This window comes from Nocardia paucivorans NBRC 100373 (assembly GCF_000308675.1).
Lineage (GTDB): Bacteria > Actinomycetota > Actinomycetes > Mycobacteriales > Mycobacteriaceae > Nocardia > Nocardia paucivorans.
In genome coordinates this window covers 56566-114236 of sequence record NZ_BAGE01000040.1, presented here as the reverse complement: position 1 = coordinate 114236, position 57671 = coordinate 56566, and the positions used below count along the sequence as shown (strand labels likewise).

The window sequence follows — 57671 nt, the reverse complement described above, 5'->3', positions numbered from 1 at the left end:
GCCTCGGCGTCCCCGTCGAGGCCGAATTCACCTGTCCCGATCCCCGCACCGTCGTCATGCGCATCGTGTCCGGCGAAGGCGCCGGCAGCATCGTCGAAACACACGCCACTCCGGCGGGAACCACCGATGACGGGCGCGCCCGCACCACCGTCGTGGAGGCGGTCGTGGCCGACTCGGCGCGCCCGGGATTTCGTCATGTCCATCGAGCGATTCCTCTGCTGCGCCCGGTGCTGCGTCGTGCCGCACTGCGCTTGTGGCACGACGATCTCGCCTACGCCGAACGTCGCTACCGGTTACGCACTCGTAACGCCCGCCCACCCGTGGACCCGAATCCCGTACCGCAGCACGTCTTCGATCATCGTCCGAGGGCGGCGGACTCGCCCGACGAGCCGGTCCGGGACGGTTGTGAGCGGGGTGGGGTGGTCGGGGCGGTCGGTGCGGCGGCTCAGGGGTTGTCGACCGGTGGCGATGCGGGTTCGTTTCGAGTTGTCGAACGCGTAGATGTCGAGGGCGTAGATGTCGAGGGCGTAGATGTCGAGGGCGTAGATGTCGAGGGCGCAGACGGTCGGGGTGCGTCCGGTGCGGATCACTTCGCCACGGGCGAGTAGGTGGTCGCCGAGCCGTTCGCCTGTGCGCTCGTCCTGTCCTGAACAGAGCACACCATGACCCGTCTCGCCGGGGCCGACGACCTCACCGCACTCGATTCGTCTTCGCCCGGCTTGCGGTCGGCGTGGGCCACAACTTCTGGGGCCTGATGAATCCGATCGCAGGAGCAGATGTTCATCTGCCTCACCACCGACCTGCGCCACCCGCATCTGGATTTCCCCTGGACATATATATTCGGATGGCTATATTCGGATGGCGTCGGCTCAGCAGGTCGAATTCGAGGCCATCCGAAGCTCTTTCGTCATGCGGCCCTTGTATGTGGGCCATCCCGTGGCGGTCTCCGCTTTTCGGCGTCCGGCCGAACTCGGTTTCCCCGAGGCCGTGGCCACCGAGCCGGTCGCGTCCGCATCCGAGTGTCCGGGAAGGGGTGCTCGCCTGTCCGGTCGTGGGCATCTTCTATCGGATCTTCGGCGATTCGCTCTACCCGCATGCGGAACCGGCGCGGGCGGATGGCGCCACCGACGACACCTTCCGTGATCCGATCCGCGGCGTGGCCGAATTCGGGATGGTCCGGGCGTGGACCGCCGCGACGATACTCCTCCCCGGGAGGAAAGCGGCCGAGGGCCGGTAGGGGAGCGCACCGGGTGGTCCGATATGTGATCCGCCCCATATGCCGTCACGTCGGACCGGAATCGCTCGTCCGAGAGATACCAGGCTTCTCTGATCCAGAAAGTTGTGCCATGACATCGAAACCGGTATTCGGAAGGTTGGTTGCGATCGCTGCGATCGTGGTCGGCGTGCTCGCGGTTCTCATCGTGCCCCTCGCGTACGGGCAGCCGCCGACCTCGGACTATCGGTCGCGGTATCTGTCGCGGGTGGAATCCCACTACGTGGACACCGAGCTCGCCCGTTTCCACTACATCCGGGCCGGGGCCGGGTCTCCCGTGGTGCTCGTGGCCGGTGGTGGGCTGTGGGGATACTCCTGGCGGGACGTGCTTCCGGCATTGGCCGCCGAACACACCGTCTACGCCGTCGATCTGCCCAGTCAGGGATTCACCGAACTGCGTCACGGTGACTTCGCCTACGACCTGCTCGCGATGTCGCACGCGTTGGCGACCTTCCTCGACGCGGTCGGCCTGCGGCGTGCCTCCCTGGTCGGCCATTCGTGGGGTGGTGCCTGGAGTCTGTACTTCGCCGAACAACACTCCGAGCGCGTCGAGCGACTGGTCCTGCTCGATTCTCCTGGATTGGATGCCGAAAAGTCTGCTTTCACACCGTTGTTCACCACACCGCTGGTGGGTGAGTCGGCCACGAACCTCATCAACCGGTCGTTCTACGCCGACAGTATCCGCGGCACCTTCCAGAACGATCATCTCGTCACCGACGAGGTGATCGACGAGCTCTACGCGCCGTTCTCCCGCCCCGCCAACCGCGCCGGATTCCTGTCGCTGTGGCGCAATCTGGACTACCGACTCACCGATGCCGGTCTGGACCGGGTCACCGCGCCCACCCTTGTCCTGTGGGGCGGTGCGGACACCTGGCTGCCCGCCACGCAGGCCGACCGGTTGGCCGAACGTATACCCGAGGCCGTCGCCACGGTCATCCCGGGCTGCGGCCACACCGTGCACGAGGACTGCCCCGCGCAAACCATCCCACTGCTCACGGCATTCCTGCGCTGAGCCGCAACGACCCACCGACGGTGGCGGCCCGTGGGGCGACGCATATCGCTCTCTACTCGTCGCCCGGGTGGCGAGTTCCCTGTCCGGGGTCACGGGGCACCTATGTCAACATTTGTTGGCCAACAAGTGTTGACATACCGGGAACGCCCTCCTATCGTTGATAACAACAAGCGTTGACCATCAAGGAGTTGTCATGGACAACCACATCGCCGACGTCCTGATCGTCGGAGCCGGCCCGGTCGGTCTCACTGCCGCGGTGGTGCTGAAGCAACTCGGCCACGACGTCGTGATCGTCGACCGTCAGGCCGAAGGGGCGAACACGTCCCGCGCCGCGGTGGTGCACCCGCACACCCTGGAGATCCTGGAGCCCTACGGGGTGGTCCCGGCCCTGGTGAACCGCGGCGTGCACACCCCCACGTTCGCGATCCGCGACCGGGATCGGCTGTTGATGGCGGTGCCGTTCAGCGAACTGCCCACCGCCTACCCGTACACGCTGATGATCTCGCAGGCCGATACCGAGAAGTTCCTGCTGGACCGGCTCACCGAGCTGGGTGGGAAGGTCACCCGCCCGGCCGTGGTCACCGGAATCTCGCAGGAATCGGATTCGGTCACCGTCACCCTCGAGGAGGGGGAGTCCCTGCGGGCGCGCTATCTGCTGGCAGCGGACGGTATGCACAGCCTGGTGCGGGAGCGGTCGGGTATCGGATTCGCCGGCAGCGCCTACGCCGAATCGTTCACCCTCGCGGACGTGCGCCTCTCCGGCGGGGTGCCCACCGACGAGGTCATCCTGTACTTCTCCCCGGCCGGACTCGTGGTGGTCGCGCCATTGCCCGACAATATGTTTCGGATCGTGGCCACCGTGGACGAGGCGCCGCGCGACCCGGACATCGCATTTGTACAGGGGCTGCTCGACGAGCGCGGCCCGCAGGCCCATCCGGCCGTGGTCGAGGAAGTGGTGTGGGGCTCGCGTTTCCGCGTCCACCATCGTATCGCCGATACCTTCCGGCGCGGTCGGGTTCTGCTCGCCGGGGATGCCGGTCATGTGCACTCGCCGGCCGGTGGACAGGGGATGAATCTCGGTATCGAGGACGCGGTGACGGCCGCGACGACTCTGTCTCGCGTACTGGCCGGGGAACCGGAGACCCTGCTCGACGAATACGCCGCCGCCCGGCACCGCACGGCCGAAGCCGTGGTCTCCATCGCGAGTAGGCTCACCGATCTGGCCACCGCGTCGGAACGGGTCCGGCCGATGCGCAACACTGTCATGGCGCTGGCAGGCAAGGCCGCGCCCGTGCGGAACCGACTGGCCTGGCGCCTGTCCGGGCTCGACCGTCGCTGACCCGCTCCCGTGAACGGAACTCGTCATGAAGATCGTCAATGACCGCCTGGCCGTCCCGGCCCGCCTGACCACCCCCACCGACAACGGATTCCTCCTGCTGGCCGCCGAATCGGGTCGCTGGGTCGGGCCGTTTTCCCTTCCCGCTCGATCGCGGCGCCACGTCTCGTCCCGGCTCGGCCTCCTCTGCGCGCGACTGGGCAATCGAGCCGATGTCGTCGAGGCGGCGGCCTTCCGAGCTGCCCTACGGCCTCCCGGCGAAGGTGGTGGTCTGCTGCGTCGGGCCGGAGTTCGTCCGGCCCGCTACGACATCGTCGTCCTCGTGCGCACCCGCACGGTCGCCGATCTGGATGTGGTGCGAGCCGACCCGGCCTGGTCGGAACTGGTGGAGCTGCTGACCGACACCGCCCGACACGTGCACCGGATCGCGGCGAGCAGCCCGGTCCGCATCGCCGATGTGAACCACGATCCGAGCAATTGGTTCCTTTTCAACTACTTCCACTGCGCGGACCGGGATACCGTTCTCGAGGTCTGGCGCTACACGGCGGGATGGTTCCAGCGCAAGACCGCACTGCCCGACTCGGTGCCGATGCGCCCGCTCCCCGGCGAGCCCGACGACCACACCCTCATCAATCACGCATCCTGGCCCACGGTGCGCGCATTCCTGCCGAGTCTGCTGTTTCGTCCGAGTTTTCGTACCTTCGTGCTGGCCAACTTCGCCGCCAACGATATCGCCGCCCAACCGATCATCTATCGGTTGATCGCATTGCCGGCGGGCGCCGGTGACACGGGGCGTTGAGGTGCGCGCAATGCGATGGTGCGGGTTCGGGGCGGGGCAACCGGTGTCCGACCCGAGCTCGCCTCCCGGCCTCGGTATCCCGACCGGCGACCGATGGCGCGGCGCAAACTACCTGTCAACGGTCGTTGGCCTACCCTTGTCGATATGAGGAGGTCCTCGACCGAAACCAAGGCGGCCATCCTGGCCGCGGCCCGGGAGCGATTCGCCGCCGACGGTTACGACCGCGCCACCATTCGGGCGATTGCCGCCGACGCGGCCATCGATCCGGCAATGGTGATGCGCTACTACAGCTCCAAGGAGCGGCTTTTCGCCGCGGCGGTCGAATTCGATCTGGAGCTACCGGAGCTGGCCGCCATCGAGCGTGAGCAGATCGGTGTCGCGGTGGTTTCCCACTTCCTCGAACGGTGGGAGCGCGACGAGGCCCTGCTGATCCTGTTGCGCGCGGGAGTGACCAACGATGCGGTGGCCGAACGGATGCGGTCGATCCTGGCCGCGCAGTTGCAACCGGTGGTCGCCCGGGTGAGCAATGACCCGGCCGAAGGGCCGGTCCGGGCCGCGCTGACGGCATCCCAGATCCTGGGCATGGCACTGTGCCGGTATGTGCTGGCCTTTCCACCGCTGGTCACGATGCCGCGCGAAGAGGTCGTCGCCTGGCTCGCCCCCACCATCCAGACCTACCTCACCGGCGAATACCCGGACCCGAAGCCACGCAGCGGCTCCGCCCGACGGAGCGGGACACGGCACACCTGAACCCGAGCGATTCGGGTCGTGGCGCAGTGAGGGGGATGGCCGGACACGGTCGCGCAGTCTCCGGTGCTCATCGGCCCCATTGCGATATGGACTGTGGTCCATCGAGGTGGGAAACCGCGATCGCATCACGGTCGATCGCGGCGAACAGGTATTTCGGTGGGGCGGAGAACGCTGATCGTGGGGGTGATCTGCTCGCAGGTCATGGCGTGCAGCTCGGCATCTCGGACCAGATCGTCGTGTCCGATCGTGTGCCAGATGTGTTCGGCGGTGAAATCGCGGACCACCCGATCGCCCTCGCGCACCACATAACGCATGGTCCAGTGTTGGGAATCGCTGCCTTCCGGCTCGCCGCCGATGCGGACCTCGGTTTGCCGCGTCCCGATTCGTCGTCGGGCGATGACCATCTCGGGCACGGACGCAGGGGTGGTCAGGGCCATGTACTCGACGACGACCGGGGCGGTGGGAGTGAGTCGGGGACGTAGCTCGGTCCAGAACGCTCGGCGGGTCTCAGGGGCCAGATAGCCGAGAACACCCATCAGGACCGCGGCGCCGATCCGGTCGGGAAGCGGGATGTTCTCCACCCGATCGGCGTGGACGGTGACCCGATCCGTGGCCTCCGGGTGGGTCAGGAGTCGGGAGACGAGTGCCGCCCGCATCGCGGGGGAGGGCTCCACGGCGTGGATGTCGACCTCGGGGACGGTGTCGGCGATGGTGACGGTGGACAGGCCGCTGCCCGCGCCGATATCGAGGACGGGGTCGGTGATCGGAGCCGCATTCCGAAGTGTGGTGACGAGGACATCGCGTTTGGTGTCCCAGTGGGGAGAGGCCATCACATCGTAGAACTCCGCGGACAGGGCGTACGGGTCGAGCGTTTCCGTGGTGGTCATGATTTCTGTGGGGTCGGGGTCGATTGTTCGGTGGGGGCACCGCCGCGCCGGTCGGTCTCGCGAATGAGCACTGCCGCGACGATCGCGGCCACCAGGGCGCCGCAGCCGGCGAGGACGAAGATGAGGCGCAGCGAGTCGGTGAACGCGGTGGTGGCCAGTTCGGTCTGTGCGGCGGTGGGGTAGCGCAGGATACCCGCGATCACCGCGTCGGCGAAACGATCCGCACCCGCTCCGGCCGTCGTCGGGTCGATTTCGGCGCGAACCCGACTCGACAGCACCACGCCGAACAACGCGACACCGGCGGCGGTACCCAGCGGCATGGCGGTGTTCGCCGCACCGGTGGCCATGCCGGCCTTGTGGGGCGGCGCGACATCGACCGCCAGATTCATCAGGTGAGGCATGGCGAGTCCGCAACCGATGCCTGTTACCACGAGACAGGCCAGAATCGTCTGCCAGGGGCCGGTGCCGTGGACCAGGGTGCCCAGGAACAGGCCCACGGCTGTGACGACCATGGCGATGGTCATGGTGCGCGCGACCCCGATGGCCCTGGCCAGTGGGGTTCCCACTCCGGCGGCGATCATCAGCGGTACGGCGAGTGCGGTGAGCACCAGTCCGGTTCGGAACGCGGACATATCGTGGGCGCCGGCCAACCACAGGATGAGGAACGGGAAGATCCCGAATGTCAACAGCCGCACCACGAATCCGAGCACGATGGCCGCGGTGAACGTGGGGATGCGGAACAGTCCGAGGTCGAGCAGGGCGGTATCGCCGCGTCGTAGTTCGAGCCATACGAAACCCAGTCCGGTGATCGCGGCGATGGTGAGGGCGGCGACGACCTTCGGTTGCGCCCATCCACTGTCCGCCCCGGTCAGCAGTCCGTAGTTGGCGGTGAACAAGGGAACCACCACCAGGGCGGCGCCCATGCGGTCCACGGCGCCGCGGACCTCCCCGGTCCGGTCAACGGTCGGGACGCGCAACAGTGTGGCGACGATCAGAGCGATTCCGATGGGAACGTTCACTGCGAAGATCCACTGCCAGGCGCCGATCTGCACCAGTCCGCCGCCGATGAGCGGGCCCAGTGCCGCAGCAGCGGCGCCCGCGGCCATGGCGGTGCCCACCGCTTTGCGGCGTATCTCCTCGGCCACACCGGTATGGGCGTCGGCGACCAGTGCCAGGCAGGTTCCGAACACCAGTGCGCCCCCGACGCCCTGGATGGCGCGGGACGCGATCAGTGTGGTTTCGGAGCGCGCCGTTATGCACAGTGCCGAGGCCACGGTGAAGACCGTCAGTCCGGCCAGGAACAGGGTTCGGCGGCTGTAGCGGTCGGACAGGCTGCCGACGGTCAGCAGCAGGGCGGCGAAGGCCAGGACGTAGGCGTTGACCGTCCACTGGAGGCTGTCGAGCGAGGCATCGAGATCGGATTGGATCTCCGGGAGCGCGACATTGACGACGGTCACGTCGAGGGTCATCAGGAAGCAGGAGAGCGCGGCGACGGCCGTGGTCCAGCGACGGTGAAGACCGTCCGCGGATGGCGCCGATGCCGTTGCTGTGGTGTCGATGTCGTCTCCTCCTTCATAACCGACCGCAGTGCGAAGTGTGATGTTTCACGATCATTTATATAATGAAAATCGTTTGCTTTAATATCTCATATAGCGTCCACTTGCGCGAGTGGTTCAACCGCCGCCGGCGTCGGTTGTCGTGTAGCGCGGCGAAATCCGCCGTGAGGTACCGCCTGTATACGCGGTGCGGCCGAGCATGGAGACAAGAGATTTGAGTACCATCCCCCGTCCACGGTTCGCCGAATCCGCCGCTGTTCAACGGTCCGTCACTCAGGTCTTCGACGATTGCGTGCATCGGTACCCGAACCGAATCGCGCTACGCACCGTCGCTCCCGACAAGACAACGGAGTGGACCTATGCGGAACTGGCCGATCGGGTCGCGACGATCAGCGGTGCGTTCGAGGATCTGACGGTCGGACAACGCGTGGTGCTGGCGCTACCGAGCGGGGTCGAATTCGTGGCCGGTTTCCTGGCCGTACTCCGGTCCGGCGGGCTGCCCGTGCCGATCTATCTGCCGTCATCGAAATCCCCGCAGCGCTATCTCGCCCGCGCCCGTCACATCCTGCGTGACTGTGACCCGAGTGCGGTGTACACCCTCCCGGAACTGGCCGATGAGGTGGCGCGAGAACCCGGTATCGCCGATATCTCGGTACGAACTCCCCTGGATGGGGGCACGGCGGTGGCGCCGGTCTCGCGCCGGCCGGAGGACCCGGCATTTCTCCAGTACTCGTCCGGGTCGACCGGTCACCCGAAAGGTGTGGTCAACACCCACGCCTCCATCCTGCGACAGGTGGAGATAGTTCGCATGGTGTGGAACTATCCCGACCCCGTGCACACGGTGAGTTGGCTGCCGCTCTACCACGATATGGGCATGTTCTGGGGGGTCTTCGGACCGCTGCTCACCGGCGGATGCGCAACCCTCATCGCCCCACACGATTTCGTGCGTAATCCGCGGATCTGGTTGGAGACCGTCTCCGCCGTCCGCGGAAACTGGATCGCCGGACCGGATTTCGGTTACCGCCGTTGTATTCGGGCATTCGACACCGAATCCGTCGCCGCACTCGACTTGAGTTGTCTGCGGCTTGCGACCAATGGCGCCGAACCCATCCGTCCCGATACCGTGCGCGAGTTCACCGAGCACTTCGCCTCGGCCGGACTCGATGAGCAGGTCATGGCACCGCAATACGGTCTCGCCGAGGCGGGCCTGGGGGTCAGCGGTGCTATCGGGCCACGCTGCCCGCGGCAGACGGATTTCGATGCCGCCGAGTTGGAACGGGGCCGGGCAGTGATGGCCACCGGTAAGACCGCCGCCCGGGTCCGCACGCTGGTCGGCTGTGGCGATTCCACCCTTGGCTGGGACCTGCGCATTGTCGATCCCGATACCGGATCGGTTCTGCCGGACGGGTGGGTCGGGGAAATCTGGGTTGGCGGCTTCGGTCTGCCGCAGGGGTATTGGCGGCGGCCGGAGGACACCGAGGCGATATTCCACGCGACGACCGCCGATGGCGAGGGGCCGTTCCTGCGCACCGGTGATGCGGGGGTGCGCTGGTCCGGGGAACTGTATATCTGCGGCCGCTACCGGGATCTGGTGGTGATCGGTGGCAGAAACCATTTCCCGAACGACCTCGAGGCCACCGCCGAGAATGCCGAATGCGGTATCGCCCGCGGTGGTGCGTGCGCGGTGCAGCCGGTCTTCGGCGAACCGTCGTGGACACTCGTCGTCGAAACGGAACGCGATACGGACGAGCTGGACGATGTGGCGCGAATTCTTCACCGCCGAATGCTCGCCGAGCACGAAACCGCACCCGATCGCATCGTATGGGTGCCGTCACGGTCGCTACCGTTGACCACCTCGGGCAAGATCCGCCGTCGCGAGGTGGGCGAGCGGTTGGTGGCGGGAACCCTGCCCCTCGTGCACGAGTCCCGCCCGGCGACCGATACCGAGTCGCCACACGACGATCTGGCCGAATACGTGGCCGGGCTGCTCGGTGTGCATCCGGACCGACTGGACGCCGATGCCGATCTCATGGAATGCGGTTTGACCTCGATGATGACCGCCGACATCATGACCTGGGCCGCGGCCAGAGGAAGCAGACCGACCTTTGCCGATCTCTACCGGACGCCGACCCTGACCGCCTGGCGACGACTGCTCGAACGTACAACCGAACCGGAGGTGATGGCAGAGCCCTCGAGGCCGGATCGTTCGCTACCCACCACCCCTTTGCAGCGGGCGTACTGGATCGGTCGGGATCCGCATCAGCCCCTCGGCGGCGTGGGGTGCCAGACCTATCTCGAATTCGCCGACACGCACCTGGAACCCGATAGGCTACGCGAGGCGCTGACGGCGCTGACGCACCGACACGCCATGTTGCGCAGCAGATTCCCCGATGCCGAGCACTATGTGATCGATCCCGCGCCGGCCCGGGTATCGCTGCCTGTCCACATCGTCACCACCGCCGATACGGACCGACACCTAGAGCAGGTGCGTACCCGGTTACGCAACCGCCGCTTCGACCCTGTCGCGGGAGATGTCTGGGCGGTGGAGTTGACGATCACTCCGCAGACCTCGGTACTGCACATGGCCGTCGATCTGATCATTGCCGACATCACCGGTCTGGGCATCCTGGTGCGCGACCTTGCCGCCCTCTACCGGGGCGCGGAGTTGCCCGAGGCAGAGTTCCGGCTCGCCCCGACCTTTTCCGCGGTGCCGGTGGTCGATGCCACGACCCCGGCGAACATCTCCCTCCCGGAACCGCCGCAACTGCCGCAGGTCACCGAGCGGACGATCGAATTCCGTCGCCGTCACCACACCCTGCCGCCCACCTTGGTCGCGGAACTGGACCGGGCCTGTCGAGCCGCCGGGGTCACCCGGGCCGCGCTGCTGTTGGCCTGCTACGACCTGGTTCTGCAGCGGTGGTCCACCCGCTCCACTTTCCTCGTCACGGTGACCACATTCGGCCGCGACCCGGAAACCGCCCGGACCGTCGGCGATTTCACCGAGGCGCGACTGCACTGCTGCACCGTCGATCCCGGTAAATCGTGGGCCGATGTGATCCGTAATACCCAGCGGGTACTGCGAACGGAGCTGGCCGCCCCCGATGCGGGCACCGTCCTGCGCGCGGAAAATGCACGCGACAGAGGGCATTCGGGACTGTCACCGATCGTTTTCACCTATGCCGCGGATATTCCGCTACTCGACGAGTCGACCACCGCGACTTTCGGCACGTTACGGGAAGTGACATCGATGACGCCGCAGGTGCTGATCGACAACCAGATCTGCACCGTGGGGTCGGAACTGATGGTTTCCTGGGACCACCGGTCCGGTTGTTTCCCATCCGGCGTGGTCGACGATATGTTCGACTCCTATATCGCCGTACTGGAGCAGCTGGCCGGCGGTGCCTGGGACGAACCGGCGGTGGTCGACCTGCCCGACCGCTCACGCCGCGTCCGTGCCCGACGCAATGCCACCGACGCCCCGCTTCCGACGGGCCTGCTCTACGACGGGTTCCGCCGCCGGGCCCTCGCCGACCCCGATCGGATCGCGGTGCGCTGGCAACCGGACGAGTACGACGGTGACGAGGTGGTGGCGGCACTGGTCGGGCCGCGCGCCGCGCTCGATTACGGCACGCTGGACCGTTATGCCCGCGCTGTCGCCGCGACGGTGAGCGCCGACCACGAACCAGGGACGGTGGTGGCCGTTCAGCTACCGAAGGGGCCCGCTCAGATCGTGGCGGTACTGGGCGTTCTCATGGCCGGCTGCACCTATCTGCCGATTTCGGTGGATCAACCGGCCGAGAGATCGGCACGCATCCGGCAACGGTCCGGAATGCGCGCGCTGATTCGGGCCGAGGCCGAAAACGTCGATACGAGCGGCGGTATCGACGGCGTGACCCGATACGCGCTCGTCGATATGCTCGCCCGGGAGCCGGGTGAACCGATTCCCGTGGATCCGGCGCAACCGGCCTATATCGTCTACACCTCCGGCTCCACCGGTGAACCGAAGGGTGTGGTGGTCTCGCACACCGCCGCATTGAACACCGTGGTGGACGTCAACCGCCGCAACGGTATCGACCACACCGATACGGTGCTCGCGGTATCCGCACTCGACTTCGATCTCAGCGTCTACGACATCTTCGGCCTGCTCGAATGTGGCGCGACGATCGTCACCATCTCCGAGGGTTCCCGTCGCGATGCCTTCCGCTGGCGTGACCTGGTGCGCTCCTTCGGGGTCACGGTATGGAACTCGGTCCCGGGACTGATGGAGATGCTGCTCATCGCCGCCCGGTCGGACGGCACGGCCTTGGCGAGCCTGCGACGGGTGCTGCTGTCCGGTGACTGGATTCCACTGGACCTGCCGGGTCGGCTGGCCGAACTCGTGCCGGGGGCGCGACTGGTGGCCATGGGCGGTGCCACCGAGGCGGCGATCTGGTCCAACGAGTACGTGGTGGACTCGGTCGACCCCGACTGGCCGTCGATCCCCTACGGGTTCCCGCTGACCAATCAGAAGTACCGGGTGGTCGGTGCGGACGGGCGTGATCAGCCCGACCATGTGCCGGGCGAACTGTGGATCGGTGGGGCGGGGGTCGCATTGGGCTATCACAATGCCCCCGAACTCAGCGCCGAACGATTCCTCGTCGACGATACCGGCACCCGCTGGTACCGGACCGGCGATCTGGGTTGCTACCGACCCGACGGCACCCTGCAATTCCTCGGCCGAATCGACGCCCAGGTCAAGATCCGTGGCCACCGGGTGGAATGCGGGGAGGTGGAGCACACGCTGCGCTCCCACCCGGCGGTGGCGGACGCGGTGGTGGTGCCCATCGGCGGCAATACCGCCCTGGGTGGGGTCGTCGTGCTCTCCGATGCCACCGACCCGGGTGACGACGAGCTGCGGGCTCATCTGGCCCAACGGTTGCCCGGCTATATGGTGCCGCGCACATTCGTTCGGGCCGAGGCCGTTCCGCGCAGCGCGAACGGCAAAGTGGATCGCCGCACCGCTGCCCGGATGATCGAACAGGAGCGGTCGGCGTCCGATGCGGTGCCGACGCGAGAACTCTCGTCCGTCGAAGAAGTGGTCGCTACGGTGTGGTCCGAGGTACTGGGTGTCGAAGTTCGGGCGATGACACCGAGCACCGACTTCTTCGCCTTCGGCGGTGACAGCCTGCGTGCCACCGAGGTGTGTCGCCGGTTGGAGGAGCGTGGCGTGGTCGGTGCGCGGGTGGAAACACTGTTGGGACGACGGACATTGCGTGATTTCGCTGCCACGTGTGTCCCGGGCCCGAGCGTCGAACCGACCGTGCTGCCCCATCCGGCACCGGCGACACCGTTTCCGCTCACCCGTCTACAACAGGGCTATGTCCTCGGTTCCGCCGGGCTGACCGGAGTGGTGCGTGCGCCGACGGCGTATGCGATCGTGCTCGCCGGTTCCACCCCGATAGATACCGCTCGGCTGGCCCGGGTGATCGGCGACTGCACGGCCGAATTCGCGGTGCTGCGGTGCCGTCTCGACTCGGATGTCGGCCAGCGCGTGTGGGAGGAGAACGAACCCACGCCGGTATGTATCGTCGACGAGCTCGACGACGACCCGGATCGATTGATGCACCACCTCGGGGGGATCGATCTCGACTTGCGCACCGACCCCGTGGTGCAGTGCTTCGCACCCTCCGCGGCGCCGAAGCACATCGGGTTGCTCGTCAACTATCTCGCCTTGGACGCGCGCAGCATTGCCACGGTGGTGCAGACCGTCCTCGCCGACTATGACGGTACGGCGCGACCGCTCACGGTCGACGGCGGTGCCGAGGTGTTCCGCGCCTACGCGGAGACCGGAGCCGGAGTCGAGATCACGGCCTCGACCCCGATGCCCCCACCGGAGCTTCCGCTCGCTCGTAACCGCGCCGACGGATCGGTCGAGGCCGCTCCCGTTCGCTTCGGACGTCGCGCCTTCGTCCTGGAACCCGAGGAATATCGACGGCTGCGGCAGCGGGCCGCCGATGACGGGGTGACCCCGAACGCCCTGATCCTCGAGGCGTTCACCCATGCTCTGCACTCGATCGGCGCGGGGGAACGGTTCGCCGTATCGATTCCCCGTACCCATCGCCCCCCCTATGCGCCGAGGGACCGTGAAGTTCTGGGCAATTTCACCCGACTGTTCCTGTGCGATGTCGATTATGCGACGCACCGACCCGGTTCCGCCGCCGCGGTGGGACACGTCCAGGATCGATTGCGCGTCATCGTGAGCGCCGAGGGGGACGGCACCGGAAGTATCGCGGCCGCGCGAGCACGGCATCGGGACGGGTACCCGGTGGTGTTCACCAGCACACTGGGGCTCGGTGCTCGACAGCGGTATTCGCTGCGCGGAGTGGCGAGTCTGACCAGAACGCCGGGGGTACTGCTGGACTGCCAGGTCGAAGATCACGAAGGCGGGGCCCGCATCGGCTGGGACATTCCCGACGACACCCTGGCACCGACACCGATGGCCGTGGCGTTCGCCGCATTCGAACGGTATGTGCGCGCCTTCCTGGAGCCGGCGCCCGCAGCGCCGATCCCGACCTCCGCCCGGCGGGCCGCCGTCTCGGACATCATGTCCACCACCGGCGTCGAACGGCCCGTGCACGCGGTGCCCCGTCGTACCGGTGCCTCCCTTACCGAGCCCGACGGTTCTCGGGGAGACCTGGTGCGCGATGCCGCTCTCCCCTCGGTCGAAGCCTTCGCCGATAGCCCGGCGATCATCGGGGACGCGGAGTTCGGACAGACCGACGATCACTGGCCGTCGGCCGTGATCACCGCGGCGCTCCGGTACCTGCGGGAGGAAAAGCACTCGGATGTCCTGGAGGAGTACCGGCCGCTGGTCGACCGTTGGCGGACCGTGGCGGGGGTGGGGGAATCCGATGTGTCGGCGCTGCGGTCGGGGCATCGCCTGGCCGCCATCGTCACCGGAAAGCTGTCCGCGCACGCTGTACTCGGCGATCCGGAGCTCTCACCCGAAGAACTGCTGCTGCGGCGACCGGAGGTATCGGCCGGGATCGCCGAACTGACGGACCGGGTCTACACCCACGCACGGGCCCTGGGACGGCGGGTACGGGTGGTGGAACTGGGCTCGCGCACCGGGGTCGTCGCCGCACGGATGTTCGCCGAGCTGGCCCCCGTGCTCGACTCCTATACGGCGGTGGAACCGAACCCGGTTCTGCGGGCCATGGCCGTCGAACATACCGCCTCGACTCCCATCGACCATCGCACTCCCACCGAGGCATGGGCGGGGGAACCGTTCGATATCGTGCTGTGTTTCGGTTCCCTGCATCGGACACCCCAGGCGGGCGGACTGGTCCGGCGTATTCCGACACATCCGCACGGGTGGCTCTGGCTGGCCGAACATCGGCAACTCACCACCGAATCATTGATCAGCGCGGCCGTCATCGATCCCGGGTCGGTGACCGACGAGCCGCTCCCGGCCGATCGGTGGTGGCGTTTCCTCGTCGACCACGGCTGGGCACCGATACGGATGACCGCCGCCGGTCCCGGTGTCACGATCCTCGCCCGACCGGAGAATGCGGCGGTCGCCACCGACCTCGCGACCGGTACCGATACGAGCTCGTTCGCGCAACAGGACACCGTGGGGACGGTGCGGCGGGCCCGGAACGAGCGGTTCGACGACTCGGGGCATCTCGGAGAGCGGGTTCCCGGAGAAGAATCACGAGGGCTTTCCGACGAGCAGGAGGACGACACCGCCATCGCCTTGCTGACCGAACTCTGGCAGCGATACCTCGGGGTGCGGCCCGGAATCGAGGACGATTTCTTCCTGCTCGGCGGGGACAGCCTCGCCGCCACCCGGATCTACACGCATCTGCGGGAAGCCGGATACGAACACCTCGCCATGGTCGACCTGTTCAACCATCCGGTGTTGGGTGATCTGGCGCATCGGCTGGGAACACCGAATACCACGCCGCCGCCGAACAGAGTGTCGCGACACGGCGGGCCGCCGGACGGCGAGGAGCCGACGCACTACGCCCTCACCCCGGTTCAGCGTGCCTATGCCGCGGGCCGCCGCCCCGGATACCTGCTCGGTGGGGTCGCCGCGCACTGCTATTTCGAATTCGCCGCCACCGAGCTCGATCTCCCACGGTTCCGCACTGCGGTAACCGAACTGGCGCGCCGCCATCCGGGACTGCGCACCACCGTGGACGGTACCTCGGCGACCGTACATCCCGAACCGCTCGAACCGATGGTTCGTGTCCTCGACGATGTACGTGCCGAGATGCGCGATCAGGTGATCGACCTGTCCACCCGCCCCGGCATCGATATCGGTGTTCAACTGCCCACGACTCCGGGTGATCCCACGCTGATCGGCATAGGCATGGACAACCTGCTGCTGGACGGCGCCAGTATGATGACCGCGCTCGCCGAGCTCGACCACCTCTACCGCGGCGGGCCCGTCACCGAGCTTCCGCCGATCCCGGTGACATTCGCCCACTATGTGCGCACCCACCCCGTCCTGGACGGTGATGCCGACGAAACGGCGCTGCCGGAGCTCGCCACGGCCCGCGACTACTGGCGGGCCCGGCTGGCGACCCTGCCCCCCGCACCGCGGCTGGTCGCGCCGACCGTCCTGGCCGAGATCGAACGCCCCACGTTCGCCCGCGCCGGCGCCGCCATCGAACCCGCCATGTGGCAGCGGATCACCACGCGTTGTCGGGCCGAAGGGGTGACGGTGGCCGCACTGCTGTTGGCCGCCTACGCCCGCACCCTGGCCCGCTGGTCGGGCACCACGCATTTCTGTGTGAACGTGACCATGTTCGACCGCGACCCGGCGATCCCCGGAGTGGAACACGTGATCGGCGATTTCACCTCGCTCGTCCTACTCGAATGTCGGGTCGAACCGGGAGTCGGCATCCACGGTCAGGCACGCGCCGTCCAGGACCGGCTGATGACGGACCTGACGCATCGCGCCGCCGACGCGGTGTGGTTGCAGCGGGAACTGCTCGCCTATCACGGCACCCCGGGGGCGGCCATGTTCCCGGTGGTCTTCACCAGTGGACTCGGACTGCGCGAGATCGACACCGGCGGCGGACTCGCCTTCGGCGAACAGGTCCACGCCGCCTCGCAGACCCCGCAGACCCTGCTCGACTTCCAGGTATGGGAGGACGGCGGCGGGCTGAACCTGTCGTGGGATTTCGTGACCCAGGCGATCGCACCGGAACTCGCCGAGAAACAGCTGGCGGGCCTGGTCGTCGATATCGTCGCGTCCGCGGACCCGACAGGGGCGGATCACACCGCCGCACGAGCGTCGTATTCCACGGCCGAGGTCGCGAACACCGGGGCGGTACCCGGGCCGCTCGCGGTCTCGGAAGAGAACACCACCGGCGCGCCGTCATCGCGGCTCGCGGAGCCGGAGCAGCAGCTGCGCACCCGCATCATCGAGATCTGCGCCTCCGCGCTGGGTCGCCCGGACCTGGACGCCGGCGCGAACTTCTTCCGAATGGGCGGCGATTCGGTGACCGCAACCGCCGTGGTCGAGCGGATCCAACGCGAGGTCACGCCCACGGCGACGCTGCGGATGCTGCTCGCCCATCCGGTGCTCGCCGATTTCGCCACGGAGATCGCCCGTGCGACGGCCGCCGCCTCCACCACCGAAGACGATGTCGAGGAAGGCATACTGTGAGTCCCGAAGAACTACTCGCTCGGCTGCGCGCCGCGGGCGTCGAGCTCTGGATCGACGGCCCCGGACTGCGGTTTCGCGCCCCGCGCGGCGCTTTGACCCCGGATCTGAAAACCGCTCTGGCCGCGGCCAAGCCCGAAATCATGGCCTTGCTCGCTGCCGAGGACACGCTCATCCGGGAACCGGAGAACCGATACGAGCCGTTCCCACTCACCGAGGTGCAGGCGTCGTACCTGGTGGGGCGGACCCGGGCGTTCCGGTGGGGCGGGGTGGGCTGCCACGGTTACGCCGAATTCGCGGTATGCCCCCCACCGGGAACACCGATCCCGGACGCGCAGCGGTTCCGGGACGCGTGGTGGAAGGTGGTCGCCCGACACGAAATGCTGCGCTGTGTCGTATATCCCGAGGGGTACCAACGCATCGAACCCCTCGGTGACGATCTCACACCCCCGGGGCTGACGGTCCACACCCGCGACACCACCGCCGAGGTGGCCGAACTGCGGGCCGATATCGGCCGGACCCTGGCGCACCGGGTGTACGAGCCCGGTATCGGCCCGATGTTCGACCTGGTGGTGACCATCGGACCCGAGGACACCGTGGTGCACTTCTCCATCGACCTGCTCATCGCCGATTTCGTCGGTATCGCGGTGATCGTGCGCGATCTGGAACGCTGTCTGCTCGACCCCGATATCGAGTTGCCCGCGGTCGAATTCGGTTTCCGCGACTACGTACTCAACATCACCCGCACCGCCCACGGTCCGGCCGAACGCGCCCGCCACGAGCGGGATCGGCAGTACTGGTTCTCCCGCTTGGACACCCTGCCGCCCGCCATCGCTATGCCATTGCTGCCCAACGCGGATTCGGCGCCCGCCCGGTTCACCCGGCGGTCCCTGCGACTGTCGGCCGACGAATGGTCGGTGTTCACCCGCACAGCCGGCGAACACGGTGTCACTCCCACCGCGGCCCTGCTGACGGTGTTCGGCCGCGTCCTCGGCCGCTACGGTGATCGCGATCATTTCCTGTTGACCCTGACCACGATGAACCGGCGCCGGATCACCGAGTCCGTCGACGAACTCGTCGGTGATTTCACCGGTACCGGTTTGCTCGAGCTCGATGTCCGGGGCGAGATACCGTTTGCCGCCATGGCCGCTCGGGTGGGCGAGCGGTTGTTCGAGGACATGGACCACGCCCGGGTGAGCGGGGTGGAGATACTGCGCGAGCTGGCCCGCCGCGATGACAACCGGGGCCAACAGTCGCCGGTGGTCTTCACCTCCACCCTCGGCGCCGTCTCCCGAAACCACGGCGAAGCACTGCTGGCGCCGATCCCCGGACGGGGGCTCAGCCAGACCCCGCAGGTGTTGCTCGACTGTCAGGTCACCGAAACCGTCGCCGGTGTGGACGTGAACTGGGACACCCGAGTGGGGACCATCCCGGATGTGGTGCTCGAGCGTGCCTTCGTCGATTTCGACACCGCTGTGCGCACCCTGTCCACCGATACCACCGCCTGGGAACGACCCCTGTTGCCACCGGTCCCGCCCCCGCCGACTCCGATGGGGCCGCTCTCGATCGATCTGTTGCACAGTGGTTTTCTCCGGCGGGCCGCCGAACGGCCGGAGGCGGTCGCGATCCGGCGCGGCGAGCGCGCGCTCACCTACGCGGAGCTGCTGGGGGCGGCCACGGCCGTCGCCGCGGAACTGACCGCGAGCGGTGTCCAGCCGCGCGATTTGGTGGGAGTGCGGCTGGAAGCCGGGCCGGAACAGATCGCCGTCCTGCTGGCGGTGCTGCTGGCCGGCGCGGCCTATGTGCCGTTGGATGTGCGCTGGCCCGACGCCCGGGTCGAGCAGATCGTGCGGCAGTGCCGTCCCACGGTGTGCATCGAACCCGACGGCGCCCTCACCGCTCTGCTGTCCGATCCCGCCGTCTGGGCCCCGCCCACCCCGGAAACCGTCGCCGAGTGCATGCGTCGGGCGCAGGTCGATCCGACGGACACCGCTTACGTGATCTTCACCTCGGGGACCACGGGTGTCCCCAAGGGCGTGGTGATATCACATGCGGCGGCGGTCAATACGATCGACGACCTCAACGAGCGGTTCGACATCACCGCCACCGACTCGGTGTTGGCGGTTTCCCAACACACCTTCGACCTGTCCGTCTACAACATCTTCGGTCTGCTCGCCGCCGGTGGCTGCATCGTCGTTCCCGAAGGACCGGAACGCGTCGATCCGCAGTCGTGGCTGCGTGCGATGGATACCCACGGTGTCACCGTGTGGAATTCGGTACCCGCGCAGTTGCAGCTGCTGCTGGACCACCTGCGGGATCTGGGGCGGGAGCGTGGACTGTCGGGCCTGCGCCGGATCATGCTCTCCGGTGACTGGATCCCGGTCGGTCAACCGGTGGAGATCGCGGCGGCGGCGCCGAACGCGCGAGCCTACAGTCTGGGAGGCGCCACCGAGGCCGCCATCTGGTCGATCCTGTACCCGCTCGAGGCGAAGACCTACCCGCGGAGCGTGCCGTACGGCACGGCAATGCGGAATCAGAGTGTCCGGGTGCTGACGCATCGCGGTGAGCTCGCCGCGCCCTGGCAGATCGGTGAGATCACCATCGGGGGAGCAGGTCTGGCGGCGGGCTACCTCGGTGACCCGGAACGCACCGCCCGGGCCTTCGTCACCCATCCGGTGAGCGGGGAGCGGTTGTACCACACCGGCGACTACGGCCGCACCGACGAATCCGGTGTCGTCGAACTCCTGGGCCGCCGCGACAACCAGGTCAAGATCCGCGGTCACCGTATCGAACTCGCCGATATCGAATCGGCCCTCGACCGACTCGACGGTGTAGCGGCGGCGGTGGCCTGTGTGGTGGGTGACCGGCATCATCCCACTCTCACCGCGGCCGTGACCCCCGCACCGGCCGATACCGCCGAACTCGCGCGGCGGCGGACGGTCACGGCCGCGGTGACCGATACCGCCGCGGCCACCCATCGCTCGCTCACCGCCGACCTGCCTGCCGATGAACTCGCCGCGTTCGCCGCCGCCGCCAAAACGGCCGCGTTGCACAGTATGGCGGCTGCTCTGGCACCGGCCCTCCCACCGGGGCAGCGGTCGAGTATCGACGAACTGATCCGCGACCTGAAACTCGCGGACGATACGCGACGGTTGCTGCGCCGGTGGATCGCCGTCCTCGTCGACGAAGGGATGGCCCGCCGCGTCGACGACGGGATCGAACTGCTCGAACACCACGACCTGGACCGATGTGTCGACGAGTGGGCACGAGTGCGCGAACTGGCGGCCGCCGTCGACTACGGCGACGAACTCATCGCCTATGTCGGCCGGTGTATCGCGGAACTGCCCGACCTGCTCACCGGCGCCGTCGACCCGCTGGCCCTGCTGTTCCCCGAGGGCAGCACCGACATCGCCACCGCCGCCTATCGCGACAACCTGCTCGGTCGCTACGTCAACGGCATGCTGGTGGCACAGGTCGTCGAATACGCCCGACACCATGTCGCCGATCGGCCGCTGCGCATTCTGGAAGTGGGTGCCGGCGTGGGCGGAACCAGTGCGGAACTGGTGCCCGCGCTGCGGGAATTCCCGGTGCGCTACACCTTCACCGATATCTCGCAGTTCTTCCTGAACTCCGCCCGCGACCTGCTCGATGAATACGATTTCGTCGACTATCGACTGTTCGACCTGAACTCCGATCCCGCCGACCAAGGTCTGCCGGATGCCTCGTTCGACCTTATCGTCTGCGCGAACGTGCTGCACAATGCCGAACACATCGAGGAATGTCTGGCCCGGCTCGACCGGCTGCTGCTGCCCGGCGGGGCACTGGCCTTCATCGACTCCACCGGCATCAACCATCCCCTGATGATCTCCATGGAGTTCAAGGACGGGCTGGACGGCTATCGTGACCTGCGCGTCGACAGTGACTCGCCCTTCCTTGCCTTCCGACAGTGGGAGCGGGTGCTCGAGCGGTCCCCGTTCGATACGGTCACCACCTTCCCGCCGCGTGGACACGATCTGGAACCACTCGGCCAGCACGTGTTCTGGTGCGCGAAACGATCACCGGTGCGGGCCCTGCGCTCGGACGAACTGCTCACGGGTGTTCGACAGCTGCTGCCGTCCTATATGGTGCCGCAGTATCTGCGCGTCGTTCCCACGCTTCCGCTGACCGGCAATGGCAAGGTCGACCGAGCTCGCGTCCGCGAGGATCTGGAACGTTTCGTCACCGCCGTCCGTGCCGATGCCGCGGTATCGGCCGGGGGTGGTGAACTCACCGCGCTACAGACCCGGATCGCCGAGATCTGGGCCTCGGTACTGGGACTCACCGATATCGGTGGTCTGTCGCCTCGCTCCGATTTCTTCGAGCTCGGCGGGGATTCGTTGTTGCTCGCGCAGAGCATCGGGCGAATCCGGCAGGAGATCGAGTTCGCGGCCGAACGCACCTGGGACGAGCTGCTGCGGGCCATGGTCACCGACCCGACCTTGGCCGGGGCCGAACGTGCCGTATCCGACCCGCACGGTTCGGCGACGAGCGCCGAAACCGATACGGCCGCGGCCTCGATATCACCGCTGGTCCGTATCGGTGGCGAGTCGATGGGTGACGGCGCGAACCGTCCCATCGTCGTCCTCGTGCACGACGGCAGCGGCGGTCTGGCGCCGTATGCGGAATTGATCGAGGCATTGGCGCAGGAGCCGACGGTACCCGACCTGTACGGTGTGCGGCGTATCCCCGGCGACGACTACACCCGGATACCGCCACAGGATCTGTTCACCACGCTCGCGGACGGCTACGGGCGGGCTATCGCCGAGATCGCCCCCGCCCGGGTTCATCTCGTCGGTTACTGCATGGGCGCACTGCTGGCCACCGAGATCGCCCGATATCTCGAGGAGACCGGTATCGAGGTGGCCGGGGTGACCGCCATCAGCTCCTACCGGGTTCCCGTCGAAATCGACGACGAGGATGTGCTCGACTACTGCTTCGCCCAGATCATGGGCGTACGAGCCGCCGACCTCGGTCTGGTGTCCGCCGACACCGATTTCGCCGAGGCCTTCGCTCGGGCCCGTGCCGAACATCCGCGGATCATCCCGGCGGGCACACTGCGTCGGATCAGCCCGGCCCTGGCCCGTGACCTGGCCGCCGCCCCGGAACCGGGGGAGCCGCGCCTGCGGTTGCTGGCGGAATCGGGCGCCCTGGGGCGTGACTGGTCGGCGGAGTCGCTGCGAGAACTACGTTCGGTTTTCACCCACAGTATTCGCGCCGTGGCCCGAGGTGCCCGCGAACCGTTCCTCGGCGATGTGCACTTTCTGCGGCAGCGCGGTGATATCCACTTCCTCCCCACGCTCAAGGAGGACATGACCGAGTTCTGGCGCGGGTACTGCCTGGGCGAACTCACCATCACCGATATCGACGGCAACCACTTCGACTGTCTCACCGGCCAGAACGCCGTCGCGGTGGCACGGTTGCTCGCCGGGTCCTGGCGGGAGATGGTGAGCCGATGACCCGGATACTGCTGTTGGGAGCCACCGGAGCAGTCGGCCGGGCCTGTCTGAGCGCGCTCTCCGCCGATCCGCGATCGGAGATCATCGTGGCCGGACGAGCTCCCGGTCGTGTGGCCGAGCTCTGCGCCGGCCCTGCCACACGGCCCGCACCCGAGCCGATCGATCTCGCGGCCCTGACCGACGGACACGATCGCCGTCTGGCCGAGCTCGTCCGGACCGTCGACGTGGTCGTCAACTGCGCCGGCCCCTCTCACCGCTACGGCATCGCCGTCGCCGAGATCGCATTACGTGGCCATAGCGCCTACGTGGATCCCGGTCTGGACGAGTCGCAGCTGCACCGATTACAGCGCATCGCCCCCGCCGACGGGGTCGCGCTGGTCCAGGCCGGGATCCAACCGGGGTTGTCCGGGGTGGCACTGCGACTCGCCGCCGATCGTCTCGGCGGCCGGGCCGATGCCCTCACCGCTTGGTGCGGCGGACTGCAACCGCTCACCCGCGCCGCGGTTCACGAATATCTCGCCGGTCTCACCGCCGGGAACGGGGGAGTGTCCACGGTTCGGCGGGCCGGTATGCGTGTCCGGGTCCGGCCACATGAGGTGGCGCCCGCGCCCGCCCCCTGGTTTCCGCACACGGCGCAACCCCACGTTCATCTGGATACCGAGACCGAAATCGTCTCCGAGGCCGTGCGGGCCCGCGATGTGGAATGGGTCAATGTCACCGATGGCGAGCACACCGTGCGAGCCATCCGGGATCTTCGGTCGGCGGGATCCGCCGCACCGCCATCCGATACCGCCGTCGACACCGTGCTCGCGGCGGCGGAGCTGGACCTGTTCGGCCGCGAACCCTATTTCACCCTGCTCGCCACCGCCCGATCGGCGGAACGGGCGGCAACCTTTCTGCTACGTACCCGAGACAGCTATGCCGTCACCGGCGCCGTCACCGCTTGGGCCGCCCGCACGGTCACCGCCCTGCCCGCCGGTGTCCACCCGCTCCGGTCGATACCGAATCCGCAGGCCCTGATGGCCGAATTGTCCGGGCTCGTGCCGGGAACCGAGGCGCGGGTCATCGATGGGGCCGCCGATATGACCACCGACCACCGAGATCTCGTCGAGGAAGGGGTGCTGTGACGATCGCCGTCCATCTGCCGCATCCGCATCGGACCGCCGCCACGAATCAGGGGTGGGACCGGTGACCACGCTTCGCGCCGACGGTAAACCCACCGCGGTGGTGGTCGGCGGTACCTTCGGCGCCGTCTACGCCGAGGCGTTGACGACCCCCGACTCGCCGGTCGAACTCGTCGGCGTCCTGGGAACCGGTGCGGGGCCCGCACGTGATCTGGCGCATCGGTTGGGTCTGCCGTTGTACACCGACCCGGGGGCCCTGGGACCGGTGGATATCGCCCTGGTCGTCGTCCGCTCCGGTGTGGTGGGCGGTGCGGGGGCGCGGATAAGTGCCGAACTACTCGACCTCGGTATCCATGTCCTGCAGGAACAGCCGGTGCACGCCGACGAGATCGTGGAACTGTTGGGTGTCGCCGCCCGGCGTGGAGTCCGATACGGCGTCAACGATTTCTACGGTGCGCTGACACCCGTGCGCCGGTTCGTCACCGCCGCCCGGGCACTCGCCGCGCGTACCCCGGTGCGCTATGTTCAGGCCCGGTCCGCGATCCAGGTCGCCTACCCGCTGTTCACCGTGCTCGCCGATCTGGTGCCTGCCCTCACACCTGCGAAGGTCGAGGTATTGCCCACCGTTGCGGGCGCATTCGCCACCGGGCGGATAATTCTCGGCGATGTTCCGGTGGATCTGCTGATCGACAATCAGTTGTGCGCGAGCGATCCGGACAACTATGTGCGGCTCATGCACGAGGTGACCGTGGGCACGGATGCCGGGGAACTGGTGCTCACCCACACCCACGGTTGTACCCATTGGCGGCGCCGGCAGATGGGCGTCGGGATCGATCGGCCGATCGTCGAAACCGTCGGTGCCGCGGACGAACCCACGACCTCGGACATCCGTGAGCGCATATGGCCGGATGGGGTGCGTCGTGCGGTCGCCGATTTCCTCGACACGATCGAGGCCGGTCGCAGCCCGGTATCACATCGTTTCATCCGGGCCGTGCGGTTGTGGTCGCAGTTCACTGCGGCCGTCGGCCCGGCTGCCCTGATCGAACCGATCGAAATGCCACAGATCACCGCCGAGGAGCTGCTCACATCATGACCGTTCACCTCGAAACCCTCACCGAACGCGGAGCCCCCGCGCTGGCCGTGGTGTTCCCCCACGCGGGTGGCAGCCCACGGTTCTTCGCATCGTGGTCGTCGTCGCTGTCGGGGAGCTTCGACCTGGCCGGAATGACCTACCCAGGTCGTGACGCCCTTCTCGACGTGCCCCCCGCCACCGGTATTCGCAGCCTCGCCGTGGACTGCGCGGCGGAACTGGAGCCCTCGGTTCGTGCGCGGCCGGTTGTGTTGTTCGGGCATTCCATGGGCGCCTATGTGGCCTTCGAAACGGCGCGGCTGTTGGAGGGCGCCGGGCTGCCGGTCGCCGGTCTGGTCGCCGGCGGTGCCGACGCTCCGTCCCGAGAAACCGACGAGCGGTGGCATCTGGCCTCGGACATCGAATTGGCCGATCATATCGGTGCTCTCGATCCGAAGAGCCGAGCGGTGCTGGCGCAGCCGGCATTGGCGCGGATATTCTTGCCGACCATCCGCGCCGATTACCGCCTGGTGGAAACCTATCGGGCCGATCCGGGGTCGACGGTGTCCTGTTCGACCGTGGTCGTCTGCGGCGACAGCGACCCCGAGGTCACCCCGGACGGTATCGCCCGGTGGACCGCCCACGCTCCGGGTGACTGTCGGTTCCGGTTCGCAAGCGGCGGTCATTTCGACCTGGTCGCCGAGCCCTTCGAGGTGTATCGGTGCCTGGACGAGGTGCTCGGTACCCGGGTGGGGTGAGACCGGGGGCGGGTGGTGAGCCGCCTGCCGAAGGGATGAGCGGTCGATTAGAATTCGGTTGAAAATAGATTTCATTATCTTTACTGCCGGTATGTTCACCAACCGGCCTGCGCTCGAAGGGTTTCCATGTCTGCACCTACCACCGAGGCCGCCCCGTCGACCGAGGTGAAGCGGGCGCCCTCGGTGTTCACCGGTGCCCGTCTCACTCTGACCGGTTGCGCGCTGTTGGCCGCCGTTTGTGCCATCGCCGGAATGGCGCCTCTCATCGCGGTCGTCGAGATCGCTCGCCGTATGCTGCGCGGCGACACCGATGTCTGGCCGATCATCGTCGTCGCCCTCATCGCGCTCGCGGTACGACAGCTCGGGATATTCGGGGCGGGGGTGCTCACTCATCTCGCCGAGATCGAGGTGTCGTTCGGTATCCGTCGGCAGTTGCTCGGCAAACTGAGTCGGGTACCGTTGTCCTGGTTCACCGATCGCAACTCCGGCATCGTCAAGAAGACCGTCGAGGACGATGTCGCCGCCCTGCACCGGCTCATCGCCCATTCCATCGTGGAGATCACCGCCGCGGCGGTGCCACCGGTGGTCGCCGTGGGCTATCTGTTCTTCGTCGATTGGCGCATGGCTCTGCTCACACTGCTGCCCGTGGTGGTGGGCCTGGCCGTCTACCAATGGGCCATGTCGGACGCAGGCACGAAATACCCGGAATACCTGCGTCGACTGGAGCAACTGAACGGCGCTGCCGTGGAATTCGTCAACGGTATCGGGGTGGTGAAGAGCTTCGGCGCCCCCGGCTCCACCACCCTGCGGTTCCGGCAGATATCGCGCGAGTTCGCCCATTTCTTCCACGAATGGGCCAAATCCACCGGTATCGCCGGAGCGATCGCCGAGATCATGGTGTCGCCGCCGAGCATCCTGGTGGTGGTCGCCACCGGTGGTGGGCTGCTCACCCTCGACGGACGACTGCCGTTGCCGGATTTTCTCGCGGTTCTGGTGTTCGCCACGGTCGTCACCGCCGGGATCATGGTCGTGCTGATGTCCGCGAATCAGCTCGCCGCCGCATTGGACGTGGCCCGCGGTATTCGTGATCTGCTGTCCGCCCCGGAACTACCCGTCCCGGACGATCCGATCACGCCGGACCCGAACCACGACGGGCCCGTGGTCCGACTCTCCGGGGTGCGCTTCGGTTACGGCGATACCGTCGCCCTCGACGGAATCGACCTGGAACTGCACGCCGGTACCGTGACCGCCCTGGTCGGCCCCTCCGGGGCGGGGAAATCCACCCTCGCCAAACTGCTGCCGCGCTTCGCCGATCCGGTGGCGGGTTCGGTCGAGCTGTACGGGGTCGACATTCGACGGATGGCCCCTGCGGAGCTCTATCACCATGTCGCCTTCGTCTTCCAGGACGCGACTCTGCTGCGGACGAGCATTCGCGACAATATCCGGCTCGGTCGTCCCGACGCCGATGACGCCGCGGTCCGGGCGGCGGCCCGCAAGGCGCAGATCGCCGACTGGATCGAGGAGCAACCTGGTGGCTACGACGCCGTCGTGGGAACCGACGTGCAGCCGTCCGGGGGGCAACAACAGCGCATCTGTATCGCCCGCGCCATCCTGGCCGACCGTCCCGTCCTGGTCCTGGACGAGGCCACCGCCGCCGCCGACCCGGAGAACGAGGCCCGGATCCAGGATGCCCTGAGCGAGGTGGCACGCGACCGCACCGTGCTGGTGATCGCACACCGGCTCTCCACCATTCGGAGCGCGGATCGCATCGTGGTCCTCGACGGTGGCCGAATCGTCGAACAAGGCACACACGACGAACTACTCGCCCGCGACGGGCTCTACGCCCGCCTGTGGGAGCACGACCGACGCGCACGTGCGGGAGAGACCGTCCGGAGAGGAACCGACCGATGAGCACCATGATTCGCTACCTGCTCGAACTGCTCGACCCCCCGGGCCGTCGGCATCTGCGCACCATGCTGGTGCTGCTGGTCGGTCAGGGCGTACTCCAAGGGCTCGGATTCCTGTTCGTGGTCCCGCTCGTCGCGGCGCTGGCGCAGACACCGCCGGACCGGGACCGGGCGCTGCTGTGGATCGGTGCGCTCGTCGCCGTCGTCGTGGTACACCATGCGCTGCTGGCCTGGAGCGCATCACTGGGTTACCGCCTCGGCACCGATGTGCTCACCGGTTTCCACCGTCGTATCGGCGATCACCTGGCCGTACTGCCGATCGGCTGGTTCCGCGCCGACCGCACCGGCCCCGTCGCGCGTCTGCTGAGCAAGAACACGGTCGATGTCGCCGACCTGCCCGCGCATCTGCTGCGTTATGTGGTGGTCGGTGTCGTCGCGCCGGCCACCATGGTGGCCGGCAGTTATCTGCTCGATTGGCGGATCGGCCTGACGTTCACGGTGGGCGCGCTGCTGTGTGCTCTGGCATTGCGGCTGCTCATGGGCGCCATCTCCCGAAACGACGAGGAGCACGAGCACGATATCGGCGTATCCGCCTCCCGCATCGTGGAATTCGCGCGGCAGCAGCCGGTTCTGCGTGCCTACGGCGCTCTGGGTCGCCCGGATCTGGGTGCCTTGGGCGCCGCACTGGATCGGCAGCGGGAATCGCAGTCCAAGCTCACCATCGGCGGAGCCCGGGGATTGATGGTGTTCTACGGCACCGTGCAACTGGTGATGACCGCGGCGATCGCGCTGACCGTGGCATTCGCGGTGGACGGCAGCCTGGCCGTGCCGTCCATGGTGGGCCTGCTGATCATCACCCTGCGTCTGCTCGATCCCCTGGCCCAGTTGGGTGATCTCGCCGGCCACGTCCAGGTGAACGCCGACGCCATTCGGCGGGTGCGTGCCCTGCTCACCGAACCCCGGTTGCCCGAGCCCGCGCAGCCGGCCGAACCGTCCGGATACGACATCGAACTGCGCGGAGTGCGATTCGGATACGACGACCGTACCGTCCTCGACGGTATCGATGCCCGACTCCCGTCGGGCACACTCACCGCGATCGTCGGCCCGTCCGGCGCCGGGAAGAGCACCGTGCTCAAACTCATCGGACGCTTCTTCGACACCGAGGCCGGCGCGGTCCGTATCGGCGGCCACGACGTCCGCGACCTGGGTAGCGCCGCCGTGGCCCGTATGACCGCCCAGGTCTTCCAAGAGGTGTACCTGTTCGAGGGCACCATTGCCGAGAACCTGCGCATGGCCGATCCCGACGCCACCGACGCGGACCTGGACCGTGTCGCGCGGATCGCCCGCTTGGACGAGGTGATCGAACGGCTGCCCGACGGCTGGAACACCCGGGTCGGCGAGGCCGGATCCACCCTCTCCGGTGGTGAGAAACAACGGGTCTCCATTGCCCGGGCGCTGTTGAAGGACGCGCCGATCGTCCTGTTCGACGAGGCCACCGCGGCATTGGACGCCGTCAACGAGGCCGCCGTGGCCGATGCCATCGCCGAACTGGCCCGCGACCGCACCGTCGTGGTGGTCGCCCATCGTCTGTCCACGGTCGCGGCGGCCGATCAGATCCTGGTGCTCGACGGTGGCCGGATCACCGAGCGCGGAACCCACGATGAACTGCTCACCCGCGACGGAACCTACGCCCGGTTCTGGCGGGAACGCCGCCGTGCCCGCGGCTGGCAGCTACGTTCCGACGTATCGGCGGGTGCCCGGTGAGTCTCGACCGGTCCGGAACCGTTGTCTCCGAGGTCGATCGCCGTATCGACCTCCGGATGAGTGCCCAGGATCTCATCACCATCGGAATCTTCGCCGCGCTCTACGTCGTGATCGTATTCGCGATCAATGCGTTCGGATTCCTCAATCCGGTGGTCATGTTGGTGGCATTGGCGGCCGGTATCGTCGCCGGCGGTGTGCCCTTCATGTTGTTCCTCACCCGGGTGCGCCACACGGGCATGGTGGTGATCTTCGCGGCGATCACCTCCGGATTGATGACACTCATCGGGCATCCGCCGGTGGGTCTTCCGATCACCCTGTTGTGCGCGCTGCTCGCCGAGATCGTGCTGTGGTTCGGTGGTTACCGCTCCCGCCGGATGGGTGTGCTCGCCTACACCGTCTACTCGCTTTGGTACTGCACCCCGCTGTTGCCCATCTTCTACGCCCGCGACGAGTATTTCGCCGATCCGGCCATGCAGCAGATGGGCCAGGCCTACATCGAACAGATGAACGACCTGCTGTCGCCGATCGTTCTGGGCGTATTCAGCGCCTCCACCCTTCTGTTCGGCCTACTCGGTGGGTGGCTGGGATCACGAATGCTGCGGAAACATTTCGAGAAGGCGGGGTTGGCGTGACGGGTTCCGACATCACCGACAAGGTGTCGGACTCCTCGGGCGCCGAGACGGCCCGGGCACCGAAAAAGGCACACCCGGCTCCGCCCGGTGCGAGGCTCGATCCGCGTACGAAGGTCGGTCTCGTCCTCGTCACCTCGGTGACGGTCATGGCTCCGGGCGGTGCGGTCTTCGTTCCGGCCGCCCTCGGCCTGGCGGTGGTGCTCGCCCTCGTCGAACGTGCCTGGACCCGGGGGGCCGGGCTGCTCGCGGTGGCCGCGGTCGCCGCGTCCCTCGCCTATCTGCTACCGCGGGTGGTGGTTCATCCGCTGATCGGGGTCGTCGGCGTATTCGCCTCCTATACCTTGCGTTTTCTCGTGGTCACGGGGGTTGTCGCGCATCTGGTGCGTACCACCACGCCGAGTGAGTTCACCGCCGCGTTACGCGCGGCCCGCATTCCCCGTGGACTTACGGTATCCGGGGCGGTGATGCTGCGTTTCGTCCCGACCGTGATCGCCGAGGCGCGCGCGGTGCGCGATGCCATGCGGTTACGCGGCCTCGGCCTGTTCGGAGATCCCATTCGAGGGATCGAGTACTTCACCATACCGCTCATCGCGTCGAGCCTGCGGGCATCCGAGGATCTTTCGGCCTCGGCGCTGTTGCGCGGCCTGGGTTCTCGCGCCCGGCCCACGAGCATGTATCCGCCCCGGTTCGGGATCGCCGATGCGATGGTCACCTTGTTCGTCGCCCTACTGGCCGGGGGGACTGTGCTGTGGTAGCCGAACCCATGATCGAAATCGCCGAGGTGAGTTGGCGTTACGCCGGTGCTGCCGCGCCGACCCTGAACGGACTGAACCTGCGGATCGAGCGAGGGCAGACCGTGGTGCTGTGTGGGGGGAGCGGTTCGGGAAAGAGCACCGTACTACGACTCGTGAACGGGCTTGTGCCGCACTTTCACCGAGGGGTCCTCGAGGGCACCGTTCGACTCGACGGCGAGCCGATCGTCGAGCTGAGCCCGGATGTCATCGGCCGACGTACCGGGACCGTCCTGCAACATCCCCGCCGCCAGTTCTTCGCCGACACCGTCGCCGCCGAGACGGCCTTCGCCCTGGAGAATTTCGGTGCACCACCCGATCTGATCCGCGATCGGGTCGCCGCCACCCTCGTCGAGCATCATCTGAACGACCTGGCGGGCCGTCGCCTGACAGAGCTCTCCGGCGGCCAACAACAGCAGGTCGCCTGTGCCGCGGCCACCGCCCATCGGCCCGCGGTGGTGCTCCTGGACGAACCCACCGCCAACCTGTCCGCGCACGCCGTCGCGCGATTCCTCACGTGGATCGCCGAACTCCGCGCCGCCGGTGTCACCATGGTGATCGCCGAACATCGGCTTCACGGCCTCGCCGAACTGGCGGACCGTATCGTACTGCTGCGGGACGGCCGTGTCGCGACGGAATGGACGGGCGCCGAGTTCGCTCGTCTACCGCCACGGGTGCGGGCGGCCGAGGGATTGCGGATCGGCAGGCCCGTACCGCCGGCACTGCCGCGGGCGTACGGTCACGGTCCCGGTGTCGAACCGATACATCCGGAAACGAAAGATTCGGAGGCCGAACCCGAGTCGGCTGCTCTCGGCCTGGCCCTGCACGATATTCGCTGTTCTCGCAAGGGCCGTCCGGTGCTCGACATCGCGGCCGCGCATTTCCCGGCCGGTGCCGTCACCGCGATCACCGGACCCAATGGAGCGGGGAAGAGCACACTGGCCCGTGTGCTCACCGGTCTGCAACGCCACAGCGGACGAGTCACTCTGGACGGGCGCCGTGTGGATCGGCGTCGACGGATCGCCCTTTCCGCCCTGGTCATGCAGGATGTGCAACGTCAACTGTTCACCGACAGCGTCGCCGCGGAACTACGTCTCGGGGTGGGTGGATCTGCTGTCGGTCGGTCGAAGCCGGATGATGCCACTGTTGAGAACGACGAGCGCTCACTGCTTCGGGACCTCGGTTTGGTCGGGCTCGACGACCGTCACCCCCTCGCATTGTCCGGCGGGCAGCAACAGCGGCTCATGGTCGCGGTGGCGCGGCTGAGCGGGCGTCGAATCGTGGTGTTCGACGAACCCAGCTCCGGGGTCGACGCGCGTCATCTGACCTCTATCACGGCTGTGCTACGTGAGTCGGCGGCCGACGGAGCCGTCGTGGTGTTGATCAGCCATGACGACGAATTGCTATCCCGCGCAGCCGATCTGGAGTTTCGCTTGCGGCCGCTGTCCGGATCGATTCGATGACGACCATGGCATGCTCGAGGAGTGACCGCTTCGCTTCGATCGACACTCGAGTCGGAACTTATTCGTAGGCAAAGGAATAACGACCGAACGAGCGCGGTTTCTCTCGATGCGAGGTCGAACGTCGCGCTCTGTTCATACCACCATCTCGTTGCTCATGGCCGGCCGTGACGAGAACGGTCCGATGCATGCGCGTCGTGCAGCGGTGCCGAAGCCATGAACTCTGAATATTCGGCTTCGAACGCAAAAGATTTTCTGAGCCTGCCATTCCATCGAGGAATTTTCAAGGCCCAACTGACCTACCGATTGGAGTCGGTTGCCGGAAATATTGCGGTATCCGTGGGCGAGGGGATCTACCGAAGGGCGTCCGAAAGGCTTCGGCTTGTGAGCGGTAACCTCCTCGAAAGCGAGACAACCGGTGCACGGTGGTTTCGTTGGCCGCTGAACGCGGAAGTTGTACCGGCAGGTTCGCCGGGACCGGGCATCGGCCTCCCCACGACCCCGAAACAGTTGCACGAGTACTGGTCCGGGCTTTCCGCAGCGGAAAAGGATGCTTGGTATCGTACGGATCCGTTCATCGGGAATCGGGACGGAATACCGCAACTCGACCGCGACAAGTACAACCGTCGAACTCTCATGATGTTGCGGGACAAGGCCGAGGAGGAGGGAAACCAGGACCATCTGGATCGAATAGAAGAGATACAACAATTCCTCGATTCGGCCGAGGAAGGCCTCCCGTCTCATTATTTGTCGTACATCGACGGTGAACTCCGGTACGTGTACGCACTCGGCAACCCCGATACCGCCCGGAATGTGGGAGTGGCGCTGGTGGGCGCGCTCCGGCGACGCAGCGGTGTCGGCTACGCGCGGCAATCACTGAAACAATTACGGCAGGCCGCCTTGGCGGTCGACCCGACCGCGGAGACGGCAACTATCCTGTGGGGCGCCTACAACAATCCGAATTCTCTGGTCGCGACGCTGTCCTCCGTACCCGCGGAGGAGGGCGCGGCGGCAGTGCGGCGATATCACGAGGGACTGCACGTCACCAATCGGAGCCAGTCCGTGCATATCACCACCATCGCGCATTCCTACGGCGGTGTCCTCGGTGGACATGCGGCCGGACACGGGAACGCACTCGACACCGCCGATTTGGTATTCGTCGGTAGCTGGGGCACCGGCGTGGAAAACGTCGGGGCGCTCCGGCTGACCGGTGTCGATCCCGCGCACACCGGTGACCATGTGTACGCGACCATTGCCCGTTACGACTCCATTCAGCTGATGCCCGCCACCCACGGTCCCGCACCGACCGACCCCGCATACGGCGCCACGGTGTTCGGCACCGACTCCACACCCGGTCGAACGAAGCTGGGTTGGAATCCGGAGGATCACACGGCCCCGAACTACTTCGGTTCCCACAACCAGTCGTACCGGCAGCTGGGGCTGATCATGACCGGCCACGGGTACCTGCTTCGCTGAACGGGCGGCGAACGACCCCGCACCCCTTTTCCGCCGACGAAACGAGGACCGTATGTCACCGACGACCCAGGCCGCGGCCCGCGCGCAACTGCTGCGGCACTTCACCGAAACCCTTCGTGCACTACCCATGGAATCCGCACTGGCACTGCAACATCCGGATTTTCCGATGGCGGGATTCCACCATGGTGTCATCCTCCCCTTCGACGAGGACCCCGACGCCACCCTGGAATTCTTCGATATCTCGTACTGGGTGATCGGAGCAACCCCTGACACCTCCGACCGATATTTCGACCAGGTGATGCACGTCTGGCATGCTCAGGGCCGGACGACGCGAACCGATCGGAACACCCGCCCGCGTACCGGTTACACACGGACCTCCGACGGGTACGGTCTCACCATCACACAGAGTGTGAACGGATATCTCAGCCTGTCCGGGTCGACACCACCCTTCGTGCACGGATCGATCGAGGGGGACCCGCTCCCCGCCCGGATCGACCACCCGGCGAACCGCTGAACTGATCCGGCGAGCCCGGTTGCCGGGGCCGTCCGTTTCCGGTGTACTCCCGCTCGCGTCTCGGGGATCGTGGTGGTTGTCGATCGTGATGGTCCGGCCGCGGTCGATCGGATCGTGTCGATCGTGGGCGCGGGGTGTCAGGACGCGGTGTCGAGGTGTACGTGCTCGGCGCAGTCGACCCGCAGTTCGGAACGGGTCAAGGCGGTGTCGTAGTGCCCGCATCGATAACCGCGACCATCGGGTTCGGCAACGCGCTGTAGATGCCGGCAGGTGGTGCAGGCGCGGCTGACGGTGTTCAGGCCGGCGTGATGGAATTCGGCGAGCACGGCGAGCAGTGAATCGAGGAGTTGTTCACCCGTGGCTTGGTCGAGGTGGGAGAGCGCGATCTCCGCCGGCGCGGTCCATCTGGCGACGGCCGCGGCGGTATCGCGCCCGGCACGGGTGAGGGCCAGAAGCTGTCGGCGGCGGTCGTGCGGATCACGGCGGCGGTCGAGCAGCCCCTTGCGGATCAAGGCGGCGACGGTGTCACTCATGGTCGGCTCGGTGATATCGAGTTCCCGGGCCAGCTCCGAGTTGCGGGCCGCCGGGGGTGTGCCGGTGTAGAGCTTGGTCAGCACCCGCATCTGTGTGGGTGACAACTCGTACGCTTCGGCCTTGCGCCGGGCGAGTACCTGTAGCGCCTCGCCGAAGCGATCCAGGGCGGCCACGATCTTGGCGTCCAAGCCGATGTGGCGTTCGCGTCCGCCGTGCGCCCGCATCGGACTCATGCGCGGGCCGCGGCGGCGCGTCGTCGCGGTGATGAGGGGATGGGCAGCACGTTTCTCCTTGGCGGGCCAATCGGGCAGAGAGCGAAAGCGTATCAATGCGCAGGTCCGGGCCGTGTTCTTGGAATCACCCTGACTCTAATACTTCGGAGTCCTATGTATCAAGGGTGTGATCGATGCCATCACGAATCGTTGACACCGACCGAGGGGATGCGTGATGCCGAAGCTGTCACGAAGCGATTGGTACGACCTGTCGCGCGATATGAACTGGACATTCCGGTACGTCACCGAGGACGAGGTGTTTCCCGAGGAGTTGTCGGGTTCGCACCGGGTTTCGTCGGAGGGGTGGTCGAAGTGGGACGAGCCCTACAAGATCGGGTATCGCGAGTACGTTCACAACCAGGTCACCAAGGACACCACCACCTATTCACTGAAGAACACGATCCGCAAATCCAAACTGTTCGACCAGCTCGACCCCGGGTGGAAGTCGGTGATCGTCGCCCACTACGGGGCCATCACGATGCCGGAATATCTGGCCTCGATCGGCGAGGCGCGGATGGGCCGATTCGGACGGTCGGCGGCGTGGCGCAACACCGCGACGTTCGGCACCCTCGACGAGATTCGGCACGGCCAGATCCAAGCCTTCTTTCCCTACGGGCTGCTCGACAAGGAACCCCGTGGTGACTGGGCGCTCAAGTCGTTCCACACCAACAACTGGATCGTGATCGCGGTTCGGCAGCTGTTCGACGATATGTTCGTCGCCAACGACGCGGTATCGATCGCGCTGCAGCTGACCTTCACCCTCGAAACGGGATTCACCAATCTCCAGTTCCTGGGAATGGCCGCGGATGCCATCGATGTCGGCGACCTCGAATTCGGCTCGTTGATCTCGAGCATCCAAACCGACGAGGCCCGTCACGCCCAGCAGGGTGAGCCCACGATCAAAGTGCTCATCGACAACGGTGAGAAGGAGTGGGGCCAGTTCCTCATCGACCATATGTTCTGGCGGTCGTGGCGGGTGTTCGCCCTGCTGACCGGGCTCTCGATGGACTACTACACCCCGCTCGAGAGTCGGCGGATGTCGTTCAAGGAGTTCATCGAGGACTGGGTGGTCCAGCAGTTCGCCGATCAGTTTCGCGATTTCGGACTCGAATACCCTTGGTACTGGGAGCAGTTCATCGAGGAACTGACCTGGTACCACCACGCGATCCATCTGGGTGTCTGGAACTACCGTCCGACGGTGTGGTGGAACCCCGACGCGGGAGTCTCCCCCGAGGAACGGTTGTGGCTGGAGGAGAAGTATCCCGGCTGGAACCGTCATTTCGGGAAGCACTGGGATGTCATCGGCGAAAACATCCGAAAGGGGGATGTGGCGGCCACATTGCCGCAGACGCTGCCGATCACCTGCAACCTGTGCCAGCTGCCGATTGTGCGCGCGGCCGGGGTCACCGTCGGCGCGCTCACCGATCCGGCGCCGCTGCGGCATACCCACGAGGGTCGTGACTATGTGTTCTGCTCCGAACCATGCCGGTGGATCTTCACTCGACGGCCCGAGCGGTTCGCCGGACACCGATCACTGATCGACCGGGTGCTCTCCGGCGAGATCAGTCCACCGGATCTGGGCACGGTACTCGAGTATTTCGGTCTGTCCGCCGAGGAGCAGGGGCGCGACGCCACCGACTATGCCTGGGCCTTCGACGGTTCGACCCCACAATCCGCATCCCGCCGCTGACGCCCCCAGGAGAACCCCATGGCATTGCTTCCGTTGAGCGCCTTGTTCGAAGGCGACATTCTCGAGTTGTTGGTCCCGGTGGACGATCAGGACACCGTCGACTCCGTCGCGCAGGCGGTCGCGGTGCACGTCGTCGGGCGACGCCTTCCCGGCAAGGACGCGCCGATTCGGTTGCGGCACAACGGGAAGATTCTCGACGGCGACCGTCGGATAGGTGAGGTCGGTGTGGGTCCGCTCGCTCATGTGGAGGCGTTCTTCGATGAGTGAGCCTCAGGTCGCGTGGGAGCAGGCCGGCACCCTGGACGACCTGTGGGAAGGCGAGATCCGGGAAGTCACGATAGGTAAGGAATCGATCCTGCTGGCGCACCTGCACGGTGGGGAGATCCGTGCCTATCAATCGATGTGCCCACATTCCCGCTTTCCGCTCGACGAGGGCGAACTCGACGGATCGGTGCTGACCTGTGCGGCACACGGCTGGGAGTTCGACCTCGAAACCGGCGAGGGTATCAATCCCCGCAATTGTCGCCTGTTCGGTTTCGCCGTCCGCCGCGACGGCGACCGGATCAGCGTAGCCATTCCCCGAGACGATCGACCCCACTACAACACCTGCCGCGGAGACCGCTCATGACCACCGCAGATCCCGAGAAACTGGTCGGCCCCATCGTGCGGGGCTTCGATCCCGAAATCATCGATGCGCTCGATGCAGCCATCCACCAGGACAACCCCGACACCACGATCACAGTGGAGGACCACGCCGGGTACGTCCGCATCCACGCCCCCCGATTCCTACGTGTCACCCGGGCCAGCCTCGAACAGGCCGCCGGCCGGCCGATTCCACTGGCGAGCCTGGAACCGGCCATCGCCGGTTTCGCCGGACGTATGCGCTACATCGGCGACGACGAACTGAACTGGTACCTCACCAAGGAGGACTGACCGACCATGACCACCTCGACCCGCCGTCTGCGCACCTGGAGCATCGCCGGGGATACCCGCCGCAAACCCACCGAATACGAGATCGTCACCGGTAATTTCCACTACCACTTCGGCCGGACTCCCGCCCCGTTCGACCTCGATCCGAACAGCCCCATCAACCAGTGGTACCTGCGCCATCGGGAAGGCTCCCCGCTGCAGGTCCCGGACTGGGAACGTTTCCGCGATCCCGCCGAACTCAATTACCGCAGATATATCGCACTTCAGCACGATCGCGAGGTATACGCCGAAGGCGTGGTCGACCATTTCGAAGCGCTCGACCACGACGCCCACCTCGATCCCGCCTGGGTCGCGGTGTTGGGGCGGTTGTACATCCCGGCCCGCTTCGCGCTGCACGTACTGCAGATCACCAGTCTGTATGTCGGTCAGCTCGCCCCCAGCGCCTACATCACCAACGCCGCGTTCTTCCAGGCGGCCGACGAACTACGCACGCTGCAGTGGATCGCCTACCGCGCCAAATCCCTGTCGCTGTCGCACGGGACACATCTGGCCAACAGCGACGAGACCCGCAATATCTGGGAGAACGACCCCGCCTGGCAGCCCGCGCGCGAAGCTCTCGAGCGGTTGCTGTTGGCCTATGACTGGGGAGAGGCGTTCACCGCACTCAACCTCGTCGTCAAACCTGCCCTCGACGCGGTATTCCAGGAAGCGCTCGTCGAGTCGGCCACCGCGCATCAGGACGGTCTGACCGCGCAATTGCTCCAGGAATCACACGTCGACACCACCCGCAACCAGGCCTGGGCCGCCGCGCTGGCCCGGTATGCCATCATCGAACGACCCGACAACCGTGAGGTGATCGGCCGCTGGGAGGAGCACTGGCGACCGTTCGCCGAACGTGCCGTCGAGGGTCTGTCCACCATTTTCGCCACCGCGCCCACACCGATCGATCCGGCGTGGGTCCGTGCCGCCGTCGACCGCTCCACCGCCGCGTTCCGCGCCGGCTGGGCGCACTGACCATCCCACGATAAAAGGTTGCGCCCATGACCGTCACCGACGACGATTCCGAACACGCCGTCCAGGACGAGGTCGGCATAAAGCCCACTCGGGCTACCGGGTCCTTCACCGACCTGGCCGAAGATGTACACCAACCCATCGCCCGTATCACCGCCGGTCCGTTCATCCCGCACAAGGACGATATCCGTGTCTTCGTCCTCGATGTCGCCACCGGCAAACGCGACGAGGTCATCAGCAACACTTGATCGGTCCTCGGGCCGACGAGACGGCATCTTGCCCCTCGAAGGACGGCTCAACGGTCCGGCCGCGACGGCTGTGTCGTGGCCGGACCGCTCGCGTGGGATGAGCGAGCCGGAAATCCGGTACGGTCACAACGGTGGTCTCGGCGAATAACGAGGCGACCCGGATCCCGGGGGGACGATACGTCGGTCTTCGATGGCAGGATATGGGCATGGGTGATCATTTCGAACGAATCGTCGACCTCGAAGTGACCTCGGCCGACGCCGGTATCCTGGCCGAGCGCATGGTGGACTGGATGGTGTCGCGGCAATGGCTGTTGCGGGAGACCTCGCGGAACGCGGTATACAGCCTCCAGGTCGACGAAGGCTATCTCCCGGGCCCCGCGTGGGGACAGATCACCCAGGAATGGGGCTCCGACTGGATCCCCGGGCCCATCGCCGTCATCGTCGGCCGCCACGACCACCATCCCGGACAGGGCGATATCGAACCGTCCGCCGCGATATGCCCGCACTGCCGGGCCACCACCGTGATCATCGATTACCCGCAACAATGGGAAGCCGACCCCGCGGTATGGCAGCCCTTCTCGGATGCCATCGAATCCTGGAAACGAACCGGCACCGGCACGGTGATCTGCCCCTCCTGCACCACCTCGAGCTCTATCACCACCTGGCAATGGACGGACGGTTTCGCGCTGGGCGCCCTCGCGTTCGACTTCTGGGGGTGGCCGCCCCTCACCGAGGACTTCATCATCGAATTCGCCGCTCGACTCGGGCATCGCATCGAACATCACACCGGTAAATTCTGAACGACACCGACCAGCCGTGAACGTGCTCGTTCTCACCCCTGTGACGGACGGGTCCGATTGCTGACGAACGGGCCGGGAGGCTCTCCGAAGATCCGTGCGAATATGTCCTCGGCGTGGCTGGTGATCTCGGGTGCGCCGGGGGAGAGGCGATAGGTACGGCGTCCGTCGGATGCGAGGGTTTCCCGCAGCCGGCGCAGATGCGCGACGAGCACTCGAGCGGTTGCAGGGCCAATACGAGTTTGCTTCTGGGTTGGGCCCGTCGCCCGATCGTCCATCGACGGACCGTGGTCGCTTCCCGGCTCAGAAGGTAGAGTTCTCGAAGCATCTCCGGGCGGGCACAGAAGTTCGCCAGGACATTCCGGCGGTAACGGATGACCGTGGAATCGGTGAGGCTCTCGGCGACAACAGATTTCACGACATCGCCGATGAGATCGTCGCCCACGGCCATTGCGGTGAACAACTCGTCGAGAACCAGGTCGCGTGACACCGCGTCACCGATGGGGGCCACCTGGACGACCCGATCGGGAGGTTGCAGGAGACCTACCGGAATCATCGGACCCGAGCCCGAATCTCGTCGTAGGTCAATCCGTGCCGCTGTACCATCACCGCGGCGTGCGCCATATCGTCGGGGAGACGTCGTTCGATTCGGAATGTGCGCACGGCATCGTCTTTTTCGACCCCCGCGACCATACCGACCACCTCCGGTCCGACTTCCGCGAGCTCGTCCAGGAATGTGACGTACACACTCACGGAACCACGTTCGACAATGCGATGCAGCACATCACCGCCGACGCGCACGGCGCCGGCCGCCGCCGTGGTACTGAAACTCTCGTTCAGGATGACGACACTGTGTGCGGTGAGGTGATCCAGGATTGCGCGCATGCGCACGAGTTCCTGTCCGAGGGCGCCGTCCTGCTCATCCACCTCGTCTTCCCGAACGAGATGTGTGGCCATTCTGTCCGGCAGCATTATCCCTGCTCGAGACCCGGGAACGGGGCAGCCGAGCGCGGCCGGGTACATCAGCCGGCCGACCATGCGGGCAAATGTGCTCTTGCCGCCCTGATTCGGTCCGGTGACCACGAGAATCCGCTCCGCGCCTTCGAGCCGGAAATCATTGCGAACAACCGTCGATTCGCTGTCATCGAGTAACGCGTGCCAGGGCTGCATCGTAGGCGTCTTCGGCATGGATACCCTCGAAATCGGTGGTGACGTCCGGGTAGCAGAACGGCAGCCCACGGGTCGCCGGTTGTCGCACGAACTCGAGGTAATCGAGATAGAAGCGCAGCTCGACATCGAAGCGGTCGACCACCGGATCGAGAAAATCACGGTATCGAGTGGTATGGATCGTCAGCTGCCCGAAGGCACGCGGATACAATACCGCGACCCGGTCGACGATCTGTTCCTCGACTTCGTTCATATCCCGCCGGGGATCCATGACCTCGGGTCGGCCGGACTCGTCGTCGGGGTGAAATCGGGCGAATGCCGCGGTGATCACGGCACTGTAGTCGGGTTGACCGGCATACCGGTCGACCACGAGTCGGCGTCCGGTCACATGCACGGTGTATCGCATTGCTTCCAGCTCCGCGCGCACTCGAGCGTTCTCCTCTTCCAGGTCGCGGAACGCCGTACCGGATACGTAGTGGTTCAGTCAGGCTCGCCGGGCCCGTAGTCCCCGGGAGCGAAGGGGTAGGCATCGAAGGGTGTTGTCCCGGTCCCGTAGATTTCGGCAATACACTTCTTCTGCATCGAGTTGCCGGCGATCGTGCTGCTGTGGATGGCGAAGACGTCGGGCCCGCGCCATGTGCTCTCGAACCGAGCGCATTCCGGCGACGAATTGTGTGAAGGCAGCGCCGATGGGCTCGTTCTCCAGATCCTGGAACCTCGTGCCGGTAGGTGACCGTCGCGATATCGCGTACCGGACGAGTATGCACTGTTCGATGCGCCTCGCCACCGGCGCCGACGAAGATTCGATCGAGATTCGGGTCGATCAATGTCTCCGACGTGAACGCCATCGCATCGACCTCGCCCGTGCCGTTCCACAGAATGCTGCCGAACTGCTCCAAGCCCCATACCCTCCCCCTATGGTTCTGGGGAACGTAGCACAGGTTGAGGGCCGGGATCTCGGGGTGTGGGGGGCCCGGTTCACCTGAGAAGGGTGACAAATGGGTACCGGACCTCGAGCGCGACCGGGTTCGGTGACCACAGGTGCGCGAGGTCAGTGCTCTGGGTTCGGACCCGATGGTGGGATGGCGAGGGAGAGAGTGCGTAGCTCGTCGAAGGCGCGGCAGAGATACGTGTCCAGGCTTTGCGAGGGATCCGCCATCCAGGTGTGGACCGCGTGCTGGTAGGCGGCCCATCCGGTCCGGGCGGCCAAATCGGCCCGAGCGTTGCCGATGCCGCGGTGGCGAAGTGCCTCCGCGACGGCGTCGGTGAGCCGGGCGTATTTGGCCAGTTCGCGTTCGTGCAGAGCCGGGGTTGCGGCAATGACCTTCCACCGTGGTTCGGAGAACGGTCGGTTGTCCGCCAGCATCTGCGCGGAGGCCCGGAATGCACGCAGCAGTACCTCGAATGGTTCCAGTCCTTCCGGTGCCCGGGTGATCGCTTGCATCAGCGCGATGCGTAGGTCGGCTTCGCCGTCGAAGAGCACCTCTCGCTTGTCGGCGAAGTGCCGAAAGTAGGTGCGCGCGTTCACTCCGGCCCGGGCGGCGATCTCCGCCGTTGTGGTCTGGTCGAACCCTTGCTCCTGAAACAGCTCCAGGGCCGCCTGTTGTAGGCGGCGCCGCGCGTCTGCTCCGCTGCGTGGCATCCTGCGAGATTACCGCAACGTGACGGTTGTCCGTTCACCGTTGCGCCATTAACTGGCATAACGTTTAATGTCAGTTAATGGCGTTAAAAAGCGTCGGTCGATGGCATCACCTTGGAGGTCTTCATGCATGTCTTCGTTACCGGAGGTACCGGACAGACCGGTCCCACCGTCATCGCCGAGCTCATCGCAGCCGGTCACACCGTCACCGGATTGGCGCGTTCGGAGACCGCCGCGGCACGACTGGAGGCGCTGGGAGCCGCACCACTTCGTGGTTCCCTGGACGACCTCGATGTCTTGCGCCAGGGCGCCCGGAGCGCCGATGGTGTTCTGCATATGGCCTTCGGCGGTGACTTCGCCGATCCGGAGGCCCTCATCCGGCGTGACCGCGCCGCGATCGAAGCGCTCGGGCAGGAGCTGGTCGGGTCCGGCAAGCCACTCGTCAGTACGTCGGGCACGCTGGTTATGACGCCCGGTAGGGTCGGCACCGAACAGGACGCGCCGGATCCCCGGTCGGTCGCCGCCTTCCGTCTCCCGGGTGAGCAGGCCTGTCTGGGCTTCGCCGATCGAGGGGTTCGTGCCTGCGTTGTGCGACTTGCGCCGACCGTGCACGGTCCAGGCGACCACGGGTTCGTCCCGGCACTCATCGCGGCCGCGCGCAGAGCGGGTGTCTCCGCCTATATCGGTGACGGCGCCAATCGTTGGCCGGCCGTGCACCGCGCCGATGCCGCCCGCCTCTTTCGAGCGGCATTGGAGAAAGCTCCCGCCGGCAATGTGCTGCACGGCACCGGAGAAAGCGCCGTCACGATCTCGAGCATCGCGGAACGGATTGCGCAGATCCTCGACATCCCCACCGCCTCGCTGTCCCTCGATCAGGCCGTCGAACACCTCGGAAACCCATTTCTGGCCACACTGTTCTCCCTCGATGTGCCCGTATCCAGCGAGCACACCCAGGCGTTGCTGGGCTGGACGCCGACACACGCCACCTTGCTCGAGGACCTGGAGACCGGCGACTACTTCACCCTGGAAGCCGTCGAACGCGCCGAGGAGATCTGGCTGTAGCACCTACTCACTGGAATACGGTCGAGTTCGTATACCACCTCGGGCTGCTCGTAATCGGCAATACCGTGACATCGAGCGCGTTTTGCGGATGTCGCCGACCGACTCCGCCGCGGTGATCTCGTCGAAACACCTGATTACGGCGTAGGGCCGGCGGTACCCGGCAGGGATGGTTCGGTCCGACCGATATCGGGATTCGCACCCATCGCCGATCGCGCGGCGATGATGCAATCCGTATGTGATCACGTCGTTTTCGATCGGTTCTCGAGACGGTGCGGGAATATGGGTCGGCTTCGACGAACCGGTGTTTGCGTTTCGGTGGAACAAGCGGTGTTCACGCCGGAGCGTTCCGGTCTTGCGAAGCCGACCATGGCCTCGGGTGCGGTGTCCGGAATCCTGGGCCGACACACTGCCGGTGCCAACGGGTGCGACGAGTCGCAACGTTGGTTACATCAAAGATGCTGTGATGCAACTGTTCCCGGTAACATGCCCCATCATGCCGATACATAGGATGCCAGGACGTTCCGCAGTGGGACGAAGGGGAGACAACACGGCACCACGCGGAGGGGTCACGCGTTGAGCAGTACAGATCCGGCTTTGCAGAAGGAGTCCTTGGCCCCGCACGGTTCTCCGCCGTCCGCCGACTCGCACATTCGGCTGGACGCCCCTTCGTTCGCGGCCGATCCACATCGTTTCTACGAAGATATGCGACGTCACGGCCCGTTGGTGCCGATCGAGCTTTCTCCGGGAGTGCCGGCGACACTTGTGATCGGTTATCAGGTGGCCATGCAAATCCTCAACGACGAGACCCATTTTCCCGCCGATCCACGCCGATGGGAGAAGAACGCCCCCGCCGACTCCCCGATGCTGCCGATGTTGGGCTACCGGCAGAACGCGATGCGTACTGCGGGGTTGGAACACGAACGTTACCGCCGCACCATCATCGCGGCAGTGAACACCGTCGACCTGCACAAGGTGCACGACACGGTCACCCGGATCGCCAATGCGCTGATCAACGACTTCTGTGAACGTGGTACCGCCGACCTGCGAACCGACTATGCGTTTCCGTTGACCTTTCGGGTGCTGAGTGAGTTGATGGGCTTTCCCGAGGATGCCGCGGCCGAGGCCTACTTCGGGATGGCGGCGATGTTGGAGGGAGTGGACGCCGAAGAAGGACAGCAGCGTTTCACTCAGGCGTTGATCGGTGTTGTCCAACAGAAGGAGGCCGAACCGGGCGACGATCTGACGTCGGCGCTGTTACAGCACCCGGACGGGCTCGATCCCATGGAAATGGTGAACCAATCCGCGCTCCTGTTCTCGATGGGTACGGAGCCGACCTGCAATCTCATCCTCAATGCGCTGCTGCTGTTGATGACCGACGAGCAATACGGAGGAGAGGTCCTCAGCGGTGCCATGGCCACCCGGGATGCCATCGATGCGGTGCTGTTCGAAGACCCGCCGCTGGCGAACTGGTGCGTGAGCTACCCCAGGCAGCCGCAACTCGTCGGCGATACATGGCTACCGGCCGATCAACCGGTGGTCATCAGTTTGGCCGCATGCAACAACGATCCCGCCGTCGCGGCCGGTGACCGCAGGGGTAATCGATCACACCTGGCCTGGGGCGCCGGCCCGCACAGTTGCCCGGCCCAGTCTCTTGCTCGGACGATTGCCTCGCAGGGCATCGACATGCTACTCGACGCCCTGCCGGATATCCGCCCGCAAATGCCCGCGCACCAACTACCTTGGCGGCAGGGGCAGTTCCATCGCGCATTGGCGGCGCTACCGGTTCGGTTTCCGGCGTGCCCACCGATGCGTCTCATCTGACAGAGATCACGTTGCTCGCGACCACGCCACCGGTTTCGAATCCCGGCGCCACCGACGCGCAGTCCGAGTGCGCCCATATCCGTTACCGTGGCTCGATTGTGTAGAACTCGGGTACTTGCCCCTCAGGTGGAGATTTCGGCATCCCGGGGTGGCGCGCCGTGCAGCGTCGACCACCCCGGGGCCTCGGTTACCGAGTCAGGGTGAAACCGGCGTAGTCGTCGGCGGCGACCTGGTCGCATTTCTCACGGTATGCGCCGACGCCGCCGATATAGGCGTACATGACCCTCGGCTTACCGGGCACATTCGACCCCACATACCAGGAGTCCACCTTCGGATAGAGCGTCATATCACCGACTTCGTCGACGTGTCGCGTCCATTCCCGCTCCGCGTCGGGTTCTGCCTCGATGGTCGTAACGCCCTTGGAGCGCATTGCTTCGATTGCGTCCGCGATCCAGTCGACGTGTTGCTCGATGGACACCATCATGTTCGACAGAACCGAGGGGCTGCCCGGGCCGGTGATCGTGAAGAGATTCGGAAAGCCTGCCACGGCGAGACCGAGATAGGTGATCGGGCCGGCGGACCACTTCTCTCGCAACGACACGCCTGCGCGACCGCGAATGTCGACCGCGTCCAGTGCACCGGTCATCGCGTCGAATCCGGTGGCGTAGACGATATCGTCGAACTCGAAATTCTCCTGCGTCGTCGCGAGTCCCGACTCGGTGATCTCGGTGAGCGGGGTCGCGCGAACGTCCACGAGCCGGACATTGGGACGGTTGAAGGTCTCGTAGTAGTTCGTCCCCAGAACCGGGCGTTTGACGCCGAAGTAGCCGGTGGGCTGAAGTAGCGCGGCGACAGCAGGATCCGTCACGATCTCGGCGATTCGGTCGCGGATGAACTGGGCGGCGGTCTCGTTGGCGGCGTCGTTGGAGAGTATGTCCGTGAATCCGACCAGCATGCTGACCAGTTCGCTGTCCTTGTCCGACCATACCCGGTGGTAGAAGGCGTTTCGCTCCTCTTCGCTGACCTCGAGCGCCCCCTTGGTGGCCTCGGGCTGCGCGATGCCGAACGACGATTCCCGGTTGGCCTTGCGTACCTCGCGGTAACGGGACTTGATCCCACGTTGGAACTCGGGATCGATCGCGTGATTGCGAGCGGGCAGAACATAGTTCGCGGTTCGCTGGAACACGGTGAGTTCCTCGGCCGCTTCGGCGATGAGCGGGATGACCTGCACCCCGGAGGAGCCGGTGCCGATCACCGCGACCCGCCGGCCGGTGAAGTCCACCTCCTCCTCGGGCCAGTTACCGGTGTGGAAACTGCGGCCTCGGAACTTCTCGATGCCCGGGATCTCCACCATCTTCGGCACCGACAGGCAGCCCGTCGCCATGATCGCGAACCGCGCCGAGACGACCTCGCCTCGATCGGTCGTGATCTGCCACCGGGCGGTGGACTCGTCGTAGACCGCGGCGGTGACCCTGGTCCGTAATTGCACGTCCTTACGCAGGTCGAAGCGATCCGCGACATGGTTGATGTAGCGGAGCAACTCCGGCTGCGGCGGGTACTTCTCCGTCCACTCCCACTCCTGTTCGAGCTCCGGGTCGAAGGAGTAGTTGTAGTACATGCTTTTCACATCGACGCGTGCGCCGGGATAACGGTTCCAATACCACGTGCCGCCGAGTCCGTCACCCGCTTCGTATACCTGCACCGAGAGACCGAGTCCCCGTAACCTGTGCAGCATGTAGAGGCCGGCGAACCCGGCTCCGACGACGACCGCGTCGATCTCGCGAGCCTCCTGCCCGGTCGGGGATGCGGAATACGCCGAGGTCGTTGTCATCGTGGGACCTGCCTTTCGATGAGTCGCCGTGCCGAAGACACGGCGGTTCGGTTCAACTGGATCAATTCGTGGCGCGCCGGCGGGTACCCGGTCGAGGGAAGATCCGGGGGACGTGATGATCGGGCGTGGTAACGATGACGCCGCGGAAGTCCTTGCCTCCTCCTCATCTCGCTGGTGCCCGGTCGATGTCACGAGTTCGTCGGTGCGCGAACGGGACTCGCCGAGCCTCGGTGTTCCGGACCGGCACGCGTTGCAGATTAGCGGAATATCCTTGCGTGCGTTCGTTTTCCCCCGCAACGATGTCCGAAATCCCTGGCCGAGCAGCGTAAATGGAGTCGGTTGAAGATGCGTCGAAGTCTTTCGACGTTGCGTATCGAGTTCGGTGGGGATTCGGCAACCCCGTGATCGCTGTCGATCGGTCCGGCTCGCCCACGGATGCCGACCGGCCTTCATCCCATCGTGTCTCAGCGGTCCCGGCGGATGATACGGCGAAGATGGTCGAAGCCGGTCCCGCCGGTACCGACCTTGTGGGCGGCCCGATCGTATTCGATACCACAGCGAGGTCGATCTCGACCGCTCGGGAAAATCAAGTGAACGAGGCTTCGCCATCGATGCGTGGATTCGCCCGTTGCACGACATATCGTTACGGTCGTGGAATGCACGAAGAGCCACTTGTCCCGCCTGCCGATGTGATCGCCCTCGTCCACGCTCACATACCGGGTTACCAGGTCGGTTCGGTGACATTTCTCGGCGAGGGGCAGGACAATATCTCCTACGAGGTCGACCACGAGTTGATCGTTCGTTTCGGCAAGGACCCGGACCGGGGTCGTCGGTCCGAATCGGTGCGCAGGGAAAGCCGGCTGCTGACCGTCGTGGCACGGCTGTCGCCGGTACCCGTCCCTCGGCCGCTCTTCGTCGCCGCCGAACATGGGTGCCTGGCCTATCGGCGACTCGCCGGGCAACCCCTGATCGGCCTGTCCGCCGCCATCAGGGCGGGTCACGCCGATTCCGTCGCCGCGGTGCTCGGGGAGCTGCTGTCGGTGCTGCACACGACCGATCGTGAGCAGATCGCCGACCTCGTCGATGAGGATGTTCTGCCGCCACGGCTATGGCTGGATGAGGCCGTCGACAACTACACGGCCGTCGTCGACCATGTTCCGGAGCAACACCGTCCGGCCGTGGAGTCCTTCCTCGCGACCCCACCTCCGAGCGAAGGTGCGGGTCCGGTGTTCTCCCACAACGACCTGGGGGTCGAGCATATCCTGCTCGATCCCCGAACCCATCGTGTTTCCGGCATCATCGACTGGAGCGACGCGGCAATGGTCGATGCGGCCTACGACTTCGGTCTCATCTGCCGTGACCTGGGCCCCACCGCCCTCGACGCGGCGCTCGACAGCTATCGAACCCGATTCGCAGCCGACCCGGCCATCGGTGACCGTGCGCTGTTCTATGCCCGCTGCAGTGTCTTCGAAGACCTCGCCTACGGGCTCCACCCTGAGCACAGGATGTATTTCGACAAGAGTGTTACCGCATTGACCTGGCTTTTCCCCCCACAGAAACGGTGATAACACATTCTTCGGCGGCAATACACGACCCGTCCGTCGAGGATCTTTCCGAGGATGCCGCGGAGATACGTCGATGCCGGAATATGGGCACTCGCCCGAAGGGGCGAGTCACCGTATCGCTTCGAGCACACCGGTGGTGAGTTCGCGGAAACCGAAAGGTGTTTGCGGGGATGGTTCGGGACCCAGTCGGACGGCGATCGTATTCGATTCCGGTAGTACGGCCAGAGTCTGGTTCTGGAAACCCAGGGCCCAGAAGGTATTGGTCGAGGCGCTCGGGACCAGTGGCCCCATCATCGTATTCCGATCATCTCGGCCGGTGGTCGCGAGAGTGGGCGAGACGACGAGTCCCTCGGCATTGACCCACCACAGACGACCGTAGCCGCGGTTGAGGTCGGTGCTCGGGGTCACCGAGGCCCGAGCGTAGTCGGCGTCCACGATCTGCGTGCCGTTCCAGTTTCCCTCGTGGAGCATGAGGAGACCGAGCCGGGCGAGATCGAGGCAGGTGGTGCGCAATCCCATGAAGGTCATCGCTTCGCCTGAACGGTCGCGACCCAGATGAGAGTTCTTCATGCCGAGAGGGCCGAAGATATGCTCTGCGGCATAGTCGGACGGGTGTATCCCGGTCGCTGTATGGAGTACTTTCGCCAGCACCTGTACCGCCGAGTTGTTGTAGACCCATGTCGTACCCGGCGCGGCCTCTTGGCCGAGACCTATGGCGAATGCCGATTTGTCCGTCGCCTGCATGGCCATCTGCCCGTAATCGGTGCCGGCGTCCCATGCTCGACCCGATGTGTTGGTGAGAAGGTGTTCCACCGTCACCGCCTCCGAGGGGGTTCCCCGCCACTGCGGTATGTAATCGGCGACCTTGTCGGACACGGACAACTCGCCACGCCCGACCGCCACACCCACCAGGAGTCCGGTCAGTGACTTGGTCACCGAGAATGCCTCTCGAGGGGGCATATCCGGTCCGGGTCCGTGCTCGTCGATGACGATCTTGCCGTCCCGTACCACGGCCAGGCACGACGAGTCGGCCGCTGCGGCTTTCGACACGAGGGTTTCCAGTTTCGAGGGATCGAGGCCGACGTCCGATGGCGCCACCCGTTCCCATATCGCACCGGGAAAGACCGCTTCCGTGGCAGGTGATTCGTGCAGAGTGTCGGGTGTTGCCACGGTCGCCTCACCGGAGCAGGCGGTTGTCACGAAGGCCATGGCGGTCGCCACGGTTACACGCCGCCATCGTAGGGTCGGCGACACGTCCAGGGGCTCGGTCGGTGGGCCTCCGATCCGGAGAAACCGGAGTCGTAGAAAATCCATCGTCAAGCTTTCGGTCCTTCGTCCGTATCCATCTGCTCGGCATACGCAACGCCTCCGATCGTCGGTGCGATCGGGGCGCGTCGGCCTCGCGACTTTCGAGATCATCCCGACGCCGGCGCGGAGATGCGCTGACGCCCATACTATAGGCAAGAGGCTTGTCTATAGTGGGTTGTCGAATCTCCAGTTGAAGAGAATGGTCCAGGAGTTTGTCCATGGGTATAGGGAAGACATATGTCGAATCGGGAACCGATGTCGCGCCGGATGGGCGGCGTCATGGCGTGCGGACGGCGATCATCGCGATAGCGCTGGGGTGCGCGGTGGTTGCATCGACCACGATGGGGACCGTCCCGGCGGGGGCCACCCCCGATGGTGATGTCGTGGCCAACCTTGCCTGTGGGTGGAGTCCGCGGATAGGCGCCGATACGATCAATTTCGCATTCCCGGACACCTTTGCCAACTACTGGACGACCTTTCTGCCGGCGATTCCCGGAGCGAGTCTGACCATTCACGGGGCCTTTCCGCACGCGCGGTACATGTCGTACACCGCCTACTCCGAGCGGGATGTGGTGGGGTCACTCAACGACCAGGCCATCGCCGCGGATAGCGGCAGTGTGAACCCGTTCGGTGACGGTGCCGACCGTGAAGGTTCGGCGCGTGGATACACCGTCCGGGTCGTGAGGAGTGCGCCGCCACCGAATCCGGAGGTCAATACTCTCTATGTGGGCGATATCACCGGTAATGTCCCGGTCGCCTACCGGATATATCGTCCCGATGCCGGTTTCGACGCCACCGGCGGTGCAGGACTTCCCCGTCTCTCCGTGAATCTGCCCGACGGAACGCACCGGGACCTGCCCGAGTGCATCGCGCCGACCGCGTCCCACGACCCTCATGCCCCGCACTCGTCCGGACAGGTGATGCGGTCGTCCGGGCGAAAGACGCCACCACACGCGCCGGACTGGCAACCGTTCGCCGGTGGTGGCCTCTATTCCAACCCGGACAACAAGTATCTCGCCACCTTGCTCGAACCGGGTCGGGTGGCGGTGATCCAGGCAAGGATGCCGAGCACTCCAGCCACATATCACAAACAGCCGGTCATGGGCTCGGGTCAGGTGCGGTACTGGTCGCTGTGCAGCAACAACCCCGCATCGACCGCCGTGACCGCATGTGTTGTCGACGACGAGACGACCCTGGACTCCGATGGCGGCTATACCATCGTCGCCTCGTCCTCGGGCGATCGTCCGGCGAACGCCACCGGCGAGTGTGGCATCGGATGGCTGCCCACCGACTCCGGATCGGATCTGCTGATCATGCGGAACATGCTCCCGAGCGGTGATTTCCGGCACTCGATCCAGAATGCCGATCCCGCTGACCCGGAATCGAGTATGGGGTCGTACTATCCCCGGGTCCGTTACGTGTCCAAAGCCGATGTCGAGGCCGTGGGATGCCCGGCCCGGTAGGCGGCGTGGCCGCGACGCAGAATGCGTAGGATGACATACACCATGACGGTGAACAGTGGAACGCCCATGAGAATGTGCGCGATCCCCAGGGCGACGACATTGTTCGCGAAGTAGAGCGACACGTGCACCGCCGTACGGATGACGACCACCCCCGCCCAGATGGCGGTGCACTGTCGATAGGCACGCAGCAGAATCCGATCCTTGCGCCAGTCGGGTACCCCGATCGCGGGACCGACGAGTACACCGACGAGGGGGTGGCGACCGAGTAGCGACAGCAAAAGTAGTGCACCCCATGCCGTGCTGCGCAGTATGTGCGGCAGGTAGAAGTCGGTCTCATGGCCGGTTGTGAGGACCAACAGCCCTGATATCGCCACCAGCACCAGGCCGACGGCCGACTGCCGGCGTGGTTGTCGGGTGATCACGCGCGTCAGTACCAGGCCTGCGCTCCAGAGCAGCGCCGAGCACACCGCGAGCGGTACGTCCCGGGTCAGGGAATACACCACGACATACAGCAGATGCGGCGATGCCACGTCCACCAGACCACGCCCACCGCCGACGATATCCCACAGCGATACCTCCGGCGAGGTGATCAATGCGGCGAATGCAGTACGGAGGCGCCTCGAACGAGCAGCTCCCACTGCTCGACGGTTACGGTCGGTATACATCCTGCCGTCCCGGTCGTGTCGTGTACATCGATGCCGCGTTCCCGCGGTGCCGGTGGAACGTGTGACCCTGGGACGTGTTCACGGGCGGATGTCGTGGTCGAGCGATCGGGCCGAGGACGGTTGTCCGTACGCGACAAGAGGGTATCCGCTGAAACGAATCATCGACCATTCCTGTTCTCCGAGGTGTGGCGGGATCGAGGAATGCCACCCGAACGTGGGGGTCCGTTCGACCGTCGGGATCAATTTACGCAAGCCTCTTGTCTAAATGCAAGTGGCAGAATATCTGGGATGAGTGATGTAGCTGCTACTCCTCCATCGGCTGCGCCGCCGGCGTTGGTCTACCGCCTTGCTCGTTCGAGCAGTCTGAGGTTGACCGAGGCGTTCGCCGCCAACGGTATGGCAGACCTGTTGCCGCGTCACGCCCTGCAGCTGTTTCCGCTCCTGTTGGGTGGCGGCCTACGGGCGTCGGACCTGGCAATCCATCTCGGCGTGACACGTCAAGCCGCTGCCCAGGTCATCGGAACACTGGAGCGCGCAGGGTATCTCACTCGTATCGATGATCCCGGCGACCGTCGAGCCAAGCTGGTCTGTCTCACGTCACGTGGTCGCACCGCCACCCGCGTGCTGCGCAACAGTATGCAGGCCCTGGAACGCGACTGGGAGAACACCCTGGGGCCGCAACGTATGGCTCAGCTTCGCGATATTCTGACCGTTCTGGTGAACAAACAGGATTGACCGGTTCTCGGTCACGCTTCACGGGTGATCTCGATGCCCGACCGTCTCATATCCGGAAACCGTACCGGCCGATGCGCGGTCTCCAGGTCGACGAAGACCATATGCCGGGCTCTGCCTGGTTACGGACAACCCAGGAGTGGGGCGCCGATCGGGTACCACGGCCTCGTGACCGTTATCGTCGGTCGACACGATCACTATCCCTGGCAGGGGTGGAATCGAACCGGCCTCCGCGACATGCCCGCGTTATCGGGCAGCCACCGTGGTCATCGACCACCCGCGGCAATGGGCGGATGGCTTCGCCCTGTGCTTTCTCGCCTTCGATCGCCGGTGAGGTGGTCACGGTGACAATCGAGCTGGTGGGTGGCTACGAGATTCCCGACCCGGAGTACAACAATCCCACGATTCGAGCGCTGTCCGAGATGACCGGACTGATAGCGGCATTGGACAACGACCTTCATTCCTTCGCCAAAACCGTTGTCATGGGTGAAACGAATCAATGGAATATCATCGGGGTTGTCGCCGCACAGGACGGTTGTTCGCTCGAGGTTGCTGTCGATCGCGCAATCCCGCTCCGGGGTCGGGATCATGTGTCGATTCCTCGCATTGAGTGCACGAACCGGAAACTTCGGCCTCGATACTCGCCGATACGTCCGAGACCTCGGGCACGTCATCCACGAAAACATCGACTGGGCATCGACCGTGCCACGGTACATGGTCGTCATAGGTGCGGGTCTACCGGTGTCCGGGGGATCGAGCAGCGATCGGCCCGGGATCACGGCGCGTGAGGTCGAACCGGTCGTGGCGCCCGAAGGTTGCACCCCCGAGGAACTCGCACGCGACGAACGGTTCTGGACGCGGGTGGCGAGTCGGTCTCCCACGACTCCCGGCATCGTCAATCTGGAAAACGGCTACTACGGGATCATGCCGGCCCCTGTGCGGCAGGCCTACCTGACCAATATGGACCGGCTCAACGAGTCCAACTCCTACCTGCTCAGAACGTCCTACAAGGCCGAGCTGGAAGATATCGGGCGAAAGCTTGAGCTTGCCGCCATGGCCGGTGCGGCGGTTCTCGACACCTACGCGCGGGCCCTGCATGATCACCCCCGCGTCGGGCTGCTGCTGCTCAGTCATATGAACAATCGCACCGGATTGGTCGTGCCGGTGCGGGAAGTGGTCGCCATGGCCGCACAGCGGGGGAGTGGACGTGATCGTCGATGCCGCGCATTCCTGGGGACAACTCGATTTCACCATTCCCGATCTGGGGGGGCGGATTTCGTCGGCTTCTCCCTGCACAAGTGGATCAATGCGCCGCTCGGCGCCGGTTTTCTCTACATACGTCGGGAACGCTTGGGTGATATCGATCTCGCATTCGGCGACGAGATCTATCCCGCCGACGATATCCGCTCGCGGGTGCACTCCGGCACATCGGACGCAGCCACATTTCTCACCGTGGATACCGCTTTGGACTGTCACGCGGAGCTCGGGGCATCGGTCGAGCAGGCCCGGCTTCGTCGTCTGCGCAACCACTGGGTCGACCGGGTCCGGCACATCGACAATATCGAGATCCTGACACCGGAGGACCCCTCGATGTACGCAGCGATCACCTCGTTTCGTATCTCGGGCCGGGCCTCTCAGGGTGACGATGAGGCCATCGTCCGGTATTTGCTGGAAAAGTACGGCATTTTCACGGTTCGTCGTGGCGGCGTCGACCACGGCGACTGTGTACGGGTCACCCCGGCGCAATTCACGCTCATCGAGCACGTCGATCGGCCGGCCGACGCGCTGCCCGACGTCGCCCGTAGGTTCCGTGCCTGACGGCAATCCGCACGACATCGATCGATGATCGCGCGATGTCGGTCGCGATCGTGCTCGTGTCGGTCGGTGGACGTGCATACGGCGACAGCTGCACCCTGCCCCATCGGTCCCGGGGCCGACGCGGGCTTTCCCGAGCGGCTACCGACACGAATATCACCGGATATTCGCTGCCTTACCATGCGTTCGCCTGTATCGTCAGGTCCCGTATCGGAAGGGAAATGATCGATCCGCTACGTACCATCGGCATGTTGTATCGAGAGATCGATGCGGTCGGCGGGATGAAGATGGCATCCACGCATCTGCGCGCCCACCCCCGAACAGCGTTGGGAGGTGCTGAAACTCGTCGCTGGGTTCGGTCTTCCACTGACCCGAATGGTCGGCCTGAGCAGGGGCCTCGTCTGGAAGACACCGGTGGATCCGCGTCTCGCGCTGGAAAACCTCTCCCCGGACACGGGATCGATCAAGGATCGGGCAGCACAACTGCTGCGTTATCGAGTAGAGGCTCTGCCGGTGGGAACGCGTTGCGTTATCGCCTCATCCGGCAACCACGGCATCGCCTATGTCGAAGCCTGTGGGGAGGTCGAGGTTTCGCTGATGGTGGTGGTGCCTCGTAACACCGCCGTCCTCGCGGTGTCGAAGCTCGTGTACTACGGTGCGGCCGTGATCCGGCACGGCGAAACCTGGGACGAATCCTATGACCACGCCAAACGGCTTGTCCGCGATACCGGTTCACACCTGTTGGATGTCGACGCCCCGGACCCGGTCGCCGTACTGGGAACCGTGGCACACGAAATGTTGACCCAGCGCCCCGATACCGACGCAATCGTATTGTCAGGTGCTGGTGCCTGTCACGCCGACTCGGCCGCGCTCGCGAGTGCCCCCGTCGCGACGTCCGTGTCCACGACGGGCAGGCGCCGGGATGGGTCGGCAGTGGAATCGGGTTACTGCGATTCATGGGCCGCGATGGGAACCGAGGGGCACCTGGGCCGACCGCCGGGCAGCGTGGGCGCCTGGTGACATCGTTGCCGGTTGGTTCGCCTGCCGGTCGGCGTCCTCGTATCGTTGTTCATGTGCCGGGGGATGTCGCTGCTGGAATGCCACGCGGTATGCGGTCGGCGTGGTGCCGACATGCCGGGCGAAGTGATGTCGCATGGTTTCGATCGATCCGAACCCTGAGGCCCGAGCAATACGTTCCACTGCGAGATCGGTGGTCTCGAGTAGCTCGCGCGCGTATTGCAGTCGGCGGTGGACGAGCCACTGCACGGGGGTCGTTCCGGTGTGGGCACGGAACTGCCGGGACAGCGTGCGGGTACTCATCGAGGCTTTCGCGGCGATATCGGCGATCGTCATCGGGGTATCCAGATTGTCCTGCATCCACTGCAAGGCCGGTCCCAGGGGATCGGAGTTGTCGATGGGTTCGTGACGTTCGATGAATTGCGCTTGGCCACCGGCCCGCTGGGGCGCCATCACGATCATTCGTGCCGTATCGGCGGCCACAGCCGCGCCATGGTCACACCGCACCATGTGCAGGCACAGGTCGAGCCCTGCGGCGACACCGGCCGATGTCAGGACCTTTCCGTTGTCGACGAACAGAATGGATGGATCCACGGTGACGGCCGGAAACTCGGTGGCCAGGTGGTCGGCGAGAGCCCAGTGCGTCGTTGCCGTGCGGCCATCCAGCAAACCCGCAGCCGCGAGAACATAGGCCCCTGTGCAGATCGAAGCGACTCGTGCGCCGCGCTCCGCGGCCCGGCGTACCACGGACACGACCCGTGTGGGCAACGGCCGGTCGAGGTCGACGCCGGGGACGATTACGGTATCGGAGTCATCGGCATCGTCGAGGTTGTACTGCGAGGAGATCCGGAAAACCTGCTGTCCGGCGGCGGTCGCCGTCACGCGCGGCTCGGCGCAGACGCGGACTTCGTATCCGGGCGCGAGGGAAAAGACCTGGCACGGGATGCTCAGATCGAATCCCACCACTCCGTCGATGGCAAGTACAGCGACACGATGCATGGCCGGATCTTACGCATAGGTGTCGTTCACGCCACTGTTCGTCCGTGCTGGTCACCGGGATACTCGACTCGCCCGCAATGGATTTCGGGGGAGCGGAACATCTTCACGTACACGATCGTCTACGACGGGGTGGATGGCCGGGACTTCGTCGGTTCGGTGACGAGGGCCTACCGGGAGACGGGGTGAGCACCACCGCGCCCGGGTGGGCCCGCAGAACACGCAGACGAGAAAACCGTCGACGACGAGTAAGGAGGCGAGAAAGTAGAGATGGACAGAAGGCGTGCGCTGCAAGCGATCGCAGCGGCGGGCAGTGCCCCTTTAGTGGCGGCCTGCGCGCCGAGTGCAGGAGAAGATGACACGAGCCCTCCGGTCGAGAACGCTCGAAAAGAGCGACTGCGGGTCCATATCGTGATGTACGACGGTGTCGAGGAGTTGGATTTCATCGCGCCCTTCGAGGTGTTCTGCGCCGCGGGCGTGCTCGCCGACGGCAGTGTCGATGTCGACTTCGTGACAACAGGTCGGACGGGGCTGGTGCGCGCGGCATACGGCACCGAGATCCAGGTCACCAAACCGTGGGCGCCGCACTCTGCGGACATCGTGGTCGTACCCGGAGGCGGCTACACACAACGCGACGAACCAGGGATCTGGTCGGAAATCGACCGCGGCGTCCTTCCACGGGCGCTCGCGGACTGCCCGCGAAACGGCCTCACCATCACATCGGTGTGCACCGGTGCCATTCTGCTGGGCGCAGCGGGACTGGTGAAGGGACGGCCCTGCACCACTCATCACCGCGCCCGAGCCACACTCGAGCAACAGGGCGGTCTGGTCAAGAACGCGCGCGTGGTCG

The 57671-nt window shown here is 65.7% G+C and carries 44 protein-coding genes and 1 pseudogene (2 of these 45 only partly in view); 34 read left to right on the top strand and 11 right to left on the bottom strand.

The window, feature by feature from the left end; translation table 11 throughout:
• The 6 genes and pseudogenes from ON32_RS11560 to ON32_RS11535 all read left to right on the top strand — a co-directional run.
• Positions 1–299, top strand: a pseudogene (locus ON32_RS11560) (DUF5914 domain-containing protein) (its annotated part extends 685 nt beyond the left edge of the window); the annotation flags it as partial.
• A 752-nt stretch (positions 300–1051) separates the two neighbouring features.
• Entirely contained in the window at positions 1052–1237 is a 186-nt protein-coding gene (locus ON32_RS28840; protein WP_157224172.1) for a hypothetical protein, read from the top strand.
• A gap of 109 nt (positions 1238–1346) precedes the next feature.
• Positions 1347–2285: an alpha/beta fold hydrolase gene (locus tag ON32_RS28835; protein ID WP_157224171.1), complete on the top strand. Its 939-nt coding sequence runs from the start codon at positions 1347–1349 to the stop codon at positions 2283–2285.
• A gap of 193 nt (positions 2286–2478) precedes the next feature.
• On the top strand, positions 2479–3624 hold the full coding sequence (locus ON32_RS11545; protein ID WP_040790848.1) for an FAD-dependent oxidoreductase: 1146 nt from the start codon (positions 2479–2481) through the stop codon (positions 3622–3624).
• A gap of 25 nt (positions 3625–3649) precedes the next feature.
• Positions 3650–4420 carry a hypothetical protein gene (locus ON32_RS11540; protein WP_051133136.1) on the top strand — a complete coding sequence of 257 codons (771 nt, stop codon included), beginning with the start codon at positions 3650–3652 and terminating at the stop codon, positions 4418–4420.
• A 144-nt stretch (positions 4421–4564) separates the two neighbouring features.
• Positions 4565–5170, top strand: coding sequence for a TetR/AcrR family transcriptional regulator (locus ON32_RS11535; protein ID WP_040790847.1), 606 nt, complete (start codon positions 4565–4567; stop codon positions 5168–5170).
• Between the two features lie 125 nt (positions 5171–5295).
• Here the strand turns inward: ON32_RS11535 and ON32_RS11530 are convergent, their stop codons facing one another.
• Both ON32_RS11530 and ON32_RS11525 read right to left on the bottom strand, forming a co-directional pair.
• The gene (locus tag ON32_RS11530) at positions 5296–6057 is read right to left on the bottom strand and encodes a class I SAM-dependent methyltransferase (RefSeq protein ID WP_040790846.1); all 762 of its coding nucleotides are present in this window, start codon (positions 6055–6057) and stop codon (positions 5296–5298) included.
• Entirely contained in the window at positions 6054–7616 is a 1563-nt protein-coding gene (locus ON32_RS11525; RefSeq protein ID WP_281032227.1) for an MFS transporter, read from the bottom strand. The genes ON32_RS11530 and ON32_RS11525 overlap by 4 nt, the downstream gene beginning before the upstream one ends.
• A 211-nt stretch (positions 7617–7827) precedes the next feature.
• Here ON32_RS11525 and ON32_RS11520 point away from each other — a divergent pair, with 211 nt between their 5' ends.
• The 12 genes from ON32_RS11520 to ON32_RS11465 all read left to right on the top strand — a co-directional run bounded on the left by ON32_RS11520 (position 7828) and on the right by ON32_RS11465 (position 34258).
• Positions 7828–17271: a non-ribosomal peptide synthetase gene (locus tag ON32_RS11520; RefSeq protein ID WP_169331614.1), complete on the top strand. Its 9444-nt coding sequence runs from the start codon at positions 7828–7830 to the stop codon at positions 17269–17271.
• Positions 17268–22763 carry a non-ribosomal peptide synthetase gene (locus ON32_RS11515; RefSeq protein ID WP_169331613.1) on the top strand — a complete coding sequence of 1832 codons (5496 nt, stop codon included), beginning with the start codon at positions 17268–17270 and terminating at the stop codon, positions 22761–22763. The genes ON32_RS11520 and ON32_RS11515 overlap by 4 nt, the downstream gene beginning before the upstream one ends.
• Positions 22760–23890: a saccharopine dehydrogenase NADP-binding domain-containing protein gene (locus ON32_RS11510; protein WP_051133135.1), complete on the top strand. Its 1131-nt coding sequence runs from the start codon at positions 22760–22762 to the stop codon at positions 23888–23890. The genes ON32_RS11515 and ON32_RS11510 overlap by 4 nt, the downstream gene beginning before the upstream one ends.
• Positions 23891–23951: 61 nt before the next feature.
• Complete coding sequence (locus tag ON32_RS11505) at positions 23952–24980, top strand: Gfo/Idh/MocA family oxidoreductase (RefSeq protein ID WP_245550969.1); 1029 nt, start codon at positions 23952–23954, stop codon at positions 24978–24980.
• Positions 24977–25714 (top strand): thioesterase II family protein, encoded by a 738-nt coding sequence (locus tag ON32_RS11500; RefSeq protein WP_040790844.1) that lies wholly within the window; start codon positions 24977–24979, stop codon positions 25712–25714. Before ON32_RS11505 ends, ON32_RS11500 begins: the two co-directional genes overlap by 4 nt.
• A gap of 126 nt (positions 25715–25840) precedes the next feature.
• Complete coding sequence (locus ON32_RS11495) at positions 25841–27625, top strand: ABC transporter ATP-binding protein (protein WP_245550967.1); 1785 nt, start codon at positions 25841–25843, stop codon at positions 27623–27625.
• Positions 27622–29385, top strand: coding sequence for an ABC transporter ATP-binding protein (locus tag ON32_RS11490; protein ID WP_083874340.1), 1764 nt, complete (start codon positions 27622–27624; stop codon positions 29383–29385). The genes ON32_RS11495 and ON32_RS11490 overlap by 4 nt, the downstream gene beginning before the upstream one ends.
• A gap of 56 nt (positions 29386–29441) precedes the next feature.
• The gene (locus ON32_RS11485) at positions 29442–30017 is read left to right on the top strand and encodes an MptD family putative ECF transporter S component (RefSeq protein ID WP_051133142.1); all 576 of its coding nucleotides are present in this window, start codon (positions 29442–29444) and stop codon (positions 30015–30017) included.
• A complete protein-coding gene (locus ON32_RS11480; protein ID WP_245550965.1) occupies positions 30014–30772 on the top strand; it encodes an energy-coupling factor transporter transmembrane component T in 759 nt (252 codons plus the stop codon). Before ON32_RS11485 ends, ON32_RS11480 begins: the two co-directional genes overlap by 4 nt.
• Positions 30766–32271 (top strand): ABC transporter ATP-binding protein, encoded by a 1506-nt coding sequence (locus ON32_RS11475; RefSeq protein ID WP_245550963.1) that lies wholly within the window; start codon positions 30766–30768, stop codon positions 32269–32271. The genes ON32_RS11480 and ON32_RS11475 overlap by 7 nt, the downstream gene beginning before the upstream one ends.
• A 633-nt stretch (positions 32272–32904) precedes the next feature.
• Entirely contained in the window at positions 32905–33744 is an 840-nt protein-coding gene (locus ON32_RS11470; protein WP_157224170.1) for an alpha/beta hydrolase, read from the top strand.
• 52 nt (positions 33745–33796) lie between these two features.
• A complete protein-coding gene (locus ON32_RS11465; protein WP_040790840.1) occupies positions 33797–34258 on the top strand; it encodes a hypothetical protein in 462 nt (153 codons plus the stop codon).
• Positions 34259–34395: 137 nt separating this feature from the next.
• On the opposite strand, the gene ON32_RS11460 is transcribed toward ON32_RS11465, so the two are convergent.
• Complete coding sequence (locus ON32_RS11460; RefSeq protein WP_245550961.1) at positions 34396–35025, bottom strand: MarR family winged helix-turn-helix transcriptional regulator; 630 nt, start codon at positions 35023–35025, stop codon at positions 34396–34398.
• Positions 35026–35239: 214 nt separating this feature from the next.
• Here ON32_RS11460 and ON32_RS11455 point away from each other — a divergent pair, with 214 nt between their 5' ends.
• From ON32_RS11455 to ON32_RS11425, 7 genes are all read left to right on the top strand, one after another.
• The gene (locus ON32_RS11455; protein ID WP_040790839.1) at positions 35240–36754 is read left to right on the top strand and encodes an aromatic/alkene/methane monooxygenase hydroxylase/oxygenase subunit alpha; all 1515 of its coding nucleotides are present in this window, start codon (positions 35240–35242) and stop codon (positions 36752–36754) included.
• Between the two features lie 18 nt (positions 36755–36772).
• Entirely contained in the window at positions 36773–37021 is a 249-nt protein-coding gene (locus ON32_RS11450) for a toluene-4-monooxygenase system B family protein (RefSeq protein WP_040790838.1), read from the top strand.
• Complete coding sequence (locus ON32_RS11445) at positions 37014–37382, top strand: monooxygenase system ferredoxin subunit (RefSeq protein WP_040790837.1); 369 nt, start codon at positions 37014–37016, stop codon at positions 37380–37382. Before ON32_RS11450 ends, ON32_RS11445 begins: the two co-directional genes overlap by 8 nt.
• Complete coding sequence (locus ON32_RS11440; RefSeq protein ID WP_040790836.1) at positions 37379–37687, top strand: MmoB/DmpM family protein; 309 nt, start codon at positions 37379–37381, stop codon at positions 37685–37687. Before ON32_RS11445 ends, ON32_RS11440 begins: the two co-directional genes overlap by 4 nt.
• Before the next feature lie 6 nt (positions 37688–37693).
• A complete protein-coding gene (locus tag ON32_RS11435) occupies positions 37694–38698 on the top strand; it encodes an aromatic/alkene monooxygenase hydroxylase subunit beta (RefSeq protein WP_040790835.1) in 1005 nt (334 codons plus the stop codon).
• Between the two features lie 26 nt (positions 38699–38724).
• Positions 38725–38943 (top strand): carbonic anhydrase, encoded by a 219-nt coding sequence (locus ON32_RS11430; protein ID WP_040790834.1) that lies wholly within the window; start codon positions 38725–38727, stop codon positions 38941–38943.
• 206 nt (positions 38944–39149) lie between these two features.
• Positions 39150–39743, top strand: a complete 594-nt coding sequence (locus ON32_RS11425) for a hypothetical protein (RefSeq protein WP_040790833.1) — start codon at positions 39150–39152, stop codon at positions 39741–39743.
• Positions 39744–39775: 32 nt separating this feature from the next.
• On the opposite strand, the gene ON32_RS29585 is transcribed toward ON32_RS11425, so the two are convergent.
• The 4 genes from ON32_RS29585 to ON32_RS11405 form a co-directional block, all read right to left on the bottom strand.
• Entirely contained in the window at positions 39776–39955 is a 180-nt protein-coding gene (locus tag ON32_RS29585) for a hypothetical protein (protein ID WP_040790832.1), read from the bottom strand.
• Positions 39956–40292: 337 nt separating this feature from the next.
• On the bottom strand, positions 40293–40928 hold the full coding sequence (locus tag ON32_RS27040; protein WP_217998042.1) for a MutS-related protein: 636 nt from the start codon (positions 40926–40928) through the stop codon (positions 40293–40295).
• A complete protein-coding gene (locus ON32_RS28830) occupies positions 40882–41334 on the bottom strand; it encodes a hypothetical protein (RefSeq protein ID WP_157224169.1) in 453 nt (150 codons plus the stop codon). Before ON32_RS28830 ends, ON32_RS27040 begins: the two co-directional genes overlap by 47 nt.
• Positions 41335–41958: 624 nt before the next feature.
• On the bottom strand, positions 41959–42549 hold the full coding sequence (locus tag ON32_RS11405; RefSeq protein WP_040790830.1) for a TetR/AcrR family transcriptional regulator: 591 nt from the start codon (positions 42547–42549) through the stop codon (positions 41959–41961).
• 123 nt (positions 42550–42672) lie between these two features.
• Here ON32_RS11405 and ON32_RS11400 point away from each other — a divergent pair, with 123 nt between their 5' ends.
• On the top strand, positions 42673–43608 hold the full coding sequence (locus tag ON32_RS11400; RefSeq protein ID WP_040790829.1) for an SDR family oxidoreductase: 936 nt from the start codon (positions 42673–42675) through the stop codon (positions 43606–43608).
• A 573-nt stretch (positions 43609–44181) separates the two neighbouring features.
• On the top strand, positions 44182–45429 hold the full coding sequence (locus ON32_RS11390) for a cytochrome P450 family protein (protein ID WP_051133131.1): 1248 nt from the start codon (positions 44182–44184) through the stop codon (positions 45427–45429).
• Between the two features lie 187 nt (positions 45430–45616).
• On the opposite strand, the gene ON32_RS11385 is transcribed toward ON32_RS11390, so the two are convergent.
• On the bottom strand, positions 45617–47260 hold the full coding sequence (locus tag ON32_RS11385) for a flavin-containing monooxygenase (RefSeq protein WP_040790826.1): 1644 nt from the start codon (positions 47258–47260) through the stop codon (positions 45617–45619).
• Positions 47261–47916: 656 nt separating this feature from the next.
• Between ON32_RS11385 and ON32_RS11380 the strand changes: the two genes are divergently transcribed.
• A complete protein-coding gene (locus ON32_RS11380) occupies positions 47917–48825 on the top strand; it encodes a phosphotransferase family protein (RefSeq protein WP_051133141.1) in 909 nt (302 codons plus the stop codon).
• Between the two features lie 108 nt (positions 48826–48933).
• Here the strand turns inward: ON32_RS11380 and ON32_RS11375 are convergent, their stop codons facing one another.
• Positions 48934–50034: a serine hydrolase domain-containing protein gene (locus ON32_RS11375; RefSeq protein WP_157224168.1), complete on the bottom strand. Its 1101-nt coding sequence runs from the start codon at positions 50032–50034 to the stop codon at positions 48934–48936.
• 317 nt (positions 50035–50351) lie between these two features.
• Here ON32_RS11375 and ON32_RS11370 point away from each other — a divergent pair, with 317 nt between their 5' ends.
• Positions 50352–51596: a hypothetical protein gene (locus ON32_RS11370; RefSeq protein ID WP_157224167.1), complete on the top strand. Its 1245-nt coding sequence runs from the start codon at positions 50352–50354 to the stop codon at positions 51594–51596.
• Here ON32_RS11370 and ON32_RS11365 read toward each other — a convergent pair.
• The gene (locus ON32_RS11365) at positions 51548–52189 is read right to left on the bottom strand and encodes a DUF3159 domain-containing protein (RefSeq protein ID WP_040790823.1); all 642 of its coding nucleotides are present in this window, start codon (positions 52187–52189) and stop codon (positions 51548–51550) included. The two genes, ON32_RS11370 and ON32_RS11365, sit on opposite strands and share 49 nt — an antisense overlap.
• 360 nt (positions 52190–52549) lie before the next feature.
• On the opposite strand from ON32_RS11365, the gene ON32_RS11360 reads away from it, so the two are divergent.
• The 4 genes from ON32_RS11360 (at position 52550) to ON32_RS11350 (ending at position 55828) form a co-directional block, all read left to right on the top strand.
• Positions 52550–52996, top strand: a complete 447-nt coding sequence (locus ON32_RS11360) for a MarR family winged helix-turn-helix transcriptional regulator (RefSeq protein ID WP_051133129.1) — start codon at positions 52550–52552, stop codon at positions 52994–52996.
• A gap of 71 nt (positions 52997–53067) precedes the next feature.
• On the top strand, positions 53068–53781 hold the full coding sequence (locus tag ON32_RS30835; protein ID WP_373284291.1) for a terpene synthase family protein: 714 nt from the start codon (positions 53068–53070) through the stop codon (positions 53779–53781).
• Positions 53735–54811 carry an aminotransferase class V-fold PLP-dependent enzyme gene (locus ON32_RS27025; RefSeq protein ID WP_157224165.1) on the top strand — a complete coding sequence of 359 codons (1077 nt, stop codon included), beginning with the start codon at positions 53735–53737 and terminating at the stop codon, positions 54809–54811. The genes ON32_RS30835 and ON32_RS27025 overlap by 47 nt, the downstream gene beginning before the upstream one ends.
• Positions 54812–55141: 330 nt before the next feature.
• Complete coding sequence (locus tag ON32_RS11350) at positions 55142–55828, top strand: PLP-dependent lyase/thiolase (protein WP_040790821.1); 687 nt, start codon at positions 55142–55144, stop codon at positions 55826–55828.
• Here the strand turns inward: ON32_RS11350 and ON32_RS11345 are convergent.
• Complete coding sequence (locus ON32_RS11345; RefSeq protein ID WP_083874331.1) at positions 55763–56824, bottom strand: GlxA family transcriptional regulator; 1062 nt, start codon at positions 56822–56824, stop codon at positions 55763–55765. The two genes, ON32_RS11350 and ON32_RS11345, sit on opposite strands and share 66 nt — an antisense overlap.
• A gap of 267 nt (positions 56825–57091) precedes the next feature.
• Here ON32_RS11345 and ON32_RS11340 point away from each other — a divergent pair, with 267 nt between their 5' ends.
• A protein-coding gene (locus tag ON32_RS11340) for a DJ-1/PfpI family protein (RefSeq protein WP_040790820.1) crosses the window boundary here: on the top strand, positions 57092–57671 show its 5' portion. The gene runs 149 nt beyond the window's last position; the window shows 580 of its 729 coding nt (coding positions 1–580); its start codon is at positions 57092–57094; the stop codon falls past the right edge of the window.

Coding starts and splice junctions, on each gene's coding strand:
- ON32_RS28835 (WP_157224171.1), top strand. CDS start 1,347: ATGACATCGAAACCGGTATTCGGAAGGTTGGTTGCGATCGCTGCGATC.
- ON32_RS11545 (WP_040790848.1), top strand. CDS start 2,479: ATGGACAACCACATCGCCGACGTCCTGATCGTCGGAGCCGGCCCGGTC.
- ON32_RS11540 (WP_051133136.1), top strand. CDS start 3,650: ATGAAGATCGTCAATGACCGCCTGGCCGTCCCGGCCCGCCTGACCACC.
- ON32_RS11535 (WP_040790847.1), top strand. CDS start 4,565: ATGAGGAGGTCCTCGACCGAAACCAAGGCGGCCATCCTGGCCGCGGCC.
- ON32_RS11530 (WP_040790846.1), bottom strand. CDS start 6,057: ATGACCACCACGGAAACGCTCGACCCGTACGCCCTGTCCGCGGAGTTC.
- ON32_RS11510 (WP_051133135.1), top strand. CDS start 22,760: ATGACCCGGATACTGCTGTTGGGAGCCACCGGAGCAGTCGGCCGGGCC.
- ON32_RS11500 (WP_040790844.1), top strand. CDS start 24,977: ATGACCGTTCACCTCGAAACCCTCACCGAACGCGGAGCCCCCGCGCTG.
- ON32_RS11495 (WP_245550967.1), top strand. CDS start 25,841: ATGTCTGCACCTACCACCGAGGCCGCCCCGTCGACCGAGGTGAAGCGG.
- ON32_RS11490 (WP_083874340.1), top strand. CDS start 27,622: ATGAGCACCATGATTCGCTACCTGCTCGAACTGCTCGACCCCCCGGGC.
- ON32_RS11485 (WP_051133142.1), top strand. CDS start 29,442: ATGAGTGCCCAGGATCTCATCACCATCGGAATCTTCGCCGCGCTCTAC.
- ON32_RS11470 (WP_157224170.1), top strand. CDS start 32,905: ATGATGTTGCGGGACAAGGCCGAGGAGGAGGGAAACCAGGACCATCTG.
- ON32_RS11465 (WP_040790840.1), top strand. CDS start 33,797: ATGTCACCGACGACCCAGGCCGCGGCCCGCGCGCAACTGCTGCGGCAC.
- ON32_RS11460 (WP_245550961.1), bottom strand. CDS start 35,025: ATGAGTCCGATGCGGGCGCACGGCGGACGCGAACGCCACATCGGCTTG.
- ON32_RS11455 (WP_040790839.1), top strand. CDS start 35,240: ATGCCGAAGCTGTCACGAAGCGATTGGTACGACCTGTCGCGCGATATG.
- ON32_RS11450 (WP_040790838.1), top strand. CDS start 36,773: ATGGCATTGCTTCCGTTGAGCGCCTTGTTCGAAGGCGACATTCTCGAG.
- ON32_RS11445 (WP_040790837.1), top strand. CDS start 37,014: ATGAGTGAGCCTCAGGTCGCGTGGGAGCAGGCCGGCACCCTGGACGAC.
- ON32_RS11440 (WP_040790836.1), top strand. CDS start 37,379: ATGACCACCGCAGATCCCGAGAAACTGGTCGGCCCCATCGTGCGGGGC.
- ON32_RS11435 (WP_040790835.1), top strand. CDS start 37,694: ATGACCACCTCGACCCGCCGTCTGCGCACCTGGAGCATCGCCGGGGAT.
- ON32_RS11430 (WP_040790834.1), top strand. CDS start 38,725: ATGACCGTCACCGACGACGATTCCGAACACGCCGTCCAGGACGAGGTC.
- ON32_RS11425 (WP_040790833.1), top strand. CDS start 39,150: ATGGGTGATCATTTCGAACGAATCGTCGACCTCGAAGTGACCTCGGCC.
- ON32_RS27040 (WP_217998042.1), bottom strand. CDS start 40,928: ATGCCGAAGACGCCTACGATGCAGCCCTGGCACGCGTTACTCGATGAC.
- ON32_RS11405 (WP_040790830.1), bottom strand. CDS start 42,549: ATGCCACGCAGCGGAGCAGACGCGCGGCGCCGCCTACAACAGGCGGCC.
- ON32_RS11400 (WP_040790829.1), top strand. CDS start 42,673: ATGCATGTCTTCGTTACCGGAGGTACCGGACAGACCGGTCCCACCGTC.
- ON32_RS11385 (WP_040790826.1), bottom strand. CDS start 47,260: ATGACAACGACCTCGGCGTATTCCGCATCCCCGACCGGGCAGGAGGCT.
- ON32_RS11380 (WP_051133141.1), top strand. CDS start 47,917: ATGCACGAAGAGCCACTTGTCCCGCCTGCCGATGTGATCGCCCTCGTC.
- ON32_RS11375 (WP_157224168.1), bottom strand. CDS start 50,034: ATGGCCTTCGTGACAACCGCCTGCTCCGGTGAGGCGACCGTGGCAACA.
- ON32_RS11370 (WP_157224167.1), top strand. CDS start 50,352: ATGGGTATAGGGAAGACATATGTCGAATCGGGAACCGATGTCGCGCCG.
- ON32_RS11360 (WP_051133129.1), top strand. CDS start 52,550: ATGAGTGATGTAGCTGCTACTCCTCCATCGGCTGCGCCGCCGGCGTTG.
- ON32_RS30835 (WP_373284291.1), top strand. CDS start 53,068: ATGCGCGGTCTCCAGGTCGACGAAGACCATATGCCGGGCTCTGCCTGG.
- ON32_RS11345 (WP_083874331.1), bottom strand. CDS start 56,824: ATGCATCGTGTCGCTGTACTTGCCATCGACGGAGTGGTGGGATTCGAT.